The organism is Phenylobacterium sp. (genome assembly GCF_031984885.1).
Classification (GTDB): Bacteria; Pseudomonadota; Alphaproteobacteria; order Caulobacterales; family Caulobacteraceae; genus Phenylobacterium.
The window spans coordinates 170,014-227,684 of record NZ_DAMABV010000005.1; the positions used below are offsets into that span (position 1 = coordinate 170,014).

Genomic DNA, 57,671 nt, shown 5'->3' on the forward strand with positions numbered 1-57,671 from the left:
GCGAGGCCGCCGAGCAGGAACCAGAACAGTGGGGCGAGGACGCCGTCGTTGAAGCTCTCGGCCAGGCTTTCGAGGGCGGCGGCCGCGACGCCATCGGCGTCCAGGGCGGCGGTGTCGCGGCCGACGATCATGGCCACGGCGGCGCGGGCGGCGGGGAGGTCTTCGGCGCCCAGGGCGCGGCTCACCGCCGCCACATGGTCGTAGAGGCTGCGGGCGGCGAGGCCCAGGGAGCCGAGGCCTATCGTCAGGATCAGCGCCCAGCCTTGCAGGAACCTGTCGAGCAGCAGGCCCGCGCCGCCGGCCGCGCCGGCGACCAGCAGCAGGGTCAGGAGGCCGGCGAACCGGCGCCGGAGGTCGCCGCCGCGGTTCAGCGCCTGGTCGAGGCGGCGCAGGGCCGCGCCGATCCAGACCACCGGATGGGGGACGCGCAGCCGGGCCGGATAGCCGCAGGCGCCTTCCACCGCGGCGGCGGCGAGGACGATCCAGGGGTCAGCCGCCACGCCCGACGATCTCGATCAGCGGCCCGCCGTCGCCCTGGACGACGCGGGCGCGGACCCCGTAGGCGCTGGCCATCACCCCTGGAGACAGGGCCTGGGCCGGCGGGCCGTCGGCCAGCACCCTGCCCGCGGCCATGACGATGATCCGGTCGGCGACGCGGGCGGCCAGCGAAAGGTCGTGCAGGGTGACGACGACGCCCTTGCCCTGGTCGTGGGCCAGGGTGCGGAACAGGTCGCCGGCGTCGAGCTGGTGGCCGGGGTCGAGGCCGGTGAGCGGCTCGTCGGCCAGCAGCCATTCGGGGTCGCCGGCCAGGGCGCGGGCGATCAGCACGCGGCCGCGCTCGCCGCCCGACAGGGTGGTGACGTCGCGATCGGCCAGCTCGACGACGCCGGCCGCCTCCATGGCCCGGTCGATGGCGGCGGCGTCCTCGATCGAGAGGCCGCTGGAGCCGATGAAGGGCGTGCGGCCAAGGCCGACCAGGATCCGCGCCTCGACCGCCCAGGCGACCTCGGGCGTCTGGGGCAGGAAGCCGATGCGGCGGGCGCGGGCGCGCGGGGGCATGGCCAGCAGGCCCGCGCCATCCAGGCGGACCTCGCCGCCCTCGGGCCGCCGCAGGCCCGCGAGGCAGGCGAGCAAGGTCGACTTGCCCGCGCCGTTGGGGCCGAGGATGGCGGTGACCGTGCCGGCCTGGAACTCGGCGGAAACGCCGTCGACCACCGGCTTGCCGCCGAGGCGGACGCGCACCTCGTGGGCGGAGAGCCTGCTCATGCGATCCTCCGGCGCAGCGACAGCAACAGGGCGAAGAAGAACGGCCCGCCCAGCACCGCCATGGCCACGCCCAGCTTCACCTCGCCCGCCGCGGGGGTGAGGCGCACGGCGATGTCGGCGGCCAGGACCAGCACCGCGCCGCCGAGCGCGCTGGGCCAGAGCAGGCCGCCGGGCCGCGCCCCGACCAGCGGCCGCAGCAGGTGCGGGACGATCAGGCCGACGAAGCCGATCACGCCGGTGACCGCGACGCTGGCGCCGGCGGTCAGCGCCACGCCCAGGGCCAGCATCCAGCGGACGGTGGCCATGTTGACGCCCAGCGAGCGGGCGCCGGTCTCGCCGAGGGTCAGGGCGTCGAGGCTGCGGCCGGTCAGCAGCAGCAGGCCGCAGCCGACCGCGATCAGCGGCAGGGCGGTGCGCACCTCCGGCAGACTGCGGTCGGCCAGCGAGCCCATCAGCCAGTTGACGATCTCGTTCACCGCCCAGGGGTTGGGCGCGAGGCTGAGCGCCAGGGCGACGCCGGCGCCGGCCATGGTCTGGAGGATCACCCCGGCGAGGACGAAGGTGACGATGCTGGAGGCGCGGCCCGACAGGGCCAGCAGCAGGAAGACCGCGACCAGGGCGCCCAGCATGGCGAACGCGGTGATCACCCAGGGCTCGGCCGCGCCGGCGCCCAGATAGAGGGTCAGCACCGCGCCCAGCGCCCCCATCGAGGAGACGCCCAGCGCGCCGGGATCGGCCAGCGGGTTGCGGGTGTAGCCCTGCATGGCCGCGCCGGCCATGCCCAGGGCCGCGCCGACGGCGATGGCCAGGATGGTGCGCGGCAGGCGCAGCTCGAAGATGATCGACCAGCGCGGATCGGCCGGGTTCATCCAGTCGGCCAGCGGCACCCAGACGCGGCCCGCAGCCATGCTGACCAGGGCCAGCAGGACCGTCAGGACGCCGAGGACGAGGAGGGTCGTGCGGCGGCGGGTCATGCGGGGCGCATCCGACGTGTTGGAGCGTCATCCCGGTTTCGGCCGTCCCGGACAGCCGCTGCGCGGCTTCTAGGATGACAGTTGGGGCGTGGCCTCATGCTCCCCTCCGCTTGGCCAGGGCTTCGTCGCGGGCCTTGGCCAGCATGCGGGCGGTTTCGATCAGCACCGGGCCGCCGCAGAAGGTGAGCTGCTGGGGGAAGGCTGCGCGGTGCATGCGGCCGGCGACGCGCGAGAGGGCCGGATGGTCGAGAACGCGGTCGGCCCAGGTGGGGGCGCCCGGCTCGGCCTGACCGGCCAGCAGCACGTCCGGCGGATCGGCGACCAGCAGCTCCAGCGGGATGTTGCCGGTGCGCTTGAGGCCATAGCGGGCGGCGGCGTTGTCGAGCCCGCAGCGGCGCATCATCTCGTCCATCATGGTGCCTGGGGCGGTGGCGAAGCCGCGGGACTGGTAGGTCACGGCCGACAGGCGCGGCGTCCCCGGCCTGGGCGCGGCGGCGGCCAGCGCGGCCTGGACCTGGGCGATCATCGCCTCGCCCCGCTCCGGGCGATGCACCGCCCGGGCGATCTGGCGGACCTGCTCCAGGCTTTCCTCGACGGTGTTGGGCACGGCGAACAGCTCGGTCTGGACGCCGAGGCGCCGCAGGGCCGCGCGGGTGGCCGGCGAGGAGTGGCGGCCGGTCAGCACCAGGTCCGGGCGCAGGGCCAGGACCTCCTCGGCGCTCTCATAGGTGAAGGGATAGGCCGCGGCGGAGGGGCCGATGCTGGAGGAGGTCGGCTCGTGGGAATAGTGGCTGATGGCGGCGATCTGGGCGCGGTCGGCCACGTGGACGAGGATCACGTCCAGGCAGGGGTTGAGCGACACCACGCGCCGCGGCGCGCGCGCGGGCGCGGCCCCGCCGAGGCTCACCGCAGCGGCTGCGGCGAGCGCCGAACGCCGGGTGAGCCTCCCGCTCAAAAGTCGATCCCGCGCTGGGCCTTGATCCCCTGCTCGAACGGATGCCGGACCAGGGTCATCTCGGTGACCAGGTCGGCGATGGCCAGCAGCTCCGGCTTGGCGTTGCGGCCGGTGACGACGACGTGCTTGTCGCGCGGACGGGCCTGCAGGTCGGCGACCACCTGGTCGATGTCGAGATAGTCGTAGCGCAGGGCGATGTTCAGCTCGTCGAGGATCAGGAGGTCCAGGTCCGGATCGTGGAGCATCTCCAGCGAGGTCGCCCAGGCGGCCTTGGCCGCGGCGATGTCGCGGGCGCGGTCCTGGGTGTCCCAGGTGAAGCCCTCGCCCATCACCTCGTAGCGGACGCTCTCGGGGAAGCGCTTGAAGAACTGGCGCTCGCCGGTGATCCACTTGCCCTTGATGTACTGGACGATCCCGACCTTCTGGTTCCAGCCCAGGGCGCGGGCGACCATGCCGAAGGCGGCGGTGGACTTGCCCTTGCCATCGCCGGTGTGGACCAGCAGCAGGCCCGGAGCCTGGTCGGTCTTTTCGGCCATCATGGCGTCGCGCTCGGCCTTGAGCGCCTGCATGGCGGCCTTGTGTTCCTGGTTCTTGCGGTCTTCGTCGCTCATCGGCGGGAGCCCTCCAGGGCCGCTTTCAGGCGCGGCCAGTCCTTGGGTTTCGGCAGTCCGAACCTGAGCCAGGTCGACTGATCGGAAAAGGGGCGTGTCAGCACGCCGCGGCGGGCGAGCGCTGTGAAGCGGCGCGGGGCGTCGGGCGCAGCGGCCAGGCGGAACAGCGAGGTCCCGCCGAGGATCTCGAACCCGTTGGCGCGCAGCAGGTCGTCGAGCCGCGCGGCGTCGCGGGCCAGGCGCAGGCGCGCGCGCTCGCGCCAGGCATGGTCCGGATAGGCCGCAAGCCCGGCGGCGATGGCCTCGGCGCCGACCGGCCAGTCGCCGAACTGCGCCCCGATCCTGGCGGCCAGGCCCGGCTCGGCGATCACGAAGCCCAGCCGCACGCCCGGCAGGCCGTAGAACTTGCCGAACGAGCGCAGGACGATGGTGCGGCCCGAGCGATTTCCTCCCCCCTCCCCCGTTCGCACGGGGGAGGAAAAGAGACGCGGGGCGACGCTCAGGTCCGGGGCCGTCTCGACGAAGGCCTCGTCGACGATCAGCCAGTGATCGCCGGCGTCGGGATCCTGGACCCGCGCGCCGTCCGGGTTGTTCGGATTGACCAGCACCACCGCCTCGGCGGCGCTGGCGCGCGCCTCGTCCCAGGAGACGGCCGACACCTTGGCGCCGGCCAGGCGCCAGGCCTCGGCGTGACCGCCATAGGTCGGCGAGACGATCGCGGCCGAGCGAGCGCCGAGCACGCGCGGCAGCGCCCGCAGCGCCGCCTCGGTCCCAGGCGTGGCGGCCACGCGGTCGGGTGAGACCCCGAAAGCCGCGGCGGCGGCGGCCTCGAGAGCCGCCACCTCCCCGGGATCGGGCAGCCGACCCAGGGCGGCGCGATCGGCCCGCCGGGCCGGATAGGGCCGCGGATTGACGCCCGTCGAGAGGTCGAGCCAGGGCGCCGGCGCGTCCGGGAACGCGCCGCGCGCGGCGGCCAGGCGGCCGCCGTGGCGGAGGAAGCCCCCCGCCTCCAGGTCAGAACCGGGCGCGGACACCGGCGTAGAGCCCACGGCCCGGCGAGCCGTAGTTGCGGGTGGTCTCGTAGTCGTCATCGAAGGCGTTCTCGACCCGGCCGTAGAGCTCGAAGGTGTCGTTGAGCGGATAGGAGGCGCGCAGGTCCAGCAGCGTGTAGCTCTGCAGGACGTAGCTGTTGGCGGCGTTGTCGAAGCTGTCGCCGACATAGCGGATCGAGCCGCCCAGGCTGGCCTTGTTCGCCCAGGTGTAGGTCGCCTGGATATTGGCCTGGTGCTCGGGCCGGCGGGCGAGCTGCTTGCCGCGGTTCACGTTGCCGGGCGAGTCGTTCTGCGTGTCGGTCCAGGTGTAGTTGGCGCTGACTTCCAGCGGGCCGAGGTCGGCCGAGCCTTCCAGCTCGACGCCGTGCGCCTTGGTCTGAGCGGTGTTGGCGTAGTAGCCGAACCGCTGCACGCCGTTCACGAAGCACATCGGATCGGTGGTGGTCGCGGTGCAGGAGAAGTAGTCGATCTGGTTGTCGGTCTGGCGGTCGAAATAGGTCGCACGGAGCATGAAGCGCCCGGCGAAGCGCTGCTCGATCCCGGCGTCCCAGCCGTCGGCCTCCTCGGCTTCCAGGGTGGTGTTCCCGTACTCCGAATAGAGCTGGTAGAGGGTCGGCGCCTTGAAGCCCTGGCCGAAGCTGGCGCGCAGCACGGTGTTCCCGCCGTTCAGCGACCAGGCGGCGGCGAGCTGGCCGAGGGTCGCGTCGCCGAAGGTGTCGTGGCTGTCGCGGCGCAGGCCGGCGGTCAGGGTCAGGCCCGAGACCACCTCGCCCTGGACCTGGGCGTAGACGCCGTCGATCCCGGCCTTGGCGCGGGTGACCGGCGGGTTGGGCGCGAACTCGCTGGGCGAGACCGTGCGCATGCTGGCGTCCTCGGTCTCGCCGCCGAAGGTGGCGATCCAGGCCTGGTTGATCGTCCAGACGCCCTGGTACTCCCAGCGCTTGTTCTCGCCGCGGGCGTCGAAGGTGGTGGTGGTCACCGCCTGGTCCGGATTGACGTTCCGGCGGTCGGTGCGGGTGTAGCCGTAGGCGATGCGGTTGGTCAGGGCCGCGCCGAACAGCGCGAAGTTCACCGCGCCATAGCCGACGAACTCCTCGGTCTCGCCGTATTCGCGGGTGTCGCCGAAGCTATAGGTGGGCGGCGGGAAGCCGTCGAAACCGTTGCGGCCCTTGGAGTAGACGCCGCGCAGGTCAAGCGACAGGGCGTCGGTGGCGGTGATCAGCGCCCGGCCGCTGACGCCGGTGTTCTCGTAGCCGTCCTTCTCATCGCCCAGGCGGTAGGAGGAGACGCCGTCGGTGTCGTATCGGCCGGCGGCCAGGCGCCAGGCCAGATGCTCGGTCCTGCCGCCCGCGCCGGCGCGGAAGTAGGTCGTGCCCATCGAGCCGCCCTCGGCGGCGAGATCGGCCTCGAACGGCTCGCTCGCCTCGCGGGTGATGATGTTGACGACGCCGCCGATGGCCTGGCTGCCCCACAGGGTCGACTGCGCGCCGCGCAGGACCTCGATGCGGCCGATGTCGCCGGCCAGCAGGTTGGCGAAGTTGTAGCCGCCGCCGGCGGTCGACGGGTCGTTGAGCTTGACGCCGTCGATGATGACCACGGTCTGGTCGGCCTCGGCGCCGCGGATGCGCACCGAGGTCGAGCCGCCGACCCCGCCGTTGCGCGAGAACGACACCCCCGGCATCGACGAGAGCAGGGTCGAGACGTCGAGCGTCTGGGCGGCCTTGATGGCTTCGAAGTCGAGGACGCTGACGCTCTGGCCGACCCTGTCGGCGGCCTGCGGATTGCGGTTGGCGGTGACCACCAGCTCGCTGACGCTGGCGACGGCCACCGGCGAGGCGGTCTGGGCCATGGCCCCGGTGGCGAGGCCGCAGAGCGCGGCGGTGGTGGCGAATAGAACGGTCTTCATCGGGTTATCCCCCCTGACGCATGACGACATGACCCGCGCTTGCACGCAGGTCGACGGACGTCGTCTCTCGGGAAATTCCCCGTTCGCGCGCTCCCACCGAGCATGCGAAGGACGACCGCGTCAGGCAGGTCTCCTGGCTCACGGGTCACAGCCTTTGCGCGCCGCCTTCCCAGACTGTCGTCCAGTGGCATATGACGCGCGGGCTCGCCGCTTACAGTTGCGGGGGCAGCCCAGGTTTCACACCTGAGTTCCCTATTAATCCCCTTCCGGGGAACCTGTCGCGGGGCCTGCCTAGGCTCTGCCATGCGGAGCGTCAATCCCAATGAGCCTGACCTTCGTCCTGGGCGGCGCGCGATCCGGCAAGACCAGCTACGCGCTGCGAGAGGCCTGGAACCATTCCGGAAAACGGCGCGTGATGGTGGCGACCGCCCAGGCCGGCGACAACGAGATGGCCGAGCGCATCGTCCGCCACCAGGCCGAGCGGGGCGCGGCCTGGGTCACGCTCGAAGCGCCGCTGGACCTGGCCGAGGCGGTCGGGACGCTCGGGGCCGAGGACGTGGCGGTGGTCGACTGCCTGACCCTGTGGCTGACCAACCACATGCTGGCCGCGGCCGACCTGGCGCGGAAGACCGCCGAGCTGGCCGCGGCGCTGAAGGCCAGCCCCGCGACGCTCTATGTGATCTCCAACGAGGTCGGCCAGGGGATCGTGCCCGACAACGCCCTGGCCCGGCGGTTCCGCGACGAGGCCGGCTGGATGAACCAGGCCATGGCCGCCGCGGCCGATCGCGCGGTGATGGTGGTCGCGGGCCTGCCGGTGATCCTGAAGGGATAAATTCCGCAGCCGGATAGATGCACCGGCCGGCCTGATTGGCGGCGTTCTAATATTTGCACGCGCCTTGCGAGCAATTGTCGTGTAACATCCGGCAAATGTACAATTGCATTACGGAATATTCGCTCGGCAAATCTGCTTTTATTTTAGGCGAACCGGAACAAATGCGCCCTTGCAGGGTTGGCATGACGCGGTTGGTCGCCAGAGAACTCGGAGAAGGTCTTCGGCTCGGCGAGGCCGCACTGGAACCTGGGCGGGGGCGCATTCAGCCGCATCGGAAGCCAGCCATGCACATCGGCATACTCAGGTGGTTCGACGCCTCGCGGGGCCTGGGCTTCATCCAGCCCGAGGACGGGGGCGAGGAGGTCTTCGTTCACGCCGCCTGCGTGGTGGCGTCGGGCATGCCCTCGATGACGCCCGGCCGACGGATCGGCTACGAGATCGAACCGGACGATCGCTCCGACGTCCCCTATGCGGCCCTGCTGCTGGAGGTCGCCTGAAGACGCGATCATCGCCGGCTGGACGAGGGACGAGATCGCCTTCAAGGGGCGCGTCGTGACGCTGCTGCCGCAGGGCGCGCGCGAAGTTCTTCTGGACAACGGACACCTCATGACCGCGGACGCCGCTGCAAGCGGACCGCGCCGACCCTCGGCCCTGGGCGACCGGGTCATCATCGAGCTGCCCTCCGACCGGGTCACCGGTTGGCGGCTGGCCATAGCGTGAGAAGAACCCGACCATGCCGCTCAACGAACTGATCCCGGGCCTTACCGACGCCGAACTGGCGTCCTTCAGGGTCAACGCCCTTCGCCAGATCGATCTTGGCGGCAAGCGCCAGGCCGCCGCGATCGACATCCTGCCGGTCATCGACGAAGAGATCGGCGTCCGCGCGGCCCGCCAGCCGCCGCCCGCCCCCCGACGCCGCCGCGCCAAGGCCGAACCGGCAAGCGTCGAGACCTGAGCCGCCCGCTGCGGCGGCCCTAGTAGCCGCCGATGATCGGCAGGATCTCGCCGGTGATGTAGCTGGAGCATTGCGGCGAGGCGAGAAAGACATAGGCCGGGGCGATCTCCTCGGGCTGGGCCGGCCGCTTCATCTTGCTCTTCGCGCCGAACTGACTGACGTCGGGCGCCTGCTTGTCGGCCGGGTTCAGCGGGGTCCAGACCGGGCCCGGCGCCACAGCGTTGACCCGGATGCCCTTGGGGATCAGGTGGCCGGCCAGCGCGCGGGTGAAGGCGTGGATGCCGCCCTTGGTCATCGAATAGTCCAGCAGCTCCTTGCTGCCGTCGATGCCGGTGATCGAGCCGGTCATCAGGATGGCCGAGCCGGGCTTCATGTGCGGGACCGCCGCCCTGGCCAGGTAGAAGTAGCCGTAGAGGTTGGTCTTCAGCGTGCGGTCGAAATGCTCGTCGGTCAGGTCCTCGAAGTCGGGGACATGCTCCTGGAAGGCGGCGTTGTTGACCAGCACGTCCAGGCGGCCGAAGGCCTCCAGGGTCTTTTTCACCGCGGCCTTGGCGAAGGCCGGATCGGCGACGTCGCCGGCCAGCAGAATGGCGCGGCGGCCCTCCTTCTCGACCGCGGCCTGGGTGGCCTTGGCGTCCGCGTCTTCCGAGAGATAGGCGATGGCGACGTCGCAGCCCTCGCGCGCGAACAGCACCGCCACCGCGCGGCCTATGCCCGAATCCGCCCCGGTGACCAGGGCGACCTTGTCCTTGAGCTTTTCCGAGCCCTTGTAGAACGGGGCGTCGTAGAGCGGCGCCGGGTCGAGCGCGGCCTCCTGGCCAGGCTTCTTCTGATGCTGCTCGGGAAAGGGCGGGGCGGGATAGTCCCGAGCGCCGGCCTGCATGGCCGGCTCGTCGTCGTCCTCGCGGCCCTGGAAGGACCGCGCCTCCTTGGCGTCGATCCTGGCCTGGATGTCGCGTTCGGCCTGGGCGGCGCGATCGGCGTTCCTGGCGAACGGCTCGCCGCCGGCGGAGGGCTGGGTCATGCGATCGGCTCCTCATTGCGGGTATGAGGGGCAATGAACGTCGCGCCGGTGAGTTCCGCCCCACGCCGGGCGCGCGGCCTATCCAAAGGGGGGATGCGCGGGGGGCCGGGCGCCGCCAGTGTCGGGGCGACGCGGAGACCTGAATGCGGAACGCCACCTCCATCCTTCTGCTCGCGGCCTGGATGTTCATCGCCTCGGCCGGCCCGGCCGGAGCCCAGGCGGCGCCGGCCGCCGAGGCGGACGTCGCCTTCTTTGTCGGCCGCTGGGCGACCGGCCCGGCCCCGGTGGAAGGCTACGACACCATCGCCCTGGACGCTCCGGCCTGCGAGCGGCCGGTGGAGATCATCGCGGCCGGCCAGGGCCTCATCCGGAGGCTCCCGTCCGCGTCGGCGGCGCCGCAGGACGGCCCGACCTTCAAGGTGATGCACATCGCCGGGCGCTTTGCGTGGTGGCCGACGGACGGCGGCGGCGGGCCCGTCGCCCGCCGCGCCGGCCCCGACGCCTTCGACCTGGCCCCCACCCATGTCGGTCAGGCCGACTGGGGGCGGGCCATCCGCCACCGGCGCTGCCCGGCCACGCCGGACTCGTCCCCCGGGACGTGACGCCGCTGCTCGCCGTCCTGCGCACCGGATTGCTCGTCGGCGTCCTGGGGATCGGCCTCTGGCTCGCCATGAGCGCCCTGCTGATCATGGGCTGACGGCCGCCCAGGCGATCCTGGCATGCGTCCTATCGGCCCGTCCGGCGTGAGGCCATGGGCAGGATCCTGTTCCGCAGCAAACCCGTCTTCACACCCCTGGCGACCCTGATCACCGGCGTCGCCGGCGTCACGCTGGTCACCGCCATGGCCTTGCTTGACGAGGGGGCGTGGCACTGGGCCGTCGGCGCCTTCGCCCTCGCCGGCCTGGGGGCGCTGGCCGGCGTCGCCGCCAGGTTCAGGCTGGTGACGGAACTGGCCCCGGACGGGGAGGCCCTGCTGGCGCGGACGCTGTTCCAACGACACGGGTCGCCGCCGATACGCATCCCCGTCGCCGAGGCCAGGGGCTGGCGCGAATATGTCGAGGTGAGGCGAGGCTTCGGGCTCACCACGGTCCGCAATCGGATGCTCGCCTTCCGCCATCGCGGCGTCGCCTACGGCATGGCGCTCGACCACGCCGAGGTCCTCGACCGCGCCGGGCTTGACGCCGTCAGGACGCAGGCGCCCTGAGGCCGCGCCGCCCTCAGCGGCGGGCCTTGGCCAGTTCGTCGACGGCGACCTGGTTCTGCAGCGCCAGCGCCTGCAGGGCCAGACGCGTATAGGCCTCGGGATCCACCTCGAAGCGCCCCACCGCCGAGGCGTGCGAGATGTAGCCGATCCGATTCTCCCAACTGTCGACGGCGCGGCCGCCGGAGAGGGTCGAGACCGCCGGGCCGCGGCCCGAACTGACCGTTCCGAACTCGCCCGGCGCCTCCAGCGAGCCGTCGACCTTGTATTCCAGGAAGCCTCCGTGCTGGCCGACGCGCACCCGCCACGGCTCCATCGAGAACCCGCCGATCACCGGGCCGCCGTGGATCTTCGGCTGGAACGAGGCCTGCGCGCCGCGGGCGATGATGGCCATCGGGCCGCCGCCCGACGCCTTCACATAGGCGTAGTTCACGGTGAAGCGCGGTGCGACCATGGTCGCGTCCAGCGCCCGCGTCATGCTGCGCACCGGCCCGAGATTGACCGGCATGCCGCTCTCCGGCCAGGAACCGAGCCCGGTCGGATGGACCAGGGCGTAGGCCTGGCCAGCGCCCAGATTGCTCATCGACTGGACTTCGATGTCGCCCGCCCCGGCCTTGAGCTGGGCCGCGCCGTCGGCGGCCCGCCACTCCTCGGGCGCGACGACCGTGAAGCCCGCGGCGGTCAGCCGTTCCAGGAAGTCGGCATAGGCGCGGTCGGCGATCGCCTGGATCAGCTCGGGTTCGGCGCCGGTGAGCACGGTGTCGGCGCTAGCCGTGGTGTCGGTGGTCCGCGCGTGCGCGCCGGCGCTGACCATGAACGAGACGCGGTAGGACGGCACGAACACGCGGGTGCGCACCTTGTCGCCGGCGAAGACGTTGCGGGTGAACTTCGCCGGAGGCGGGGCCGGAAGCACGATCGGCGCATCGAGCGCCGCCGGACGCTCCGCCGCCATCGCCCCGCCCGCCATGCACGCCGCCAGCGCCGCCGCGCCCATCGACCACTTCATCGCCTGCCCTCCCAAGACCAACTGTGCGGCCCAGGCTGGCCGAGACCTGCGCACCGCACATCCCCGCATTGGATACCTCGGCGGCGGCTTTCCCGTGCAGCTATCCAAACGGGGGATGCGACGCGCGCCGATGGACCTGAAGCTCGATCCACGTCTCGGGAGGAGCTTCGCCTTGCATCGTTTGTCACTGGCCGCCTGTGCGGTGGCGCTGGCCATGCCCGGATGGTCGCACGGCCAGGCCGCCCCGCCGCGCGCCGAGCTGCTGAAGGCCGCCGAGAGCGGCCGGGCCTCGGCGCTCATCGCCGCGATCGACGACCTGGCGGCCGACCGCGCGCAGGATCGGCGAACCCAGGGACTGGCCGTCTACCTCTGGAGCGGCTTCGGGCTGCCGGCGGTGGCGATCAGCCCGAACGCCTGGGGCGCGCTGGGCGCGTGCCTGGCCCAGGGCGTCGCCGGCGCCTGCGACGGCCCCGGCGCGGCGGGCAAGGGCCAGGCCATGCTGGCGGCGATGACCGGCGCCGAGCCCCTGCCCAAGGCGGCCGAACGGCTGGCGGCGACGATCGGCCAGGCGCCGCAGGGGGCGCCCAGGGCGATGGAGGCCGCCGTCGGCTTTCCGCTGGGCCGGGCCGCCGACAACGTGCGGGCGCTCGACCTGCAGCTCACCGCCTTCGCAGCCCTGGCGGGACCCGCCCCGGCCAAGGCGGACTGCGCCCGCCTGGCGGCCCAGGTCTCCGGCTCGCAGGCCATCGCGCCCCTGACCGGGCGGGGCTTCCCTGCAGAGGCGGCCGAAGGCTTCGTGCTCTCCTCGCCGGCCAACTCCGCGGCGATCGCCGAGATCCGCAGGTCCTGTCCCGAGGCGGCGGGCGCGTTCACCAAGGCCAGGATCGAGCCCAAGCTGCGCGCCGCCGTGCGCCATGCGCCGGCCGAGGTCTGCGGCGCGCGCACCCGCCAGGCCTATCTGGAGCCGAGCCCCGTCACCGCCGGCCTCATGCGCGACACGCCGGCCCTGCAGACCCGCTTCGCCACCTGGGACGAACTTCAACGCATCTCGCGCCTGCCCGTCGCCCAGCAACCGCTCGCCCTCGAGCAACAGCTCGGGGAGACCGCCGCCTTCGGCGAGGTCATCGCCAGCGAGGCGGCCAGCGCCCAGGTCGAGGGCGAGGTCGTCGCGCTCCTGGCCGCGGCCTGTCCGAACCCGGCGGTGGAGCGCCAGGTCCTGGCCGGTATCGAGGCGCATCGCGGAAGGCTGGCCACGCTCGCCGCCGCCAGCGAGGGACCAAGGCTCTGCGGCCTTGCCGCGCGCCGGCTTCTGCACGTCGATGCGACGGCCGCGGTGCGCGCGGCCTTCGAAGGCGCCCGGGAGGCGCCGGCCCTGGGGCCGGCGTCGCAGGCCGCCCAGTCGGCCTGCAGCGGCCAGCCCCAGGTCGCGCAGGCGCTGGCCGCCCTGCCCACGACGACCCGGCTGCTGCTGGCCCGCAATCATCCGGCCTGCAAGCAGGCGCTGGTCGCGGTGGACGCCGCCGGGGCCGGCTTCGACGCCGCGGTGAAGGCGCGCGACAAGGCCGGGGCGAACGCGGCGCTCAGGTCCCTGCAGTCGGCCTGGAAGCAGCCCCCGACGGCCTGCCCCGGAATGGCCGACGACCTGACACGGATGAGCGTGCAGACCCTGGATCAGGCGCAGGGCATCCTGGCCCGCATGTAGGTCCGTTATGGCCGCCGCGCGCAGAGCAAGGCTAAGCTGGCGGCCTTCGAAGTCGCAGAGGGTCATCCTGGTGCATCGCTCATACGATCGCGGCCCAGCGCTCGAGGCGGAGCGCTTCTTCGAGCTATGGGACCGGCTGGAAGACGACCTGGAGACCCGCGGCGAGGCGGCGCTGGAGGCGGTCAGGCGGATCGGCGAGGAGCCGCTGGCCTGTCGCCCGCTGGCGCCGAGCTGGGGCCTGGCGAGCGCCGTGTTCCTCGGCGAACGCCCCATCTGGAGCGGGCCGGCGTGGCGCGACCTGTTCGGCGAGGATGCGCAGAACCTGCCGCGGGCGGCGCTGCGGCCGCCGACGAGCGCCATCGCCTACGCCGCGCTGCCCGACCGCCGGGGCCAGCCGGTGCTGACGGCGTTCGCCCGCGCGGCCGCGGCCAGCGCCTGGCCCGTGGCCGGGACCTGGCGCGAGAGCGCCGGCCCTGGTCAAAAGGGCGCGGTGGTCGCCATGGCCTTCGCGCCCACCCGGTTGCCGGGCTTCGCCGACTTCGCCACCCGCGCCTATGGGCTGAGCGGCGCCGAACACGATCTGCTGGAGCAACTGGTCGCCTCCAGCGACCTGGAAGCGGCGGCGGCGCGGTTGGGGATCCTGGAGGCCGCCGCCCGCAAGCGCGTCCGCAGCCTGCTGCGGCGCACGGGCGCGCCGCGTCGCGGGGCCCTGCTCGCCCGTCTCACCCAGCTCGTCGCCGACGAGAGCGTCTGCGATTGGGCGCGGGAGGTGGGCGTGCGCCGCGCCCTGGGCCTGCCGCCCGCCGAGATGCGGCTGACCCATGTGCTGGCGCAGGGCCGGCCCCTGCCCGAGGCCGCCGCCGAGCTGGGCCTGAGCATCCATACCGTGCGCGACCAGGCCCGGGCGCTGCTGGCGCGGACCGGCCTGACGCGGATGGCGGACCTGCCGCGGCATCTCGCCGAAGCCCGCGCCCTGGTGGCCTTCGCCGAGGCCGACGAGACCGGCCGTTCCGACCGGGAGGGACTGCTGGGCGCGACCCGCATCTTCCAGGCCGGGAACCGCCAGATCGCGGCCGCCGACTTCGGGCCGCCCGACGGCGATCCCGTGCTGTTCGTCCACGGCGGCCTGGGCTCGCGGCGCGTGGCCCCGCGGCTGCGCGAGGCGCTGCAGCAGCGCGGCCTGCGTCCGATCGGCATCGACCGGCCGGGGTTCGGCCTCACCGACGTCGCCCCGGACGGAAAGGCCCAGTTCGACGCCGCCGCCGACGACATGGCCCGGGTGCTCGACCAGATGGGCCTGGAGCGCGTGCGCCTGCTGTCGCGCGACGGCGGGGCGCCGGCGGCGCTCGCCTTCGCGGCGCGCCATCCCGACCGGACGCTGTCGGGACTGCTGATCTCTCCCCGGCCGCCCAGGGCCGTCCCGCCCGGCCTGAAGCGGATCGACGGCTGGGTGAGGATGGGCACGGAGAGCCCCAGCGCGATCGTGGCGGTCTACAGTCTCCTGCGACGGAAGGCGGGCGTGCGGCTCACCGAGACGCTGGTGACGCGCCTCTTCTCGCGCCATCCCGCCGACGCCGCGCTGATCGCCGATCCGGTCTGGCGCCATGCGGCGGTCGCCGAATTGCTGACCTGCGGCGCACGGACCGCCGAGGGGCTGAACGCCGAGCAGACGGCCTACCCGCTCTGGACGGCGCCGACGCTCCCCGGCGCCGCGCCCTGGACGGTGGTCTGCGGCGCGCTCGACCCGCTCTGGGCCGACGCGGCCGGCGAGGATCCCTGGCGCGACCTTCCGGGCCTGCACCACGTCAGGTTCGAGACCGGCGGCCGCTTCATCCAGGACACCCATGCCGACGAGATCGCGGCGCTGGTGGAGCTCGGTATCCAATAGGGGATGGGCGGCCAACCCCGACAGCGGCAAGGCCTGCGGCCAGCGGCGGCGCGACGCCGACGCCCAGGGCGCCACGGATCCGCCTGGTCCGGGCCGCAGGTCAGCGCTCGGCGGCCCATCGGAGGAGCGCCTCTCGACGGACGATCGCCCCGTCCGACCGCTCCCAGTTGACGTCCAGCAGGCCCGGCCGGCCGCGGGCCGACGCCAGAAGCCGCCAAAGCTCGGAGAGCGCCTCGCTGTCGTGCTCGAACTCGACGACGGCCTTCACCGGCTCGTCGGCGGTCGAAGCCTGGGTGACGATCGTCACGCGCATGTCCTGCCGCCCCAAAACACCGCCCCCGCGGCGGTGCGACCATGCTGCCGCCCGGGGCGCGGCGGCTCAATCGGGCGAATCCCTACCAGGACGCCGCCCCCTCGGCGCTTTCGAGCCATTCCCGACAGGCCCCTGCCACGACGTCGACCCGACGCTCCGGCGCCCGGCGTCCTCCCCCGGATGAACCGGCCGGCAGCGCAGCAACGACTGGACGTGACTCTGGCGGCCGTCTTAGCTTGCATCGCCAAGTTGAAGCGGCCATCCAGTCCGTCATCGACCGAGCCGTTTCGTTCTCGCCCCATGATTCCGGCGAGCAGCAACTTCACCCAGGAGGAGCGCTCGTATGTCGATATTCAATGTGGCCGCGACCGCCCTGCTGACGGCGGCCGCGCTTGTGCTCGCCAGCGTCTGGCTGTTCCAGAATTATGGGATCTATCGTTTCAGCCGCAGCGACGCCCCGCTTCCCGCGGCCGCGTCCGACGGCGTGAGGTCCGTCCAGTTTCGCTCGAGCGACGGCCAGATGATCGGGGCGAGATTGGCCATGCCCCAGCCGGGCAAGCCCGTCATCATGAGCTTCTATGGCAACGGCGCCGGCGTGGACGCGTCCTTCGAACGGCTCCGGGCGTTGCGGGAGCGGGGATTCGGGATAGCCATGATGGAGTATCGTGGCTCGGGCGCGACCGGCGGCAAGTCCAGCGAGATGAATTTCGCCCGCGACGCGCTGGCCTTCTACGACCAGCTCGACGAACTGATGGGACCGCCGGCGAACACGCGCGTCCTGCACGGCTTCAGCCTGGGCGCGGGCGTCGGCAGCCGACTGGCGGCGGCGCGTCCGTTCGAAGCCGTGGTGTTCGAAGCGTCGCCCTATCGCACCTGCCTCTATTACCAGGACGCCTATAAGGGCTTTCCGTTCTGTTGGGTGATGTGGGCCGAGCGGTATGACATCGTCGACCACATGCCCGCCATCGGCGCGCCGAAGCTGTTCGTCCATGGCGCGCTGGACGAGGCCCTGCCCGTCGCCCGGGCGCGCCAGCTATTCCAGGAAGCGCCCGGGCCGAAGGAGTATGTGGAAATCCCGAACGGCCATCATGCCGACCTGGCCCGGCTGGGGCTGGTCGATGCGATGGAGTCCTTCATATCCAGGTCCGTGGCGCCCCCGTCCTGAGACGTGATGCGGCTCTCGATCATTTTCGCCAGCACGCGGGCGTTCTGGTCCCTCAGCATTCCCATGTGGTCGCCGTCGACCCACGGCGTCTCGACGGTCGAGGGGTTGGACACGGTCCCCCAACCCAGGGTCGGATCGAGCTCCAGGGTCCGGCGCTCCCGCAGGCGCTGCGGTCGGGTGCGAAACAGGGTGACGGGGGCGCCGATGGCGCCGCCTTCGTACTTGCGGGCCGCCGCCATCCAGATCTCCCGCATCACCTGATAGCGAGAGTGCGACAGGCTCGAATTCTCGAGGAAGCGGAGCCTGCGGCCGCGCATGATCTTGCTGCGCACGGCCTTGGCGCGCCGCTGGACGAACAGCGGCAGGCCCTCGCTCCGCAGCAGCCGGAACTCGTCGAGCAGCCGCTCGCCCATCCCCAGTTTGACGACGGGCCGGAATTCCTTGGCGAAGCCCGGCGCGTAGGTGTCGAGCACGAACAGCCTTTCGACCGCCTCGCCGGCCGCCTCGAGCTGGCGGGTCATTTCGAAAGCCGTGAACGCGCCGCCCGAATAGCCGGCGAGCAGGTATGGCCCCTCGGGCTGATGCCGGCGCATGTATCGGATGTTCGCGGCGGCCATTTCCTCGATGGTCTCATACGGCGTGTGGCCGAGCACGCCGCGCGTCTGGAAGCCCACCACCGCGCGGTGGAGCCCAAGCTGCGTCCCCAGTTCGATGAGGTTGTTGACGTTGCCGCCCACGCCGCCGGCGATGAACAATGGGCGCGCGTCGGGGGCCGATCCGGGATGGATGACGGTGCTGGTGTCCCAGTCGGCGTTGGGATCGACTTCGACAGCCTCGGGGCTGGATGTCTCCAGCAACGCCGCGAGCTGGCGCAGCGTCTGGTTGCGGAACAGGGTCGAGATCGGCAGGTCGTGGCCGAACTCGCTGCGGATGCGATCGAACAGCCGCACGGCCAGCAGCGAGTGCCCGCCGAGTTCGAAGAAGTTCGCGGAGGCTGACGTCACCTCCGCGCCCAGGATCCCGGACCAGATTTCGGCCAGCCGCACCTCGGTGTCGCCGCGCAGCGTCGCATCGACGTCGCTTTCCGCGTTCTGGCTGCGCAGGGCCGAGAGGGCGCGCCGGTCCGGCTTGCCGTTGGCGTTGAGCGGGATCTCGTCCACCGCCACGAAGAAGGACGGTATGGAGAAGTCCGGCAGGCGCGAGGCCAGGAAGCCCCGCAGCTCGGCCGGCTGGGGCGCGGCGCTCTGCGCGACGAAATACGCCGTCAGCACCTTGTCCGACTGGCCCTGCGGCACGGAAGCGGCCGCGACCGACTGGCGAATGGCCGGATGGGCGTCCAGCGCCTGCTCGATTTCGGTCAGCTCGACCCGGAAGCCGCGGATCTTCACCTGGGTGTCGGCCCGGCCGAAGAAGCGCAGCACGCCGTCGCCGGGGTTCAGCGTCAGATCGCCCGAACGGTAGAGCTTCAGCGTCGGATCCCAGGGCGCCGTGACGAATTTCTCCGCCGTCAGTTCGGGGCGATTCCAGTAGCCCAGCGCAAGGCCGCGCCCGGCTATGCACAATTCGCCGATGACGCCGTCCGGAACCGGATTGAGGTTCTCGTCGAGAATGTAGATCTGCGTGCCGGGAACGGCGCGCCCGATGGGCAGCGGCATGCCGCGTGAGAGGTCGGCCTGCGTCACCCTGTGCGCGTTGGTCACGGCGCTTTCCGTCGGCCCGTAGCCGTCGATGACGGTGAGGTTCGGGCAGGCGGCCATCACCCGCCCGACATGGGCGGGCGAGACCACGTCGCCGCCGACGATGACCTGCTGCACGCCGGCGAATGTCCGTGGACGGACGTCGGCCACGGCGTGGAACAGCCCTGATGTCAGCCAAAGCGTGTTGACCCCGTGGCTCTGGATGGCGTCGGCGAGCTGGGAGATCGACAGCGTTCCATCCGACGGCACCACCAGGGTTCCGCCATGCAGCAGCGATGCGAACAGGTCGATGATCGACGTATCGAAGGCGAAGGACGAGGAGTGCAACGTGACCGTCTGGTCCGACATCTCCAGCCAGTCGGTGTCGCACAGCATGCGGATGATCGACCGATGCGGCAGCACGACGCCCTTCGGCGTCCCGGTCGTGCCGGAGGTGAACATCACATAGGCGATGGACTCGCCGGTGATCTCCACGGCGGGCGCGGCGGCGGGCGCCTGCGGGAAGTCGCTCCAGTGGACGATCCGGACGCCTTCCTGCGCCGCCGCAGGGCAGTCGCCCAGCAGGACGGCGACGCCCGTGTCGCGGGCCATGAAGCGCAGCCGCTCGTCCGGCAGACTGACGTCGAAAGGCACATAGCCCGCGCCCGCCTTCATGACGCCCAACACCGCCACCGCCAGCGACAACGAGCGGTGGGACGAAATCCCGACCAGGTGACCGGGGCGAACGCCCGATGCCGCCAGCATCGCGGCCAGGGCGTCGGAGCGCCGGTCGAGTTCGGCATAGGTCATGGACTGATCGCCGAAGCGCACAGCGATCTTGTCCGAATACCGGCCCGCGACGCCGCGGAAGACTTCGGTGACCGTCTGCGGCCCCGCCGCGCCGGGATCGGCGTGGACGCCGCTGGCGGGGGCGATCTTGCGGCCGTGCGACAGCAGGGCGGCGATGGGCCGGTCCATCGCGTCCGGGGCTTCGGCGATGGCCCGAAGCAGCCCCAGCACATTGCCCGCATGAAGCCGGATGGTGGCTTCCTCGAAAAGATCGGTCTTGTAGTTCCAGGTCAGCTCCACGCGGCCGGGCGCGTCGAACTGATTGAAGAACAGGTCGAAGAACTCGTGCCCGGTCGAGTTGACCTCGATGCGGGCGGGGGCGGCGCCGAAGGCGATGCTTTCCAGGTCGGCGAGACCGTCGATGTTGACCACGACCGGCGCCAGCAGATGGCGCGTGGAATGGCGCGCCGCCTGCAGGTCGCGCACCAGCGCGCCATGGGTGTAGTTCTGGTGCGCCACGGCCTCGAGCATGTCCCGGCGCGCCTGGCTGAGCAGGTCGCGCAGCGAGGCGTCGCGGTCGATGGCGGCGCGCACCGGCAGGAAGCTGACGCCGTGTGCCACGATATCTTCCAGGCCGTGCCCGATCTGTCCCGCGACCGGAATCCCGACGGCGACATCGGGATCGCCGGTCATCAGCGACAGGTAGTAGCGGAAGCTGGCGAAGATCAGGTTGCGCAGCGAGGTGTCGGCCCGTTCGGCGACGCCGCGCAACGCCGCCTCCAGACCGTCGTCCAGCCGGGTGACGACACGCGCGGCCGCCGTCGTCGGCGCCGCCGGATGCGGCTTGTCGAAGGTCAGGTCCATGACCGGCAGCGAGCCGGAATATTTCTCCAGCCAGAACCGGCGATGCGTCTCGGCCTCGGCGGAGGCGCGCCATTGCGCCTCGGCCTCGACCAGGTCGCTGACCCCCTGAGCCGGCGGCAAGGCGGCGGGCTGGCCGTTCAGGGCCGCCGTGTAGAGCGCGGCGAGATCGCGCATGAGAACGCCGGCCGACCAGCCGTCGCAGACGATGTGATGCACGATCAGCACGAGTTCCGACCGACCGTCCGGCAGACGCAGCGACAGGACCCGCAGCAAGAGGCCGCTCGCCAGGTCGAACGGGGCGCCGGCCGCCTCGCGCATCAGCGCCTCGCGCTGCGTCCCGGCCTGGTCTTCGCCGAGTTGGGACAGGTCGACCTCGTTGAGGTCGAAGCCGCCGCCCTGCGGTCCGATGACGAGCGTCGCGCCTTCGAGATCGAAGGATGCGCGCAGCACCTCGTGCCGGTCGATCAGCGAGCTGAGCGCGGCGTGCAGGGCGGTGCGGTCGATGTCGCCCGCAATGTGCATGGAAAAGGACAGGTTGTAGGCGATGAGCGTCGAGCGATCGACGAGGATGGAGCCGGCGATCTCGCGCTGGCCTTCGGTCATCCCGATCCGCCGCGGCTCCAGACTCCCCTTCCCGCCCGCCGTCGGTTCCTGCGCGGCCTGGCGCGGCGGCGGCGCGCCGGCCCCCAGCAGGGCGGCGAAGGCTTCGAGGCGCGGCGCTTCGAACAGCTTGCCGAGCGGCAGCGACACGCCGAATTCCTTGCGCGCCCGCGCGATCATGCGGACCGCGTTCAGCGAATGGCCGCCAAGCGCGAAGAAGTCATCCTCAGGGGCGATGCCGGAAACGCCCAGGATGTCGCCCCAGATGGCGGCCAGCCGCGCCGTCGTCGGGTCGGCGATGTCGTGCTCGGGCCCGCTCTGCAGGCGCGGCTTGCCGGCCTGCGCGGTGTCCAGCATCGCCAGCCGCAGCAGGTCGATCGAGACCGGCGAAACCACGATCTGACGCGCCGTATGATCGAAGACGCGGGCGAACAGCTCCGGCGCTTCCGAACGCCGGATGCCGGTGGAGAGAATCTGGCTGCCGACGCTCCGGCGCGGCTGCGCCCTGGCGAGGCCGCCCACGGCGATCGCGCGCAGGGCGAAATCCTCGATCTGCACCAGCACCTCGCCGTCCATGTCGCAGATGACGACCTTGAACGACGCGAACCGCCCCGCCTCGCTGGCGATCATCTCGGCATGGGCGACGATGCGCTCCGGCAGCGGCGCGAAGACCTGCACCCTGCCGGTCGACATCGGCGCATAGAGGCTGCCGTTCGGGGGCACCATTGCAAGGCCGATGGTCGCCGCCATGTCGAGCAGCGCAGGATGCAGCGGGTGGACGGCAAGGTCGCCGCGGAAGGCTTCGGCCAGCGCGAACTCGCCCACGACGCGGGACTGCGCCACCCGGATGTCGCCGACGCAGTTCCAGCGCGGCCCCAGGCCGATCAGCTTGCTCTGCACCGGCTGGCCGCTGAGGGCCGAGATCGGCCAGTCGGAAACGTCCATCGGCTCCGGGCGGGGCGCCGGGGCGTCCAGCGCGACGATGCGGGCCCGCATGTGTTCGACCGGCTCCGCGCCCGCTCCCACGCCGCTCTCGATGGCGAATTCATAGCCGTCCGGCGCGGGGGCGAGCCGCAGCACGATACGGCGCGGCATGCCCTCGAAGGTCATGGCGGTGGCGAATTGCAGCGCGTCGAGCGCGAAGGGACGCTGCATCATCACCGCGCCCGCGGCGGCGTATGCGAGTTCGATATAGGCCGAGCCCGGCAGCACCGGCGCGCCGTCGACGGCATGTTCGGCGAGGCGCCAGTCGGTTTCGGGATCGACGACCGTCTCGAACAGGATCGAGCCGTCCGCGAGATCCTTGCGGCCGCCGAGCAGCGCGTCGCCGCCCGCGACCACGCCGGCGCCATAGGCGCGCGCGGCCATTCCGATGTCGCGCCAGGCCCCCCAGGCGATCGAGAACCCGTCCTTGCGGCCGGCCGCGATGGCTTCCAGCCCGGCGTTGGCGCCCGCATAGGACGTCTGCCCCGCGCCGCCCAGCAGCACCGAGGTCGAGGAGATGACCGCAAAGAAGTCGAGGCTGCCGTCGGGGTAGAGCCGGTCGAGGGTGCGGGCGCCGGTCAGCTTCGGCTCCATGACGGCGAGCGCCGCCTCGAGCGGCTGGAGGGCCAGCGGCGCATCGTCCAGAACGCCCGCCGCATGCACGACGCCGTTCAGCGCCCCGAAGCGCTCGGCGACGGCGTCCAGCGCCCGCGCGGTCGCCTCGGGATCAGCCAGGTCGGCCGTGACGAACATGACTTCGCCGCCGCGCGCCTCGATATCGGCGCGTAGGGAAGCGTCTTCGCCGACGCTCCGCGACAACAGGATCAGCCGCGCCTGCGCCGTTTCGGCCAGCCAGCGGGCCATTTCGCGGCCGATGCCGCCCGTGCCGCCGGTGATCAGATAGACCCCGTTCCTGCGCAGCCGCCGCGGCAGATCCTGGGGCTGGGCGGGCGGGGCGGAGCTGCGCGAGCGGACGAAGCGGGTCTTGCGCAGCGCCACATGGTCGGCCTCGCCGGGGGCGGCGGCTTCCGCCAGCAGCGCGTCCAGATCGGCGCACTCGCCGAAGTCGACCAGCACCGAGGTCAGCCCGGGGATTTCGCGCGGGGCGACGCGGACCGGGCCGAGCAAGGCGCCGGCCTGGGGATTGGCGACCGGTTCGCCGGCGATGCCGGCCGCGCCCTGCACGACGAAGGTCAGGTGCGTCGCATCGCCCAGGTCCGCCTGTTGCAGCAGGCGGGCGAGAAGATAGGCGCCGGAAAACGCCTTGCCGGCGAGGCCGGGATCGACGCCCCACAGATAGAGGATGCGATCGGGCGCCGATTGCAGCGCATTGGCCAGCGCGTCGAAATCCTCCTGCGCGTCGGGGCGCACGGTGAAGCCCTGGCCGCCTTGGCCGAAGCCCGCGCCGGCCCGGACGGTGACGATGCGCGCGCCGCTCGCGCCCAGCCGCGCCAGCACGGCCTCGGAAACCGCGTCGTCGCCGGCGAAGACCCACCAGGCGCCGTCCAGCCTCGGCGCTGGGCCGTTGCGCGCCTGCTGGCTCCAGTCCAGTTCCTCGAACCATTGCGGCAGGTCCGGCCTGCGCACGAGCTCGGGCGCTTCCTCCGCATCCTCGCGAGCCGCCCCGCGCCCCGGCTCGACCCAGTGCCGGTCCTTGGCGAAGGCGTAGGTCGGCAGCGAAACGCGCGCGCCGTCCACCGGGACGGCCAGCGACCAGTCCACATCGACGCCGTTGGCCCAAAGCCCGCCCAGCGCGGCGAGCGCAACGCCGACTTCGTCGCTCGCGTCACGCGGGCGCGGCGAGGAATAGAGCACCGCGCGGGGCGGAACCGGCGCGTTGCAGGCGTCCAGCAGCGGACCCAGCGTCTGGCCCGGTCCGACCTCGATGACGATGTTCGGCTCACCCGCCAGGACCGTGCGCGCGGCGTCGGCGAAGCGCACCGTGCTGCGCAGGTGCCGCACCCAGTATTCGGCCGAGCACAGATCGTCGTCCTCGGCCCAGCCGCCGCGCATCGAGGACGCCATCGGCACGGTCGGGCTTTCGAACGCCACGCCTGCGAAGCCGGCGCGGAACGGCTCAAGCTGGCCGTCCAGTTGCCGCGAATGAGCCGCGACCTCGATATGGATGCGCCGCGCGTCCAGACCGGCCTTGGCCAGGTCGGCTTCCAGCCGTTCGATGTCTGCGGTCGGGCCGGAGAGCACCGTCGTTTCGTCGGTGTTGATGGCCGCGATATCCAGCCTGTCGCCGAGATAGGGCCGCACGCGGTCGGCCGACAGCGGCACGGACGTCATGGCGCCCTGCGGCGCGTCGTCCATCACCTTGCCGCGCAGCACGACGATCTTCAGCGCATCGGCGAGCCGCATGGCGCCGGCCGCGACCGCGCCCGCATATTCGCCGACGGAATGGGCGAGAACGGCGTCCGGCTTCACGCCCCAGGACAGCCAGAGCTTCGTATAGGCGTATTCGAGGATGAACAGCGCCGGTATCGCATAGCCGGATCGTTCCAGCTTGGCCTTCGCCTCGGCGTCGGCGCGCTCGCGGCGGAACATGACGTCGTAGAGGTCGGCGGGCGCGGTCGGCGGCAGGGCGGCGAAGCAGGCGTGCACGGCGTCGGCGAAGGCCGGGAAGGCCGCCAGCATCCCCGCGCCGGCGCCGGGATATTGCGCGCCGCCGCCCGGATAGAGGAACACGATGCGCGGGGCCCGGTCCCCCGCGCCGCCCTGCTGGCGATAGGCGGAGCTGCGCGCCTCGATCGCCGCCTGCAGTTCCTGCGCATCGCGGGCGGCGATGACGAAGCGCTCGCCGAACGCGCGGCGGCCCTCGCGCAGGGTGAAGCCGATGTCGCGCAGGGCCGGAACCTCGCCGCCCAGCCAGGCGGCCCAGCGCTCGCGGGTGCGGTCCAGGTCGGCCTTCGTGCGGGCGCTGAAGGGAAACAGCCGCCACGCGCCGTCATCGGCCTGGGCCTGGCGGCGCGGCGCTTCCTCCAGGATCACATGGGCGTTGGTGCCGCCCACGCCCAGCGAATTGACCGCCGCGCGCAACGGGCCGCCAGCCTCCCAGGCGCAGCCCTGCGCGACCACGCGAAACGGGCTGCCGTCGAAATCGAACCGACTGTTGGGCTTGGAGAAGTTCAGGCTGGCGGGCAGCGTGCGGTGGCGCATCGCCTCGACGACCTTGATCAGGCTGGCGCTGCCTGCGGCGGTGTCGAGATGGCCGATATTGGTCTTGACCGAACCGATGCCGATGGCGGCCTTCTGCACGCCGCCATAGACCTGCTGGAGCGCGGCGAGTTCGATCGGGTCGCCGATCGGCGTTCCCGTCCCGTGCGTCTCGATATAGGAGATGTCGCCGGGCGACAGGCCCGAAAGCGCCAGCGCCTCGGCCGCGGCCTCGGCCTGCCCGTCCACCGAGGGGGCCAGATAGCTGGCCTTGCCCGAACCGTCGTTGTTGACCGCGCTGGCGAGGATCACCGCCTTGATGTCGTCGCCGTCGGCCACCGCGTCCTCGTAGCGGCGCAGCACCACCAGGGCCGCGCCGGAGCCGAACACCGTGCCTTTGCTGTCGTCGTCGAAGGCGCGGCAAAGTCCGTCCGGGGACAGGATCTCGCCCTCGCTGTACCTGTAGCCGACGCGGTGCGGCAGCTCGATGGTCACGCCGCCGGCGATGGCGATGTCGCATTCCATGTTGAGCAACGAGGAGATGGCCGTGTGCACGGCCACCAGCGACGTCGAGCATGCGGTCTGTATTGCGACGGACGGACCGGTGAGGTTCAGCAGGTAGGACAGGCGGGTGGTCAGGAAGTCCTTGTCGTTGCCGGTGTGGCGCAACAGGAACAGGCCGATCTCCTCGGCCAGATCGGGATTGCTCAGCAGGTTGAACGGCAGATAGGCCTGCATCCCCGAGCCGGCGAACACGCCGATACGGCCGTCGAACCTTTCCGGAACGTAGCCGGCGTCCTCGAGCGCCTCCCAGCCGCACTCCAGGAAATGCCGATGCTGGGGATCGAGGATCGACGCCTCGCGCGGCGAAAACCCGAAGAAGCCCGCGTCGAAACATTCCATGTCCGGCAGGATGTTGGCCGCGCGCACATAGTTCGGGTCGGCAAGCTGCCGGCGGCTGACGCCGCGCGCCAGAAGCTCGGCGTCGGTGAGGCGCTGCAAGGCCGCGCGCCCATCGCGCAGCATCGCCCAGAACTCATCGACATTGCGCGCCGCGGGGAACCGGCCGGCCCGCCCGACGATGGCTATCCGATTACCGGGCGCGGCGGCCGCACCGTTTCGATCCACGTCGTCGCTCCTTGACCCTACCTGCGGCCCATCCTGGCCAGCCGCGCGGCGGCGCGCGCGGCGCCTCGGTCGGCGGCGGTGTTGGCCGGGCCGGCATCGCTCGACAGATGCGCGGCAATCGCGCGAACCGTCGGGAACCGGAAGATGTCCGTGATGGCGATGTCGCGCGCAAAATGCTCCTTCATGCGCCGCTGCATCTGCACGACCAGCAATGAGTGCGCGCCAAGATCGAAGACGTTTTCGGTCACGGAGATCTCCTCGAGGCCCAGGGCGTTCTTCCAGATCGCCGCCACCGCCGCCTCCGTATCGCCGGTGGCCGCGACCATCTCCCCGCGTTCGGAAGCGATCTTGGGAAGCGGCAAGGCCCGCCGGTCGATCTTGCCGTTCGGCGTCATCGGCATCCGGTCGAGGATGACGATCTGCGAGGGCCGCATGAACTCCGGCAGCTTTTCCGCCAGGCGCGCCCGCAGGTCGCGCTCGCTGGGCGGCGACGCGCCCGCCGTGACGTAGGCGACCAGCCGCATGTCGTTCGCGCCGAACTCCACGATCTTCACCGCCGCCTGCCCGACCGTCTCGGCTTCGGCGATGACGGCCTCGATCTCGCCAAGCTCGATGCGGTGGCCGCGGACCTTCACCTGGTTGTCGATCCGCCCGAGGAACTCCAGCGCGCCGTCCCGCTGCATCCGCACAAGATCGCCCGTGCGATACCAGCGCTGGCCGTCGCGTTCGACGAAGCGATCGGCCGTCAGCTCCGGCCGCCGCCAGTAGCCGCGCGAGACGCCCGCGCCGGAAATCCACAGCTCGCCTTCCACCATGCGCGGCGAGACCTGCCCGCCGGGCGCGCGCACGCTCAGGCCGGTGTTGACGATCGGCTCGCCGAGCGGAACCCGCTCGCCCACCGCGTCGAGCACGGCGACCGACGACCAGATCGTCGTCTCGGTCGGCCCGTACATGTTGAGCAGGCGGCCCCGAAGACCATCCCGCAGGTCGCGGGCGAGATCGGGCGGCAGCGCCTCGCCGCCGACCATCAGGCAGTCGAGCTGCTGCAGGGCGCGCTCGCCCGACGCATCGGCGGTGAGATAGGCGGCCATCGAAGGCGTGCATTGCAGATGGGTGACGCCGTTCTGCAGGATGTCCTCGGCCACCGAGCTCTTGTCGCCGAGACCGCCTTCCCTTTCGAGTTCGCTCATCAGGGTGCGGATGTGCTTGAGGTTCGCCAGCACGGTCTCGGGCGCGATGCCGAAGTCGATCAGGCAGCCGATCTCGTCGACGCCGGCCGCCTTCACGTCGCGCACGATTTCCTTCGCCGTTTCCGGCGTGCCGAACAGGCCCGAGCGCCGGAAGTAGCGCTCGAACGCATGATCCAGCAGCGCATCGAGCTCCTCAGGCGTCAGGTCCTCGCTTTCGAAAACCTCCTGCGGGCTGCGGCCCGTGGCTTCGGCCCGCGACACGAAGGTCGGGAAGGTCCACGACGCGCGGCGCACCAGATCGACCGCGCTGTTCAGATAGGACTTCATCGGCTGGCGCGCGGTTTCCAGCACGGCGGCCTCGTTGTCGGAAACGAAGGTGTGCAGCATCAGCACGACGTGGCCGGCGCCCTCGAAACCCGCGGCGGCGCGGGCCTGGCGATAGGCGGCGATCTTGTCCTTCAGTTCCTCGATGGACTGGCCGAGCAGATGGGTGAGCACGCCGCATCCCAGGCGTCCCGCCTCGATGAAGGTTTCGCGGTTTCCCGCCGCCGTGATCCAGACCGGGATCTCCTTCTGCACGGGCCGCGGATGGATGTTCACCGCGACCGGCTTGCCGTCATGGCCGGGAAACTCCACCGCCTCGCCGGCCCACAGGCGGCGAAGCGTCTGGACCATGCCCAGTGCGACCGGCTTGCGCTCGGCGAAGTTCTCGGGCCGCAGGATGAAGTCGTCCGGCTGCCAGCCGGACGCGATGGCGATGCCTGCGCGCCCGCCCGACAGGTTGTCGACCAGCGCCCAGCTTTCGGCGATGGAAACCGGATGATGCAGCGGCGCGACCACCGACCCGGCGCGCAGCTTGATGTTCCTGGTCATGCCCGCCAGCGCGGCCGAACTGATCGCCGGGCTTGGATACAAGCCGCCGAACGCATGGAAATGCCGCTCCGGCGTCCAGATCGCCTCGAAGCCGTTTTCATCGGCGAAGCGCGCGCCTTCGAACAGGACGCGATAGTCGTCGGCGCCTCCCCCCGACTGCGCGGCGAAATAGAACAGCGAGAAGGCGGGAATGTTCGCCTTGCCGCCCGAGCCCTGCAACACGATGGTCGCGCCGCGCGTCAGCGTCCAGAGGAGCTCCAGCACCGAAATGTCGAACGACATGGAGGTGACCGCCAGCAGCCGCGCTCCCCGGTCGAGCGGCGCCACGCGGTCCATGCCCGCGAAGAAATTCGTGACATTGCGATGCTCGATCATCACGCCCTTGGGCCGGCCGGTCGAGCCGGACGTGTAGATCAGGTAGGCCATGTCGGCGGGCGCGCCCTGCGGGCCGGCGAAGTCTCCTCCGGCCGCGTGCGACACCACGCGCGCGGGGTCCAGGAAGCCGGGCAGGGCGGCGCCCGGATCGGCCACCACCAGCGCGGCCCCCGAATCTTCGACCATGAAGGCGATGCGATCTGGCGGGTAGGACGGGTCGAGCGGCAGATAGGCCGCGCCGGTCTTGAGGATGGCCAGCATGGACACCACCAGGTCGGCGCTCCGGTCGAGATAGAGCCCGACCACCGCGCCCGGCCCCGCGCCACGTGCGGCCAACGCGCCCGCCAGGCGCGCCGACCTCTCCTCGAGTTCGCGGTAGGTGAGCGTGCGCCCGCCGTCCTCGATGGCGACGGCTTCGGGCATGTCCTGCGCCGTCTTCGCGATCAGCGCATGGATCGTGTCCGGAATCTCCGCCGGTCCGCCCGCCGCGAGGACCGAGTCGTCATCGCCCAGCGGGAGGGTGGACAACACCGCGTCCGGCCGGCCGAGAAACGCGTTGCAGAAGGCGCTGAAATCCGCAGCGATCGCGCTCAGCACTTCGGGCCCGTAGAGGCCGGGGCGGATGCTGATCGTCGCCGGATCGGCGCAGAGCACCATGTCGGCTTCCGCAGCGTTCGGCCGGCCGGCGACGAGCGCGCCAAGCGCGACGCGGGCCCCTGGCGAGGCCGCCTGCCCCTCGAGCCGCAAGGGCAGGTCGGCCGCCATCGGTCCCTGCGCCCGCGCCCGGCTCAAGGCTTCCGCATAGGCGGCGAACGCCGACTGCGCGGTGTCGCCAGGGTCCAGCTCCACCGCGACCGGGAACCAGCGCGACAAGGCCGAACACGCCGGCTCGGCCGCGATCGCGACCATGACGTGCGACTGGCCGGTGAGGGAAACCAGCCAGGCGGCCCATGCCGCGCCAAGAGCGCCCTCCGACACCTGTCCGATGGCAAGCGGGGCCTGCCCCGCCTTCGCCGCATGATCTCGCGGATACGGAGGAAGAGCGGGGTTGGCGCTTTCGAGCGCGGCCTCCCAGAACGCCTCCGACGCCCCGACGCTGCGCAGCGTCGCAGCGTCGACGGGGACCGGCGCCGCCGCGGCCGCGCCCACCTGGACGTCAAGCCGCGCGGGGCTGACCGCCTCGCCGTCCATGCCGGTAAGACCGCTCAGCGCAACCGCGCCGTCCCCGGCCATCAGCGTGATCGACCCCTCGTCGAGGGCGAGAACCTGACCCGGCCGGCCGCTTCCATCGCCTGCGCGCTCCAGCCTGGCGAGGGCCAGAAGCCGGCCGCCGAGCAGCACCTTGGGCAGGGCCAGGGGATTGCGCCGCGCGCCGAAATCGAGCCCCCGCACCATCCGGCCAAGCTCCGCCGCGGGCTGGGTGAAATCCAGAAGACCCAGATTGGCGGGACGCTTGGCGCGCCCATACCAGCCGCGCTCGCCGCTCAGCGGCATGGGGGCCAGCCGGCCGGCCGCAAGATCGGCCAGCAATTCGCGGAAGGTCTCCTCGCCTGCCTCATAGCAGCGGAGGTTCAGGCTGAACGCCGTCTCGTCCGGCGCGATCGCAAAGCGGCGCGACTTCAGCGCGCGGCCCGCATCGACCGCCTCGACCATCTCATGCCAGGTCACGGCATGCTCGTCGGCGCCTTCGAGGATCGCCCAGGCGGGCGCGTTCAGGCCGCCGCGCGCGGGCAGGGGGCCATCATGGAAATTGATCGCCATCACCCGTGCGCCGGCGAGCGCGTCAGGATGCAGCACCGCGAGGTTGGCGACGCTGAACAGATAGTCGGCCCCGCCCGGCCTCAGCTCCGGCCTGGCGGGGACGCCGAGCAGGGCGTGGCCCTGCTCCTGCGCCCAGGCGATGATCTGGGAGGACGCCGTGACAATGCCCGCCACCTGCCCGCCCGCTTCCAGGAACGCCTCCGCGCAGCGGATCAGAAGCGTGCCGTCCCCTACGAAGTAGGCGCTTTGTCTAGACATTTGGAACCGCCTGAGTTCGGCCATTCTGGTCGACAAGATTTTCTGTCATAGATGAAAATGTCTAGTTACATACTGAACCGGCCAACTTGCTGCGGCGCCTGTTCGACGGTGCGATTTCTAGGTACATGACGACATCTTACCGGTAATAGGATCCGATGCCGGGATAAGTACAGGCAAAAATTCGTTAAATAGCCTTAAACCGAGCCGGTGTAAAAACTAGCGCGACGGACGGGCAGTTCTGGATTCAGCCAGCCGAGACTGACGCAAGGGAAACGAATAGTCCTGGACCTGATCCAAGTTCATCTTTCCACTCCGCTCACAGCAGCGCTTTCGGCATGCCTTTCTCCAGATGAACTGGCCCGGGCGCAATCATTCCATTTCGATCACTTGCGACGGCGCTATCTGGTGGCGCACGTTGCGCTTCGCAGCGTCCTGTCCAGTTATCTGAAGCGTACCCCCTCTGAAGTATCGTTCATAGTGAACGCGTGGGGCAAACCCAGCATTCCCGGAGGGCCGCATTTCAGCCTGGCGCATTCAGACGATCTCGCGGTGATCGCGGTGGATTTCGAGCATGAAATCGGAGTTGATCTGGAAACCGGGCCGCTCGCCTTGAGCAGCGACGAGATGGCCCACGTCCTCTCGCCCGACGAGTTGGCCGAGCGGCGCGAACGCGATCTTACCGCCGCGGATCTCTTGCGGCTCTGGGTCAGGAAGGAAGCCGTCCTGAAGGCCCTGGGCAAGGGGGTCGCGCACGACCCTTCACGCATCACGGTCGGGTTCCCTGCGGCGGACTTCGAGCGATGGCGGCCGGTTTGCGCCGTCGATGACGGCGTGCGGCATGTCTTTCACAGGCTCGACGTCCGCCTGGGCGATGCGACCTGCGCCGTCGCACGACGGGATCGCCCCCCGCCCGCGGGTCCGATCGCATTCAGAAACTGGATCCCGCCGGCGCTCTGAGCGTCCGCTGGATGGGCGGGGGCTGGCGGCGCCCAAGGTCTAGCTGTAACTAGGTCCCCAGTTTTTGGGTCGCGGCCGGCGCCGCGCGCGGTGGGGCATGCTTCCGATTTGGTTCAAACGCGGACCGGCGCCGCCGCCGGCCCGGGAGCCGCCCCGCGGCCAGCAGGATACCGGGACGCAGCCTCCGGGGCCTCACCGCCAGGGCCCTCCATCGGGGACTGGCGAGACGAAGGTCGCCGGGCCGCGATCCGCCAGCTTCGACACGCTGCGCCTCATCGGCACCGTCCTGGTGCTGGTCGGGCACTCCTTCGTGTTGACGAACAGCGCCGTTCCCAGGGTCGGGGGCGTTCCCATCCACACCCTTGGGCTCTCCATCTTCTTTTCGCTTTCCGGCTATCTGGTCATGGGGAGCTTCCTGTCCGACCCGAACGGGGCGCGGTATCTGGTCAAGCGCTCCCTGCGGATCTTTCCCGGGCTTTTCGTCGTCTTGCTGGTGACGGCGTTCTGCATTGGCCCGCTGGTCACCGAGTGGAGCCTGAGCGCCTATCTCCGGGACCGGTATACCTACCTGTTCGTGCTGCAGAACGTGGTGCTCTGGTACGATGACTGGTTGCCCGGCGTGTTCGAGTTTCCGCCTTTCGACGGCGCCGCGAACGGCTCGCTCTGGACGCTGTCGATCGAGTTTTGCCTGTATCTCGTCGTCCCGATCTTCGCCTGGGCGGGGCGGGCGTCTCGCAAGGTCGCCGCAGCCCTGCTGTTCGCGCTGGCGGTGGCGGCGGCGTTCGAGGGCCATCGCCTCAAGATGCTGGGCGAGTGGAAACTCTACCATTTCGTCCTGGACGACGCGCTTCAGCTCGCCCCCTACTTTCTCTGCGGCATGGCCCTCAGGCTCATGGGCTTCGAACCGGGGGCGCCCATCAGGGTCGCCATGTGGTGTGGAGCGCTGTTCCTCGCCGCCGGACTTCTCCCGGCGCCCTGGAACTATCTCGTCGGGTTCGCCCCCTTCGCTGCGTTGGTGGCGGCGCTTGGCCGTTCAGACCTGCTCGCCGCGCCCATCCTCGAGCGCGTCGGCGACCTTTCATACGGGATCTATCTCATCGCCTGGCCCATCCAGGGAGCGCTCGTGGTCGCCTTCGGCGGTCAGGGCGGGGCGGCGCTGAATGCGGCCATGACGGCGTGCCTGGCCCTGCCCTGGGCCTGGTTCTCCTGGCGCTTCATCGAAAGCCCGGCCCTCGCCTGGAAAACCCGCATCCTGGCCGGCCGACGACCATCCCTCGCCCGCGCCCGTTGAGCTCCATCGCAGCGGAGGCGCCCGGTCTCTTCTCCCGGTCCGCCGAGCGGCTGGAGCGGGCGATGGGATTCGAACCCACGACATTCAGCTTGGGAAGCTGACGCTCTACCCCTGAGCTACGCCCGCGAAGGCCTTGCGGCGCAATGGTTCGGTGGAGGCGCGGCCGGGGTATCGGACGCTGAAGCCATTGGCGTGGGCATCGTCTAGCGGTTCTGGGCCGCCGGCTCAAGCCGCGCGAACGCCCGGCGGCTTGCGGCGTTTTCGGCCGCCGCGTTTGACGTCCCCTCCCCTTCGCCGCACGATGGGCGAAACAGATGTTTGAGGGAGGCCGCCATGGCCGACGGCGAGATCCAGACCCAGGCCAGGTTCACGGCCATGACCGAGGGCACCCAGGAAGACTGGATGGCCATCGTCAGGGCGGCCGGCCCGTTCAACCGCGAGCTGGCCGACCGGCTGCTGGTTCACCTCAACATGCTGAAGGGCGACGACGGCGGCTATCCGGTCGACCGGCTGGAGCACTCGCTGCAGACCGCCACCCGCGCCTTCAAGGACGGGCGCGACGAGGAATACGTGGTCTGCGCGCTGATGCACGACATCGGCGACATCCTGGGCCCGGCCAACCACGCCGAGGTCGGGGCGGTGATCATGAAGCCCTACGTGTCCGAGCGGAACCACTGGATGCTCGACAAGCACGGCATCTTCCAGGGCTACTACTTCTTCCACCACCTGGGCCTGGACCGCGACATGCGCGAGCAGTTCCGCGGCCATCCGGACTTCGAGTACACGGCCCAGTTCTGCCATCTCTACGATCAGAACAGCTTCGACCCGGCCTATGAGTCGATGCCGCTGGAAGCGTTCGAGCCGATGCTGCGCCGGGTGCTGGAGCGGCCGAAGCGGTCGATCTATCGGCGCGAGGAGGCGTAGGAAGACTTCCCCTCGGATGGTCAGGGCCGGCCTCGCGCCCGCCGTCCATGGACTCCGAGATCGGGACCTTGCCTGCGCGGTTCGTGCCTATGGGTCCCCGGGACAAGCCCGGGGATGACGAACAGGTAGGGGCGTTCCGCCCGTTACGCGTCCATGTCCAGCGAGTAGCCGGCCGAGCGCACGGTGCGGATCGGGTCGGCCATGGCTTCCTCGCGGTTGAGGGCCTTGCGCAAGCGCCCGACGTGGACGTCGACGGTGCGGGCCTCGACATAGACGTCCGAGCCCCAGACCGCGTCCAGCAACTGCTCGCGGCTGAACACCCGGCCCGGATGCTGCATCAGGTAGTCCAGCAGCCGGAACTCCGTCGGGCCGAGGTGGATCTCCTTGCCGGCCCGCTTCACGCGGTGGGCGACGCGGTCGATGGTCAGGTCGCCGATGTGGACGCGGTCCTCGGCCAGGCCCGGCCGGATGCGGCGCAGCACCGCGCGGATGCGGGCCGACAGCTCGCTCATGGCGAAGGGCTTGACGATGTAGTCGTCGGCGCCGGTGTCGAGGCCGCGGATCCGGTCGCTCTCCTCGCCGCGGGCGGTGAGCATGATGATCGGCACGTTGCGGCTTTCCGAGCGCTGGCGCAGCCGCCGGCAGACCTCGATCCCGGAGATCTTCGGCAGCATCCAGTCCAGGATGATGATGTCGGGCAGGCGCTCGGAGACCAGGGTCAGGGCTTCCTCGCCATCGGCGGCCACGACCACGTCGTAGCCCTCCTTGTCGAGGTTGTACTGCAGGAGGGTCGAGAGGGCGTCTTCGTCCTCGACCACCAGGATATAGGGCGTCAAATCTATGGGCTCCTTGAAGCGTGCGCGTCAGGCGCGCAGCGCGTCAGTCTTTGGTCGTTCGGCGGAGATCATCTCTTCGCCGGTGATCTCATAGTGGATGATCTCGGCGATGTTGGTGGCGTGGTCGCCGATCCGCTCGAGGTTCTTGGCGACGAACAGCAGGTGGGCGCAGGCGGTGATCGTGCGCGGATCGCCCATCATATAGGTCAGCAGTTCGCGGAAGAGGCTGTTGTAGTGCTCGTCCACCTCGTCGTCGCGCGACCAGACGGCCATGGCGCGGTCGAGATCCGAGCCGGTGTAGGCGTCCAGCACGTCCTTCAGCCGCCCCGCCACCAGCCGGCCCATCCGCTCGATCGAGCGGGTCAGCGGGCTGATCGGCTCGGCCTCGTTGAGGATCATGGTGCGCTTGGCGATGTTCTTGGCCAGGTCGCCGCAGCGCTCGAGGTTGGAGGCGATCTTCATCGCCGCCACGGTCTTGCGCAGGTCGTTGGCCAGCGGCTGGCGCAGGGCGATCAGGCGGATGGCCTTGCGCTCGATCTCGGCCTCCAGCACGTCCAGGCGCTCGTCGCGGCCGACCACGGCCTCGGCCACGGCCTGGTCGCGCTTGACCACGGCGTCGAGGGCGTCGCCGACCTGGGCCTCGGTGAGGCCGCCCATCCGCGCGCAGTCGGCGGTGAGGGTGTTCAGTTCGTCTTCGTAGGATTTGACGATGTGCTCGTTCATGTCGCTCGCCCCTAGCCGAACCGGCCGGTGATGTAGTCCTGGGTCCGGCTGTCGCGCGGATTGGTGAAGATCTCGCCGGTGGGCCCGGCCTCCACCAGCTTGCCCAGGTGGAAGAAGGCCGTCTTCTGCGACACCCGCGCGGCCTGGGCCATCGAGTGGGTGACGATGACGATGCAGTACTGGTTGCGCAGCTCGTCGATCAGTTCCTCGATCCGCGCCGTGGCGATCGGGTCGAGGGCCGAGCAGGGCTCGTCCATCAGGATCACTTCGGGGCTGACGGCGATCGCGCGGGCGATGACCAGGCGCTGCTGCTGGCCGCCGGAGAGGCCGGTGCCCGGCTGGTGCAGGCGGTCGGCGACCTCGGCCCAGAGGCCGGCGCGCTTCAGCGAGGATTCGACGATGGCCTCCAGCTCCGCCTTGCCGGTGGCGATGCCGTGGATGCGCGGGCCGTAGGCGACGTTCTCGAAGATCGTCTTGGGGAACGGGTTCGGCTTCTGGAACACCATGCCGACCCGGGCGCGCAGCACCACCGGGTCGATGGAGCGGTCGTTGACGTCCTCGCCGTCCAGCTCGATGCGGCCGGTGACCTTGCAGCCCGGGATGGTGTCGTTCATCCGGTTGATCGAGCGCAGGAAGGTCGACTTGCCGCAGCCCGACGGCCCGATCAGGGCGGTGACGGAATTTTCCGGCACGTCGAGGGAGACGTCGAACAGGGCCTGCTTCTCACCGTAGAAGACGTTGACGTCACGGGCGCGGATCTTGACCGGCAGGGTCGGCAAGGCGGCGTGGGTGCGGTCGACGGCGATGTGGACGGGGGCGGCGGCGGTGTCGTGGGCCATGGCGTCGTCTCGCTGGCTGGGCATTGGGAACCTCGAAAACAGTCGCATCGGCGTCACCACCGCCGCTCGAAGCGGCGTCGCAGGAGGATGGCGGCCAGGTTCATGATGATCATGAAGACCAGCAGCACGATGATGGCGGCGGCGGTGCGCTCATGGAAGCCGCGCTCGGAGGCGTTCTCCCAGATGAACACTTGGACGGGCAGGACGGTGGCCGCGCCGGTGAAGCCTTCCGGCACGCCGGGCACGAACGAGACCATGCCGATCATCAGCAGGGGCGCGGTCTCGCCCAGCGCGTGGGCCAGCGACAGGATGGCGCCGGTCATGACGCCGGGCATGGCCAGCGGCAGGACGTGGTGGAACACCGTCTGGGTGCGCGAGGCGCCGACCCCGAGCGCGGCTTCGCGGATCGAGGGCGGCACCGCCTTCAGCGCCGAGCGGGTGGCGATGATCACGGTCGGCAGGGCCATCAGCGCCAGCACCAGGCCGCCGACCAGCGGCGAGGAGCGCGGCACGGCCAGCCAGTTGATGAACACCGCCAGGCCGAGCAGGCCGTAGACGATGGAGGGCACCGCCGCGAGGTTGTTGATGTTGACCTCGATCAGGTCGGTCCAGCGGTTCTTCGGCGCGAACTCTTCCAGGTAGGTCGCGGCCAGCACCCCGATCGGGATGGCCAGGAAGGCGGTGACCAGCAGCATCATCAGCGAGCCGACGATGGCCCCCAGCACCCCGGCCTGCTCCGGCTCGGTGGAGTCCGAGCGGGTCAGGAAGCCGGTGTTGAAGCCGGAGGTGACGGCGCCCGAAGCCTTGAGCTTGTCGATCCAGTCGAGCTGCTGGTTGTCCAGCTTGCGCGCGTCCTCGGGGGTGGCGCGCTTGATCTGGCCCTTGAAGTAGAGCGCCGCATCGGACTTCACCGGGCCGGTGACGGTGATCGTCCTGCCGATCAGGCTGGGGTCCTCGCGCACCATCTTCAGCAGTTGGAAGCCGAGGTCGTTGGACATGATCTGCATGACCTTGCCCGACTTGGTCCCGAACTCGTCGTCGGTCTCGCCCAGCTTGGCCAGGATCGAGTCGGCGACCATCAGGTCGTAGTTGGCGCTGGTCGGGTCGGCCCTGTCGATCCGGCTGGCGTCCAGGTGGACCGGCACGCGGATCTGGTAGTCGATGAAGGTCGAATAGCCCTGGGTCACGATGCGGCCGAGCAGGACCGCCAGGAAGGCCAGCGCCACGACGATGGCCATGCGGCCATACAGGCGGAAGCGCATCTCCTGGGCGTGACGCGTCTTCAGGCGCGCCTCGACGGTCTGGCGCAGGCTGGTCGCGGGGGGCGGGAGGGCGGCGTCAGTCATACTGTTCCCGGTATTTCTGGACGATGCGCAGGGCGACGATGTTCAGCATCAGCGTCACCGCGAAGAGGGTGAGGCCCAGGCCGAAGGCCGACAGCGTCTTGGGACTGTCGAACTCCTGGTCGCCGGTGAGCAGGGTGACGATCTGCACGGTCACGGTGGTGACGGTGTCGAGCGGGTTGAGCGTGGTCTTGGCCTGCAGGCCGGCCGCCATGGTCACGATCATGGTCTCGCCGACCGCGCGGGAGACGGCCAGCAGCATGGCGGCCATGATCCCCGGCAGGGCGGCGGGCAGAACCACCTTCTTGACCGTTTCGGAGCGGGTCGCGCCCATGGCCAGGCTGCCGTCGCGCAGCGACTGCGGCACCGCGTTGATGATGTCGTCCGACAGCGAGGAGACGAAGGGGATCAGCATGATCCCCATCACCGCGCCGGCCACCAGGGCCATCTGGTTCTGCACCTGCATCAGGTACTGGGCCAGGCCGTCGAAGCTGCCGCCGGCGAGCTGGGCGCCGATCGCGTTGAAGAACGAGCGGAAGATCGGCCCGACGGTCAGGGCGGCGAAGAAGCCGTAGACCACCGTCGGCACCCCGGCGAGGATCTCCAGCAGCGGCTTGACCACCGAGCGGGTCCAGGAGCTGGCGTATTCCGAGAGGTAGATCGCCGAGAAGAGGCCGATCGGGGCGGCGACCAGCATGGCGATCAGCATGATCAGGAAGGTGCCGACGAACAGCGGCACCGCGCCGAACGCGCCGGCGCCGGCGAACTGGTCGGCGCGCATGGCGATCTGCGGGTTCCACTCGGTTCCGAACAGGAACTCGTGGATCGGCACCGCCTGGAAGAAGCGCCAGCTTTCGTAGACCAACGAGGCGACGATGCCGATCGTGGTGAGGATCGCGGTGACCGAGCAGGCGATGAACAGGCCCGCGACCCAGCCCTCGACCTTGTTGCGCGCCCGGAACTGCGGGGCGATGCGCGGATAGGCGACGAAGGCGCCGGCCAGGGCCAGGACCGCGCCGAGCGCGATGGAGCCGTACTGGATCAGGTTGCTGAGCTGCCGGGACTTGGCGGCCTTCTGGTCGAGCGCCGTCTTCAAGTCGCCGTCATAGATGGTTTCGCTGGGCGTGCCGCCGTGGGCGATCGCGCGGGCGTCGTCATAGAAGACGTCCTGCTGCGGCGCGGTCAGTTGCTGCACCGCGGCCGGCGCGTCGGTCCGCAAGAGGCCGGCCTCCAGCCGCGGCCCGAAGGTCGCGAACAGCACGATGAGCAGGGCCGCCGGCACGCCCACCCAGAGGGCGGCGTAGCTGCCGTAGTAGCCGGGGAGAGAATGAAGAAGCGCGGGCTTGCCGGCGCTCGCGGCCACCGCACGGCGGCGGCCCGCCATGTAGGTGGCCAGCGAGAACAGCAGCAGCGCCGTCAGGGCGATCCAGGTGAGCATCGAGGGTCCATGCCGTTGCGCGAGCCGGGTACGGAGGCCGATGACGCCCCTTGCCCGCCCGGGCTGGAATTTGCCCGCCTTATGCTGTCCGCCTGCGACAGTTAGATGACAGTTTCATTACGATCGCGGCGAGCGCCGTCGGAGCGCGCCGCCCGTTGATTACTTGCAAATCAAGACTTAACATCCCCACCAAGGGAGAGACGCATGCAATCCAATGAAGTGCTGGCCTTCGCCGAACGGTTCGTGGACGCCATCGAGGGCGGCGACGTCGAGGCGGTGCGGGCCTGCTACGCGCCCGACGCCAGGATCTGGCACAACAATGACGGCCTGGAGCAGACCGTCGACCAGAACATCAAGGTGCTGAACTGGTTCGTGCGCAAGCTGCCCGACCGCAAGTACAGGATCGTGCGCCGCGAGGCGCTGCCCGACGGCTTCCTGCAGCAGCATGTGCTGGAGGCGACCCTGCCCGACGGGCGGCCGTTCAGGATGTCGGCCTGCTGCGTGATCCGCATGCAGGACGGGGTCATCACCCGGCTGGACGAGTACATCGACTCCGCCGAGGCGGCCCTGCTGAACGGGATCTGAGGCCTCAGGCCTCCGCGGCCCCTTCCGCCTTCGCCAGCGGGAAGTAGGCGGTGAAGGTGGCGCCCTCGCCCTGGACGCTCTCGACCGCCAGGCCGCCGCGGTGGCGGTTGACGATATGCTTGACGATGGCCAGGCCCAGGCCCGTGCCCGAGCGCTCGCCGCTCTTCTGGCCTTCCACGCGATAGAAGCGTTCGGTCAGGCGCGGCAGGTGCTCGCGCGCCAGCCCCACCCCCGCATCCGAAACCCGCAGCGCCGCATAGAGGTCGGAGGCTCGGTCGGGGGTCAGCAGCGAGAAGCGCACCGCCCGCGGGTTGGCGGGAACGGCGGCGGCGCTGGCGGACACGCCGTTGCGCAGCGAGATCCGCACGGCCGCGCCGGACGGCGTGTACTTGATGGCGTTGTCGACCAGGTTCTGGATGACCTGGATGATCTGGTCGCGCTCGCCCGCCACCAGCACCTCGCCGCGGCCGGGCAGGTCGACCGGCTCCAGCCGCACGCCGCGGTCGCGGGCCAGGGGCCCCAGCGAATCCAGCACGTCCATCACCGCCATGATCAGGTCGACCTCGCCGTGCGGGGCGATGTGCTCGTTCAGCTCGATGCGGCTGAGCGACAGCAGGTCGTCGATCAGCCGCGACATCCGCTCGGCCTGGGCCTGCATGATCGACAGGAACTTCTCGCGGGCGCCCGCGTCGTCCCTGGCGTGGCCGCGCAGGGTCTCGATGAACCCCGACAGCGAGGCCAGCGGCGTGCGCAGTTCGTGGCTGGCGTTGGCCAGGAAGTCGGCGCGGGTGCGCTCGGCCCGGCGGATGTCGGTTTCGTCGCGCAGCACCAGCAGGGCCAGCGGCGCGCCGTCGGGCGCCGTGCCCAGCGGCTTGGCGATGGCGCGCATGACCCGTTCCTGCGCGCCGCCCATCTCGTAGACGGCTTCGGCTTCGCGGCCGCCGAACAGGGCCTCGTCCACCGCCTCCAGCACGTCGGGGTCGCGGATCACCGTGACCAGAAGCCCTGCGTCATATTGTATCCTCAGGGTCTCGCGGGCGGCGTCGTTAACCAGCACGAAACGCCGCCCTGTGAGGTCATCGGGTTCATGGGCGGCGATCACCAGAACCGGGTCGGGCAAGGCGTTGACGAGGCTTGCATAGGGCGGCGCGTCCTCATGGGCGGGCCGGTCGGCGGCGTTGGAGGCCGGGTTGGCCACTCCGATCCGCTCGGCCACGTGCCAGGCCGCCAGGCCCGTCACGCCGCCAACCACCAGCAGCATCCATGACACCGCCTGCACGTCCGCGCCGACCAGCAGGGCGAAACCCAGGATCGCGGCGGCGCCTGCGCCTCCGGCCGTCAGGACAGGACCGACCGGTCCAAGCCAGGCCGGTGGATTTAACCGCGAAGTCGACGGCTGCAGCGCCAAGGCGAATCGATCCTGAACCACAAAAACCAACGAAGCCCGACCCTTATGTCATCGGGATGACAGCGACCCAAGCGAGAGCCTGCGACCGATACGCGCTGTCAGGAAATCTGCGACCGCTTCAAGTCAAACTCGATTTTCCCGATGGGATTTATCGGGTCCACATGCGGTCGAGTTTGTGACGAACTCCAACAAAACGAGGGGCAACAACCACATGACGTGGAAAACCAAACTCATCACCGGGGCGGCGGCGATCGCCTTCGCCTGGCCGGGACTGGCCGCCGCCGACGAGGCGACCGACGCGCGCATCAAGGCGCTCGAAGAGCAACTGGAGCTGCTGCAGTCGCAGATCGCCGACCTGAAGCAGTCGACCGCCAACAACATCGCCGACGTCCGCAAGGAAGCGACCGCGACGACGGTGTCGCTGGCCAACGGCCGTCCGACCATCTCCACCGCCGACGGGAACTTCACCGCCTCGTTCCGCGGCGTGTTCCAGCTCGACGCCGCCCACTACGATCAGAGCGCGGCCGGCCCGCTGGCCACCGACTTCCGCCGCGGGTCGTTCGGCGACGCCAACGAGAACGACCACGCCCGCGACCTCAGCGACGGCGCCAACTTCCGCCGCGCGCGGATCGGCATCGAGGGCAAGGCCTTCGGCGCCTTCGACTACAACTTCCTCTACGATTTCGGCGGCTCGGGCGCGGAAGAGGCCGGCAAGATCAGCGCCGCCTGGGTGCAGTACGGCTTCCCGGTCGCCAACCTGAAGCTGCGCATCGGGGCCTTCTCCCCGCCGAGCGGCCTGGAGGAAGCGGTCTCCACCAACGGTTCGCTGTTCGTCGAGCGCGCCTCGCCCTCGGAAACGGTCCGCGCCATCGCGGCCGGCGACGGCCGCACCGCGGTCGCCCTGCTGGCTGGCGGCGACAACTGGACCGGCGCCGCGGCGATCACCGGCAACATCATCGGCACGTCGAGCTTCGACGAGCAGACCGCCTTCGTCGGGCGCCTGACCTATGTGCCGCTCCGCCGTGGCGACGCGCTGGTCCATGTCGGCGTCAACACCTCGATCGTCTTCAACCCGGCGGCCAGCGGTCCGGACGTGACCGGCGCCCCGGCCGTCACCAACATCCGCCTGCGCGACCGCCCGGAAATCCGCGTCGACGGCACGCGCCTGATCGACACCGGCAACATCGACGCCGACGGCCTGACCGTCATCGGGGCCGAGTTCGGCGCCCAGTGGAAGAACCTCTACGTCCAGACCGAATACTTCGACATCGATGTCGATCGTAAGGGCGCGCTGTCGGATCCCGACTTCTCCGGCTGGTACGCCCAGGCCGGCTGGACGATCACCGGCGAGCCGCGCCGCTACAGCGCCGGCACCTTCGACGCCCCCCGCCCGGCCAAGCCCTTCGACCTGAAGAAGGGGACCTGGGGAGCCTGGGAGCTCGGCCTGCGTTATTCGAAGCTGGACCTCAACTATCTCGCGGGCGCGCCGGGGACGGCTCCGGTCGCCTCGGCGATCCGCGGCGGCGAACAGGAGATCTTCACCCTGGGCCTGAACTGGTACGTCAACAACGTGCTGCGGTTCCAGGCGGCCTTCCAGGACGTCTCGGTGGACCGTCTGTCCCCCGGCGGCACGGCCTTCGGGGCCGGGACGGCGACTCCGCCGGCCGGCGCCCAGGTCGGCCAGGACTTCAACATCTACTCGCTGCGCACTCAGTACGCGTTCTAACCCAACGGCGGGCTGGCGCGGCTACGGCCGGCCACGTCAGCCCGCGCACGAGACCGAAGAACAAGGACCTCGATCCATGAGCCAGAACCGCCAAGACCCCTCCCGCCGCGGCGTGCTCGCCGCCGGGACCGCCGGCGCCGCGGCCGCAGCCGCGCCGGCCCTGCTGGCCGGCCCCGCCGCCGCCCAGGCCAAGGCCGTCACGCTGCTGAACGTCAGCTACGACCCCACCCGCGAGCTCTACAAGGACATCAACGTCGCCTACGCCAAGTACTGGAAGGACAAGGTCGGCCAGGACCTGGTGATCCAGCAGAGCCACGGCGGATCGGGCAAGCAGGCCCGTTCGGTGATCGACGGCCTGCAGGCCGACGTCGTCACCCTGGCGCTGGCCAGCGACATCGACGAGATCGCCGCCAAGTCCAAGCTGCTGCCGGCCAACTGGCAGTCGCGCCTGCCCAACAACTCCACGCCCTACACCTCGACCATCGTGTTCCTGGTCCGCAAGGGGAACCCCTGGAAGATCAAGGACTGGGGCGACCTGATCAAACCCGGCGTCGACGTGATCACGCCCAATCCGAAGACCTCGGGCGGGGCGCGCTGGAACTATCTGGCGGCCTGGGCCTGGGCCCTGCGCCAGCCGGGCGGCGACGCCGCCAAGGCCGAGGCCTTCGTCGGCGAGCTGTTCAAGCACGTACCGGTGCTCGACACCGGGGCGCGCGGCTCGACCACCACCTTCGTCCAGCGCGGCATCGGCGACGTGCTGCTGTCGTGGGAGAACGAAGCCTATCTGGCGATCGAGGAACTCGGCCCGGGCAAGGTGGACATCGTCTACCCGTCGGTCTCGATCCTGGCCGAGCCGCCGGTGACGCTGATCGACAAGGTCGTCGACCGCAAGAAGACCCGCACCATCGCCGAGGGCTATCTGAACTTCCTCTACAGCCCGCTGGCCCAGGACCTGATCGGCAAGCACCACTACCGTCCGCGCGATCCGGCGGCGGCGGCCAAGTGGGCCCAGAAGTTCCCGAAGATCCCGCTCGTCACCATCGACGACACCTTCGGCGGCTGGAAGAAGGCCCAGGCGCTGCACTTCGGCGACGGCGGCGTCTTCGACAAGATCTACAAGCCGCGCTGATCCTTCCCACGGGGATCGTCGCGAACCAGGGCGCGGGGCTTTGGCTCCGCGCCCTTCTTCATGCGCGCAACCTCGGCCGCGGCGGGCCGTTGTGCGCCCATGGCCCTCCACCTCCCCGACATCGTCGGCTCGGCCGCGGCGCTCTGCTCGATGGCCAGCTTCACGCCGCAGATCATCAAGACCTGGCGCGAGAAGGACGCCTCGGCCATCAGCCTGCGGATGTACGCGGTCACCGTGACGGGGTTCACGCTCTGGACGATCTACGGCGTCTTGACCGCCAGTTGGCCGGTGATCGGCTCCAACGCCGTCTGCCTGGGACTGTCGGCGATCATGCTGGCGCTGAAATGGCGCTTCCGCGACGGATAAGCGCGGCATAGTTGGCGCCGGGGGCGGGGGTCACTAGATTGCTTGCGCTCCGCGCGTCGTCCAAGACCGCTTCGCCAAACCGCTACCCGCGCGGCCGCCGCCGGCGCGACAGGATGTCTTGATGTCGCTTGATAGATTCGCTCCCGCCGAAGCCGCGCTGAAGGCCGGTGACGTCAACGAGGGCGTTCGCCTCATCGAGGCCGAACTCGCAATCGATCCGAAGGCCCCCGTCGGGCTCTACCGCAATTTCACCACGATCCTTTTCCGTCACGGCCGCGTCGAGCAGATGGGCCGATGGGCCGCGGCCGGCGTCGAGCTCTATCCCAAGGACTACGACCTCTGGAACATGCTGGGCGTTTCCCACCGCCGGGCGAAGAACTTCGACGAGGCGATCAAGGCGTTCCGCGTCGCCGAGAAACTGAACCCGAAGAACACCTCGGCGCTCAGCAACCGCGGCAACGTCTACAACGACATGCGCAACGGCCCCGCGGCGGTGGAGGTTTTCACCAAGCTGGTCCGGCTGCAGCCGAACTCCGCCGAGCTGCAGCGCAACCTCGGACGCGCCTACTGGTTCTCCGGCGACCTGGAGAAGGCGCAGATGCGCCTCAACCTGGCCCTGAAGTTCAAGCCGGATCTCGTCGACGCCTGGCTGGACCTGGCCGCCGTCGCCGCCGACAGGAAGGGCTATCCCGAAGCGCTCGAGGTGACCGACCAGGCGCTCGCCGTCCTGCCGGACGAGATGCGTCTGCACGAGGCGCGGACCACCGCCCTGCGCCGCTCCGGCCGCCTGCGCGACGCCGAGGCCTATCTCATTTCGCTGCGCGACCGCTACGAGGACAAGCCCTGGCTGCACCACCAGCTCGGCGGCGTCATCAGCGACTACGACCGCAGGCGCGGCAACGAGCACATGCAGACCGCGGTCAGGCTGGCGCCCGACAACCTGGACTACCGGATCGCCCTGATCGAAAGCCTCGGCCGCTCGCGCCACGGCGTCGAGGCCGAGCATCTCGAACGCGCCTACCAGCTTCTGAAGGAGGCGCTGACCCCGGACATCAGGCTGACGCCGTCCAGCCTGAAGGTCGCGCTGGAGGTCCTCATCCGCCTGGGCGACTACGACTCGGCCGCCAAGCTCGGCAGCTTCTCGGAGGTCGGGCGCAAGTGGGCCGGCAACGGCAAGCATACGGCGCTGCTGGGCCATCTGGCCCGCATCACCAGCGACGAGGACCGCCTGGAGCTGGTGGAGATGCACCGCATCTGGGGCCGCCTGGTCGCCGACGCGGTCAAGCGCTGGCCGATCGAGCGGCCCGCGCCGCGGCCTGAGAACGGCAAGTTCCGGATCGGCTTCATGTCGTCGGACCTGCGCAACCACCCGGTCGCCTATTTCGCGATGCCGCTGTTCGAGCACCTCGATCGCGACCGGTTCGAGGTCTATTGCTATTCGTTCTTCCAGGGCGACACGGTGGACGCCACCCAGGCGCGGATCGCCGCCTGTGTCGACGTCTTCCGGTGGGAGAAGGACATCGGCGACCGCGACGCGGCCCAGATGATCGCCAACGACCAGCTCGACATGCTGATCGAGCTCGGCGGCTCGACCCATATGAACAAGCTGGGCGTCATGGGCTTCAAGCCAGCCCCGCTGCAGGCCAGTTGGCTCGGCTATCCGCACTCGGCCGGCCTGGAGACCATCGACCACCTGATCCTCGATCCCTACGTGGCGCCGACCAGCCGCGACCTGCTGATCGAGGAGCCGCTGCTGATGCCCAAGAGCTGGATCGCCATGGGCGAGCAGGCGTTCCCCGAACGCCCGATCACCGAAGGCACGCCCCAGCAGCGCAAGGGCTTCCTGACCTTCGGCACCGCCAACAACCCCTACAAGTACAGCCGCGAGATGGTGCGGACCTGGGCGCGGGTGACCGCTTCGGTCGAGAACGCCCAGTTCCTGTTCGTCCGCCCGGAGGGCGGCGCCCCGACCTTCCGCCGGAACATGCTGGAACTGTTCGCCGCCGAGGGCGTGGGCGCCGAGCGCGTTCGGTTCGAGGACGTCCGCGGCGCGCACATGCCGTTCTACAACGAGATCGACATCGCGCTGGACACCTTCCCGCAGACCGGCGGCACCACCACCTGCGAGGCGCTGTGGATGGGCGTGCCGACCGTCAGCCTGGTCGGCGAGGCGATGTTCGAGCGGCTGAGCTACTCCATTCTCGTCAATGCGGGGCTCGGCGACCTGTGCGCGCGCACGCCCGACGAGTTCGTGGAGATCGCGCTGCGCCTGGCGGGCGATCACGATCGCCGCGCGACCCTGCGCACCGGGCTGCGCGGCATGCTGAAGGCCAGCCCGCTGGGCCAGACCCGGCAGTTCGCCGCCGACTTCTACGAGATGCTGGAGGGCGCGATCAGCCGGGCGCGCGCCAGCGGCAAGATCGCCGCCTAGCCGATGAAGAAGCCGGGGTCGCTGAGCGCCCCGGCGATCACCGCGCGCACGTCGCGCGGCGCGACGCCCAGGCCGTGAAGCCGGGCGACGTCGCAGACCGGCCCGTGCGGAGCGCCCTGGCCGGTGAGGTTCAGCGTCCAGCCGGCCTGGGCCAGGACCGCGGCGACGTCGCCGTTCGAGATCGCCTCCCCCCGCGCGACATTGACGATCCCGTCCGTGTCCTGCGCGTCCATGGCCAGCAGGGCGGCGATGACGTCGTCGGCATGGATGTAGTCGCGGCCGGCCAGGGGCGAGCTGTCCAGAGTCATCACCTTCTCCCGCCGCGCCCGCTTGAGCAGGTCGGAGAGGAAGCCGCCGGCGTCGTCGGTCCAGTCGAAGACATTGGCCAGCCGGGCGACGGCGGCGCGGCCGCCCGAGCGGGCCAGGCAGAGGTTCTCGCCCAGCGCCTTGGAGAGGTCATAGACGTTGCGCGGCGCGGCGACGTCGAACTCGAGGATGTCGCTCTCCTTGCCGCCGCGGGCGCCGAGGCTGTCATAGACCCGGGTCGAGGACAGATAGATCAGCCGCTCGAAAGACGCGTCGCGCAGCAACTGGGTCAGCAGGCCGACATGGGCCTCGACCGTGTCGAACGGGCGGATCATGAAGTCGCCAGTGAGGCCGGCGCAGTAGAAGACCCGGCCGAGATCCCGGCCGAAGAGCCCTGGGTCACCCCGGGCCGGGCCATGGACCTCCTCGCCCCGCGCGGTCAGGGCCGCGACCAGCCGCGAGCCGATGAAACCGCCTGCGCCGATGACCGTGTAGCGCGTCATTCGCCGCGCGCGCCGACACGCTGGGCCGGAACGCCGGCATAGATCGAATAGGGCTCCAGCTTGCCGCGCACCACCGCGCCGGCGGCCACGACGCAACCGGTTCCGATATCTGCGCCGTCCAGCACCACCACGTTGGCCCCCAGCCAGACGTCGTCGCCGATGACGATGCCGCCCTTGGACGGCAGGAAGCCCTGGTCGCGGATCCGGCGGGAACGGTCGCCGAAGGCATGGTTGGTCGGCGCCAGGGTGCAGTTGGCGGCGATGAGCACGCCGTCGCCCAGCTTCACGCCGTTGCCGGTGTAGATCACGGTCCCGGAATTGATCGCGCAATCTTCGCCGATGACCAGCTCGCCCATGCCGCCGGCGGGTTTGATCTTCACGAAGGCGTCGACCATCGTCCGCGCCCCGATGCGCATCAGCGTGCCGCGAGCCGAAGGTTCGATGTCGGCGAGCGGCGAGATCTTGGCGGTGGGGTCGATGTCGAGCATGGCCTCAGTCTAGGGGGCCGCGTCGTGGTCGGCATAGCCCGCATCCCGCTCCGAGATCACCAGCGGGCTGCCCGGCCATGCGATCCCGAACGCCGGGTCGTTCCAGCGCACGCCACGGCCATGGCCGGGCTCGAAGATGCGGTCGATCTGGTAGAGGACGTCGGTGTCGTCCTCCAGCGTGATGAAGCCATGCGCCATACCCTTGCCGATCAGCAGGGCGCGGCCGTTGTCGGCGGAAAGCTCGGTTCCGGTCCAGCGGCGGTAGGTCGGGCTGTCGGGCCGCAGGTCGACGGCGACGTCGAAGATCCGTCCACGGACGACCCGCACCAGCTTGGCCTCCTCGTGGGGCGCCGCCTCGTAGTGCATGCCGCGCAGCGTGCCGGCCCGGGCGTTGCGCGACAGGCTGGTCTGCTGGGGAACGAAGGGATGGCCGGCGGCGGCGAACTCCTGCGGGCAATGCAGACGCGCGAAGGCGCCGCGCGCATCGCTCATCAGGTCCAGGTCGACGATCACGACGCCGTCGATCTCGGTCGCCGCAAAGCGCATCAGCCGACGACCGTGGTGTCCGGCGAGGCGGTCACGAACTGCCCGCCCCAGTCGCGGATATAGGCCAGTTGGCCCATGATCTCGTCCTTCAGGTTCCAGGGCAGGATGACCACATAGTCCGGCTTGAAGTCGGCGATCGCGGCCGGGGCGTGGATCGGGATATGGGTGCCCGGCAGGAAGCGGTCCTGCTTGTGCGGGTTGGCGTCGAACACCGCCACGATGTCCTGCGGGGTGACGCGGGCGTAGTTCAGGAAGGTGTTGCCCTTGGCCGCCGCGCCATAGGCGGCGACGCTCTTGCCCTGCGCCTTCGCCTTGGCGAGGAAATCGAGGAAGCCGCGGCGGACCTCCTCCACGCGGGCGGCGAAGCCCTCGTAGCCGGCCGGCTGGTCGAGGCGGGCGGCGTGCTCGCGGGCGCGCAGGTCCCGCAGGGCCTGGGTTTCCTGATGATCCGACGCCTCGTGGGCGCAGAACAGCCGCAGCGACCCGCCATGGGTCGCCAGCAGTTCGACGTCGAACGGCCTCAGGCCGTTGGCGCGCAGCACCTTCTCGACCGCCAGCAGCGACAGGTACGAATAGTGCTCGTGATAGATGGTGTCGAACTGCACCTTCTCGATCAGGTTCAGCAGATGCGGGAACTCGAAGGTCAGCACGCCCTGCGGCTTCAGCACGTGCTGGAAGCCGGCCACGAAGTCGCCGATGTCGGGAACGTGGGCCAGGACGTTGTTGCCGGCCATCAGGTCGGCGGCCACGCCCCGCGCCTTCAGCTCGCGCCCGGTGGCGTCGTTGAAGAACGCGACCTCGGTCGGAACGCCGCGCTCCTTGACCGCGACCTCGGCGGTGTTGGCGGTCGGCTCGATCCCCAGCACGGGCACGCCCATGGCCTTGAAATGCTGCAGCAGGTAGCCGTCGTTCGAGGCGACCTCGACCACCAGCGACTGCGGCCCCAGCCCGAACCGGCCGGCCATCGCCTCCGCATAGCGCTTGGCGTGCGCCACCCAGCTCTCGGAATAGGCCGAGAAGTAGGCGTAGCCCTCGTCGAAGATGGCGTCGGCGGCGACGGGATCATCGGCCTGGACCAGGAAGCAGTCGCCGCAGACGCGGGTGTGCAGCGGATAGAAGCCTTCCTTCCCCGACTCCAGTTGAGCCTTGGTCAGGTAGGAATTGGCCAGCGGCTGCTCGCCCAGGTCCAGGAAGGTCTGGGTCAGCGGCGCACGGCAGAAGCGGCAGGCGGGAACAGTCATCAAAGGCTTTCGTAGCGCGAGATCTGGTCGCGGACGAGGCCAAGGGCGTCGCCGCCCTCGGCCTGGGCGCGATACCAGTCCATGGTCCAGTCGACGGCGGCGGGCGCGTCCAGGCGGCTTTCGAAGCCCAGCGCCTGGCGGGCCAGGCTGGCGTCGATGCCGAGGGCCTTGGCCTCCAGCGAATTGGGGTCGGGCTCGTGGCGCCAGGGCTTGGCGCCCAGGGCCTCAGTGGCGCGGGTGGCGAGTTCGCCGACCGTGACTTCCGGGCCGCCGGGACGCGGACCGAAGTTCAGGGCGCGCGGGGCCGCAGGGTCCGTCGCCAGCCGCTCGAGATAGACGAGGTAGCCGGCGACGCAGTCCAGCACGTGCTGCCAGGGGCGCGTGGCCTCCGGGTGGCGCAGCACCGTCACCGCCTGCGCCTGGCCGGCGCGGACGATGTCGGCCACCAGCCGGTCGCGCGAGAAGTCGCCGCCGCCGATGACATTGCCGCCCCGCGCCGTGGCCAGCGGCACGCCGGCCTTGTCGAAGAAGCTGCGGGCGAAGCTCTGGGTGACGATCTCGGCCGCGGCCTTGGACGCCGAATACGGATCCTTGCCGCCCAGGGCGTCGCCTTCCTGGAACGCCCGCCCCTGCTCGTTGTTGGCGTAGACCTTGTCGGAGGTGATCGCCAGGGCGGCCTTGAGCCCAGCCTGGCCGCGCAGCGCCTGCAGCAGATGCGCCGTGCCCATGACGTTGGCGGCGAAGGTGGCGACCGGATCCTCGATCGAGGCGCGCACGATCGGCTGGGCGGCCATGTGCAGCACCAGGTCGAAGGCCCGTGCGCCGACCAGGGCCTCGACGGCGGCCTGGTCGCGCAGGTCGACGACGTGCGAATCCACGAGGCCGGCGATCCCCGCCTGATCGAACAGGGCCGGGGTCTGGTCGGGCGCCAGCGCCAGGCCGGTGACCTGCGCGCCCATCTGGGCCAGCCACGCCGCCGCCCAGGACCCCTTGAAGCCGGTATGGCCGGTCAGCAGGACACGCTTGCCGGCCCAGAAATCCGGATTGGGCCGCGTCACTTCCAGAGCCGCCAAGGCGCCTCGCCCGACGCCCACAGGGCTTCGAGCGTATTCTTGTCGCGCAGGGTGTCCATCGCCGCCCAGAAGCCGTCGTGCGGACGGGCCATCAACTGGCCTTCGCGGGCCAGGCCTTCCAGCGGCTCCAGCTCCCAGACGGTCGAGTCGTCCTTGATGCGCTCGATGACCTGCGGCTGCAGCACGAAGAAGCCGCCGTTGATCAGGCCGTTGTCGCCCGGCGGCTTCTCGATGAACCGCTGGACGGCGCCGTCGATGATCTCCAGCGCGCCGAACCGGCCGGGCGGGGAGACGGCGCTGACCGTCGCCTGCTTGCCATGCGCCTTGTGGAACTCGACCAGGGCGCCCAGGTCGATGTCGCTGACCCCGTCGCCGTAGGTCAGGCAGAAGGGCTCGTCCGGATCCAGATATTGTGCGACGCGCTTGAGCCGCCCGCCGGTCATGGTCTCCGCCCCGGTGTCGACCAGGGTGACGCGCCAGGGCTCGTGATTGGTGGCGTGATACTCCAGCGCCCCCTTGGCCAGATCGACGGTCAGGTCGGCGTTGTGCAGGACGTAGTTGGCGAAATACTCCTTCACCACATAGCCCTTGTAGCCGAGGCAGACGATGAAGTCGTTGAAGCCGTAGTGCGAGTACAGCTTCATGATGTGCCAGAGGATCGGCCGCCCGCCGATCTCGATCATCGGCTTGGGCTTGAGGTGGCTTTCCTCGGAGATACGGGTGCCGAGCCCGCCGGCGAGCAGGACGACCTTCATCGTCAGGCGATCCGCTTGACGAAGGCGTCCGGCCAGTAGGTCACGCGCTCGGTCACCATGCCCTCGTTGAACGGGAAGGCCGGCTCCTCGACGATGAAGCGCTTGTCCTGCGCCACGAAATCGTGGACCGCCTTTTGCGGGTTGTTCCAGTCCCAGTCGTCGGCGGTGCGCGGGCCGCCCTTGACCTGGGCCATGATGCCGTCGGTGGCCACGACGTAGGAGCCGACCTCGATCAACTCGCCGTAGAGGCGGAGTTCTTCCAGCACGTGGGCGTGGGTGTGGTTGGAATCGAGGACCACCAGCACCTTCTCGCCCGGCTTGATCAGCGCCTTCACCTGGTCGAGCACTTCGGGCGCCGTCGAGGAGCCCTCGATCAGCTCGATGCGCTTCTTCATCGGATGGGCTTCGATGGCGGCGCGGTTGTGCGGGCGGATCTCGATGTCGACGCCGACGACGCGGCCCTTGCCCATGGCTTCGAACAGCGAGGCGTAGAAGATCAGCGAGCCGCCGTGGGCGACGCCGGTTTCCACCAGGACGTCGGGCTGGAGGGCGTAGATCACCTCCTGCAGGCGGATCATGTCCTCCGGCAGTTGGATGATCGGTCGTCCCATCCAGGCGAACGAATAGACGTATTTGGAGTCCCAGGTGGCGCGCAGCCAGGCCTTGGACGCCGCCGCGAAGCCTTCGGCGCTCGCCAGGCTGTGACGAACCTCGGTCTCGCCGTTCCTGACGATGACCTCGCCGCGCTCTTCGTCGATGGTGGTGATCAAGCTCTCAGGCCCTTCAGCTATGCGTCGGCGATGGGATAGCCCACGATTCCCGATCGCGGAATGATGTCTCTATTATCTCGTGTCGTTTACGCGATGAAGCCGTATCCAAGGGCCGGCCGCTGGCGGCGGCGTGGATTTGGGGGTCCGGTTTGGCGTCACGAGTGAACTTCATCATCGCCGGCGTGCAGAAGGCGGGAACGACTGCGCTGTTCGACTATCTGTCCGACATTCCGGCCTACGCGCTCTCGGCGACGAAGGAAGTGCATTTCTTCGACGACGAGTCGGTGGACTGGGCTGCGCCGGACTATGAACCTTATCACGCCCAGTTCGACTGGACGGGCGAGGCGATCCGGGGCGAGGCGACGCCGATCTACCTCTACTGGCCGCGGTGCCTGGAGCGGATCGCCGCCTACAATTCGGACGTGCGGCTGATCGTCATGCTACGCGATCCGGTGGAGCGGGCCTGGTCGCACTGGCGCATGGAGACTTCGCGCGGAGCCGAGATGCAGCCGTTTTCCTGGTGCATCCGGCAGGGCCGGCGGCGGCTGTTCGACGCCGAGCCGTGGGGCGCGCATCGTGAATTCTCGTATGTCGAGCGCGGCTTCTACGGCGAGCAGATCGAGCGGCTCTACGGCCTCTTTCCGCGTGAGCAGGTTCTTCTGCTGCAGGCGGACGATCTGCGGCGCGATCCGAACACGGCGCTGGGGCGCGTGAGCGACTTTCTGGGCGCCCCGGCGCCGGCCCCGGTCGAGCATCGGAACGTTCATGTAGGCCAGGACGTCGGCGGCGCACTGGCCGGCGAGGACGTGAGCTATCTGCGGGAGATCTATGCCGAGGACATGGCGCGGCTGGCGCGGCTGACCGGCGTCTCGTTCTGGTGACGCCACATTAGCGCCCCCTCGTGTGGCGACCTTGGGAAGAGGAGAAGCCCCTTGAAGCACGCCCCGCTCATCCTGGCCGGCGCCATGGCCGCATGTTCCCCTGGCGGCGACGCGGCCGGCGCGGACCCCGTCCGGCCGCCGGCGGCGCCCAGCGCCCAGGCCCCCGAGGCGCGGCCGGCCGGTCCCCAGCTCGCCTTTCCCGTCGCCTGCACGATCGGGCGGACCTGCGAGGTCCAGAACTACGTCGATCATGATGCGGGGCCGGGCGCGAAGGACTTCCGCTGCGGCAGCAACACCTATGACGGCCATGGCGGCGTCGATATCCGGATCCTGGACATGGGCGCGCAGCGCGCCGGGGTCGCGGTGCTGGCGGCCGCCCCCGGCCGTGTCGCACGGCTTCGCGACGGCGTCGCCGACGTCTCGGTCAAGTCGCCCGGCGCAGCGGCGCTCAACGGCCAGGAGTGCGGCAACGGCGTGGTCATCGACCACGGCGAGGGCTGGGAGACGCAATACTGCCACCTGGCCAAGGGCAGCCTCAAAGTGGCGGTCGGCGACCAGGTCGCCGCCGGCCAACCGCTGGCGAGCATCGGCCTGTCCGGCAACACGGAGTATCCGCACGTCCACGTCACAGTCCGACATAATGGAACGATGATCGATCCGTTCTCGCCGGGTTCGGCGGCTGGCGCCTGTGACGCAGGCGCGGGAGGGCGCGGCATGTGGACCGCGGCGGCGGCGCAGGCGATGAGCTACAAGCCGGGCGCGGTGCTCAACGCCGGCTTCGCCGATGCGCCCGTCTCAATGGAGGCGATCGAGGCGGGCGGGATCAAGCCCCCGTCGAGCACGTCACCGATGCTGATCGCCTATGTGCGGGCGATCAATCTGCATGGCGGCGACGTTCAGGAGCTGACGATCATCGGCCCGGATGGACGGCAGGTGGCCACCGGCGCCCAGCCGCCACTGGACCGGGCCAAGGCGCAGTACATGGCGTTCGTGGGCAAACGTGCGGGCGCCGCCCCCTGGCCGGCGGGTGAGTACCAGGCGAACTATGTCGTCAGGCGGAACGGCGAGACCGTCCTTCGCCAACGCTTTTCGACGCGTCTTGGAGATTGAGCGTCCAGTAACACGGTTCACTCACAAGTTCGTTAGATCGCGCGAGAAGGCTCAGGAGCGCTTTGCCCGAAGGCCGCTACGCATTAGGCTGAGAAGTCGGCCAAGCTCTCCATGGCTGTGTATTCACGATTGGGCGGCGAAGATTCTCTTCGCCGCCCAATTTCGTTTGAGCAGCTCTTCACTCCACACGCCCGATCTCCCGCGATCAGCGCGCAGTTCTACGCCCAAAGAAAAAGAGCCGCCCCTTTCGAGGCGGCTCCAATTCTAAGTTTGCTTATCGAGCTTAGGCGACGAAGTCGCCGAAGACGAGATCGCCATTGTTGTAAGCGTCAACACCCGTCAGCTTGATCACCGTGCTGATCGAGTTGTTGTTGCCGCTGTCGGCGAAGACATACGTATCCCCACCCACGGTGACGGCGACGATGTCGCGGTTGGTCGGGTCGGTCGCTTCGATCAGAACCTTCGCCGCCGCATAGGCGTCGGCATAGCTCAGGCCGGTCTGCACATCGAAGTTACCGGCAGCGCCAACCACGCCAAGAGCGATGGTGTCCGCCCCGGTGTCGAAGTCCGTGATGACATCCACGGTCGCATCGCTCGTCGCCGTCGCCGAGGAGTCACCCGCCGCGAAGACGAACCGGTCATCATCAGCACCACCGGTGAGGGTATCAGCCCCCGCGCCGCCGCTGATGGTGTCGGTACCAGCACCGCCAACGATGACATCGTTGCCAGCACCACCCGACAGCTGATCGTCGCCAGCATTGCCGGTGATGGTGTCGTTACCCTCACCACCGAAGACAACGCCATTGCCAGTGCCGAGAGTAATGCTGTCATTGCCAGCATCACCGTTGATCGTGTCGGCACCGCCGCCGCCAACGATGGTGTCGTTACCTTCACCACCCGACAGGTTATCAGCGGCCGAGCTACCGGTAATGTTATCGTTGCCTTCACCGCCAAGGACCGTGCCGGCACTAGTTCCGAGGGTGATGGTGTCGTTGCCGCCATCACCGTTGATGGTGTCGGAACCGCCGCCACCCACGATGGTGTCGTTGCCTTCACCGCCCGAGATGATGTCCGCAGCCGTGCTGCCGGTGATATTATCGTTTCCTTCACCGCCGAGCGCGACGCCGCCGGCGTTGAGGACGATAGTGTCGTTGCCAGCATCGCCGCTGAGGGTAGCCGCACCAGTGGCACCGCCGGTGATGGTGTCGTTATCCTCACCACCGGAGATCAGGTCAGTACCGTCACCACCAACGAGGACGTCAGCGCCGGCTCCACCGTCGATGGTATCGTTGCCGATGCCGCCAGTGATGGTGTCGTTACCGGCACCGCCGAGAGCGGCGTTCGATTCGGTCGCGTTAGCGTTGGTGGCGAGGTCGATAATGTCGTCGCCGTCATTACCTTGCAGGCTGTCGTTGCCGGCATCGCCCACCAGGGTGTCGTTGCCCGCCCCGCCAGCGATCTCGTCGTTACCAGCGCCGCCGTTCAGGCTGTCGTTACCGTCGTCACCGCTGATCTTGTCAGCGTTGGCACCGCCAACAACGGTGTCGTTGCCAGCTCCACCATAGATGTTGTCGTTGCCAGAGGCGTTGGTGATGTAGTCGTTGCCATCACCACCCGACACGGTGTCGTTACCCGTACCGCCGTCCAGGGTGTCATTACCCAAATCGCCGTTGATCAGGTCGTTACCCGCACCGCCGGTGATTAGATCGTTGTCCTGACCGCCGAGCAGGGTGTCGTTGCCGTCACCACCATCGATCGTATCATCGCCAATATTACCGGCCACCCAGTCGGCACCAGCACCAGCATTGATCACGTCCGCGCCTTGGCCGCCCGACAGCGTGTCGCTTTCGGAACCACCGGTGATGACATCGTCGCCAGCGTTACCATTCACCACATTGAGGCCATCGCCGCTGGTGATGGTGTCGTTACCCGCTCCGCCGAAGATCGTGTCGTTACCAGAGCTGCCGTCGATCAAGTCGTTGCCAGCACCACCATCGATCGAGTCGTTGCCAGCGCCGCCATTGATCGAGTCATTGCCGTCACCACCGAGAGCGATGTCATTGCCAGCGCCACCATCGATCGTGTCGTCGCCAAGGTCACCGCTAAGATAGTCATTACCTTCGTCGCCATTGACGACGTCGTTGCCCTGTCCACCGAGCACGGTGTCGTTGCCGAGACCGCCCGACAGGTTGTCGTTACCCATGTTGCCTTGAACGAAGTCGTCGCCGGACTGACCGTTGATGACGTCGTTGTCCTGGCCGCCATACAGCGAGTCGTTACCAGTGCCGCCGAGCAGGGTGTCGTTGCCCTTGTTGCCCTGGATCAGGTCGTTACCGGCGTCGCCGTCGAAGTTGTCGTCGCCGTCATTGCCCCAGAGGCCATCGGCCACCGAGGTGCCGAGCAGCGAGTCGTTGCCCGTGCCAGCCGCGTAACCGCCGACGAACAGGACCGAACCATCGTCGAAGGCGATAGAGCGATCCACGAACGCCGCCGGAAACACCAGCGACTTGCCGCCATAGGTCAGCGTGGCGGTGTGCAGTTCGTCCGGCCACGGATTGTTGGTGAAGGCCACGACCACCTGCGACGCATTCGCGCCGGGGGTCGAGAACTTCAGGGTGTCCGCGGCAGTGAAGGCGTCAACCTCCGCCTGCGTCGCGGTTTCGAAGATGAATTCAGCCATGCTTCTCTCCAGTCTGTGTCACATGGACCCCCGAAACGCCTGGCCACCATATTCCAATATGGAGCGGTCCCAGCGGTCCTAGCCGTCGGTCACAACAAGGTCGTGGCGAAGGTTAAACGAGCCCGAGGAATGCGTATCGGAACCGCGGCTGATGCGCAACACCAAAAACGGGTGCAAATCCCCTTCGCGACTGCGTTTCCCGGTCATCAATCGTTAACCGGTCAGTCCTCGCGAAGGGCGTCGCGGATGGTGTCGGTGAGCGGGCTCACGACGTAGGACAGGATCGAGCGATTTCCTGTCACGATCATGGTTTCCGCGGGCATGCCAGGGCTTAGCTTGTCGCCCTTGGGCAGCTTGACCAGCTCCTGGGGCGGGATCTTCAGGTCGGCGCGGAAGTAGCCCTCGCCGGTCTTTTCGTCGATGAGCTGGTCGGCCGAGACGGTCAGGACCGAGGCGTTGACCGGCGGCGTCCGGCGCGAATTGAACGCCGAAAGCCGCACGCGGGCGCTCATTCCGGGCTTCACGACGTCGATGTCCTGCGGCTTGATTCGGGCGGTGACGATCATCGGCGCATTGGCCGGAACCACGCTCAGCAGCCGCTCGCCCGGCGCGACCACGCCGCCGATGGTGAACTGGGTCAGGTCCAGCACATAGCCGTCGGCCGGCGAGCGGACCGTCGCGGCGTCCAGCATCTGCCGCGCCGCCGCCAGCTTGGGCGTGACCTCGGAGAGGCCGGTCTGCATCTGGCGCAGGCCTTCGGCCGCCTGGGTGATCCGCTGCTCCTTGAGCGTGGTGATCTGCAGGCGGGTCTCGCC

The 57,671-nt window shown here is 69.7% G+C and carries 45 protein-coding genes, 1 tRNA gene, 1 pseudogene and 1 riboswitch (2 of these 48 only partly in view); of the genes and pseudogenes, 19 read left to right on the top strand and 28 right to left on the bottom strand.

Going from position 1 to position 57,671, the window contains the following annotated elements:
* From cbiB to RTL41_RS09850, 7 genes are all read right to left on the bottom strand, one after another.
* Positions 1-500: the 5' portion of an adenosylcobinamide-phosphate synthase CbiB gene (cbiB, locus tag RTL41_RS09820; protein ID WP_312163815.1), read on the bottom strand. Its footprint begins 424 nt before the window's first position; 500 of the gene's 924 nt are visible here — the first part of the coding sequence; the start codon lies at positions 498-500; its stop codon lies beyond the left edge, outside the window.
* Positions 490-1,266, bottom strand: coding sequence for an ABC transporter ATP-binding protein (locus RTL41_RS09825; protein WP_312163817.1), 777 nt, complete (start codon positions 1,264-1,266; stop codon positions 490-492). Before RTL41_RS09825 ends, cbiB begins: the two co-directional genes overlap by 11 nt.
* Positions 1,263-2,240, bottom strand: coding sequence for an iron ABC transporter permease (locus RTL41_RS09830; protein ID WP_312163819.1), 978 nt, complete (start codon positions 2,238-2,240; stop codon positions 1,263-1,265). The genes RTL41_RS09825 and RTL41_RS09830 overlap by 4 nt, the downstream gene beginning before the upstream one ends.
* 94 nt (positions 2,241-2,334) lie before the next feature.
* Positions 2,335-3,195 (bottom strand): ABC transporter substrate-binding protein, encoded by an 861-nt coding sequence (locus tag RTL41_RS09835; RefSeq protein WP_312163821.1) that lies wholly within the window; start codon positions 3,193-3,195, stop codon positions 2,335-2,337.
* Positions 3,192-3,806: a cob(I)yrinic acid a,c-diamide adenosyltransferase gene (cobO, locus tag RTL41_RS09840; protein ID WP_312163823.1), complete on the bottom strand. Its 615-nt coding sequence runs from the start codon at positions 3,804-3,806 to the stop codon at positions 3,192-3,194. Before cobO ends, RTL41_RS09835 begins: the two co-directional genes overlap by 4 nt.
* Positions 3,803-4,840 (bottom strand): aminotransferase class I/II-fold pyridoxal phosphate-dependent enzyme, encoded by a 1,038-nt coding sequence (locus tag RTL41_RS09845; protein WP_312163826.1) that lies wholly within the window; start codon positions 4,838-4,840, stop codon positions 3,803-3,805. The genes cobO and RTL41_RS09845 overlap by 4 nt, the downstream gene beginning before the upstream one ends.
* Positions 4,821-6,764 (bottom strand): TonB-dependent receptor domain-containing protein, encoded by a 1,944-nt coding sequence (locus RTL41_RS09850; protein WP_312163828.1) that lies wholly within the window; start codon positions 6,762-6,764, stop codon positions 4,821-4,823. The genes RTL41_RS09845 and RTL41_RS09850 overlap by 20 nt, the downstream gene beginning before the upstream one ends.
* A 105-nt stretch (positions 6,765-6,869) precedes the next feature.
* A riboswitch (cobalamin riboswitch) is annotated at positions 6,870-7,058 on the bottom strand.
* A 28-nt stretch (positions 7,059-7,086) separates the two neighbouring features.
* On the opposite strand from RTL41_RS09850, the gene cobU reads away from it, so the two are divergent.
* From cobU to RTL41_RS09870, 4 genes are all read left to right on the top strand, one after another.
* Positions 7,087-7,596: a bifunctional adenosylcobinamide kinase/adenosylcobinamide-phosphate guanylyltransferase gene (gene cobU / locus RTL41_RS09855; protein ID WP_312163830.1), complete on the top strand. Its 510-nt coding sequence runs from the start codon at positions 7,087-7,089 to the stop codon at positions 7,594-7,596.
* 284 nt (positions 7,597-7,880) lie between these two features.
* Positions 7,881-8,093, top strand: coding sequence for a cold shock domain-containing protein (locus RTL41_RS09860; protein ID WP_312163832.1), 213 nt, complete (start codon positions 7,881-7,883; stop codon positions 8,091-8,093).
* A 55-nt stretch (positions 8,094-8,148) separates the two neighbouring features.
* A complete protein-coding gene (locus tag RTL41_RS09865) occupies positions 8,149-8,316 on the top strand; it encodes a hypothetical protein (protein ID WP_312163834.1) in 168 nt (55 codons plus the stop codon).
* Between the two features lie 13 nt (positions 8,317-8,329).
* On the top strand, positions 8,330-8,551 hold the full coding sequence (locus RTL41_RS09870) for a hypothetical protein (protein ID WP_312163836.1): 222 nt from the start codon (positions 8,330-8,332) through the stop codon (positions 8,549-8,551).
* 19 nt (positions 8,552-8,570) lie between these two features.
* On the opposite strand, the gene RTL41_RS09875 is transcribed toward RTL41_RS09870, so the two are convergent.
* Complete coding sequence (locus RTL41_RS09875; protein ID WP_312163838.1) at positions 8,571-9,575, bottom strand: SDR family oxidoreductase; 1,005 nt, start codon at positions 9,573-9,575, stop codon at positions 8,571-8,573.
* Positions 9,576-9,718: 143 nt separating this feature from the next.
* Between RTL41_RS09875 and RTL41_RS09880 the strand changes: the two genes are divergently transcribed.
* Together RTL41_RS09880 and RTL41_RS09885 are read left to right on the top strand one after the other, a co-directional pair.
* Positions 9,719-10,177 (top strand): hypothetical protein, encoded by a 459-nt coding sequence (locus RTL41_RS09880; protein ID WP_312163839.1) that lies wholly within the window; start codon positions 9,719-9,721, stop codon positions 10,175-10,177.
* Positions 10,178-10,326: 149 nt separating this feature from the next.
* The gene (locus RTL41_RS09885) at positions 10,327-10,779 is read left to right on the top strand and encodes a hypothetical protein (protein WP_312163841.1); all 453 of its coding nucleotides are present in this window, start codon (positions 10,327-10,329) and stop codon (positions 10,777-10,779) included.
* Between the two features lie 13 nt (positions 10,780-10,792).
* On the opposite strand, the gene RTL41_RS09890 is transcribed toward RTL41_RS09885, so the two are convergent.
* Positions 10,793-11,782: a hypothetical protein gene (locus tag RTL41_RS09890; protein ID WP_312163844.1), complete on the bottom strand. Its 990-nt coding sequence runs from the start codon at positions 11,780-11,782 to the stop codon at positions 10,793-10,795.
* Between the two features lie 172 nt (positions 11,783-11,954).
* On the opposite strand from RTL41_RS09890, the gene RTL41_RS09895 reads away from it, so the two are divergent.
* A complete protein-coding gene (locus RTL41_RS09895; RefSeq protein ID WP_312163846.1) occupies positions 11,955-13,484 on the top strand; it encodes a hypothetical protein in 1,530 nt (509 codons plus the stop codon).
* Positions 13,485-13,554: 70 nt separating this feature from the next.
* Positions 13,555-15,372 (top strand): alpha/beta fold hydrolase, encoded by a 1,818-nt coding sequence (locus tag RTL41_RS09900; protein WP_312163847.1) that lies wholly within the window; start codon positions 13,555-13,557, stop codon positions 15,370-15,372.
* 100 nt (positions 15,373-15,472) lie between these two features.
* Here the strand turns inward: RTL41_RS09900 and RTL41_RS09905 are convergent, their stop codons facing one another.
* On the bottom strand, positions 15,473-15,685 hold the full coding sequence (locus RTL41_RS09905) for a hypothetical protein (protein ID WP_312163849.1): 213 nt from the start codon (positions 15,683-15,685) through the stop codon (positions 15,473-15,475).
* 343 nt (positions 15,686-16,028) lie between these two features.
* Between RTL41_RS09905 and RTL41_RS09910 the strand changes: the two genes are divergently transcribed.
* A complete protein-coding gene (locus RTL41_RS09910) occupies positions 16,029-16,850 on the top strand; it encodes a hypothetical protein (protein ID WP_312163851.1) in 822 nt (273 codons plus the stop codon).
* Here RTL41_RS09910 and RTL41_RS09915 read toward each other — a convergent pair.
* Complete coding sequence (locus RTL41_RS09915; protein ID WP_312163852.1) at positions 16,772-26,050, bottom strand: non-ribosomal peptide synthetase/type I polyketide synthase; 9,279 nt, start codon at positions 26,048-26,050, stop codon at positions 16,772-16,774. The two genes, RTL41_RS09910 and RTL41_RS09915, sit on opposite strands and share 79 nt — an antisense overlap.
* A gap of 17 nt (positions 26,051-26,067) precedes the next feature.
* On the bottom strand, positions 26,068-30,507 hold the full coding sequence (locus RTL41_RS09920; RefSeq protein WP_312163853.1) for a MupA/Atu3671 family FMN-dependent luciferase-like monooxygenase: 4,440 nt from the start codon (positions 30,505-30,507) through the stop codon (positions 26,068-26,070).
* A 405-nt stretch (positions 30,508-30,912) separates the two neighbouring features.
* Between RTL41_RS09920 and RTL41_RS09925 the strand changes: the two genes are divergently transcribed.
* Together RTL41_RS09925 and RTL41_RS09930 are read left to right on the top strand one after the other, a co-directional pair.
* Complete coding sequence (locus RTL41_RS09925; protein ID WP_312163855.1) at positions 30,913-31,464, top strand: 4'-phosphopantetheinyl transferase superfamily protein; 552 nt, start codon at positions 30,913-30,915, stop codon at positions 31,462-31,464.
* Between the two features lie 97 nt (positions 31,465-31,561).
* Entirely contained in the window at positions 31,562-32,755 is a 1,194-nt protein-coding gene (locus tag RTL41_RS09930; RefSeq protein WP_312163857.1) for an acyltransferase, read from the top strand.
* Between the two features lie 51 nt (positions 32,756-32,806).
* On the opposite strand, the gene RTL41_RS09935 is transcribed toward RTL41_RS09930, so the two are convergent.
* A tRNA-Gly gene (locus tag RTL41_RS09935) sits at positions 32,807-32,881 on the bottom strand.
* 207 nt (positions 32,882-33,088) lie between these two features.
* Here RTL41_RS09935 and RTL41_RS09940 point away from each other — a divergent pair.
* Positions 33,089-33,679: an HD domain-containing protein gene (locus RTL41_RS09940; RefSeq protein WP_312163859.1), complete on the top strand. Its 591-nt coding sequence runs from the start codon at positions 33,089-33,091 to the stop codon at positions 33,677-33,679.
* Between the two features lie 143 nt (positions 33,680-33,822).
* Here RTL41_RS09940 and phoB read toward each other — a convergent pair whose 3' ends face one another.
* The 5 genes and pseudogenes from phoB to pstC form a co-directional block, all read right to left on the bottom strand.
* Positions 33,823-34,515 carry a phosphate regulon transcriptional regulator PhoB gene (gene phoB / locus RTL41_RS09945; RefSeq protein ID WP_312163861.1) on the bottom strand — a complete coding sequence of 231 codons (693 nt, stop codon included), beginning with the start codon at positions 34,513-34,515 and terminating at the stop codon, positions 33,823-33,825.
* A gap of 27 nt (positions 34,516-34,542) precedes the next feature.
* On the bottom strand, positions 34,543-35,238 hold the full coding sequence (gene phoU, locus RTL41_RS09950; protein WP_312163864.1) for a phosphate signaling complex protein PhoU: 696 nt from the start codon (positions 35,236-35,238) through the stop codon (positions 34,543-34,545).
* Positions 35,239-35,249: 11 nt separating this feature from the next.
* Positions 35,250-36,058, bottom strand: a pseudogene (gene pstB / locus RTL41_RS09955) (phosphate ABC transporter ATP-binding protein PstB); the annotation flags it as partial.
* Positions 36,059-36,130: 72 nt separating this feature from the next.
* Complete coding sequence (gene pstA / locus RTL41_RS09960; protein ID WP_312163868.1) at positions 36,131-37,423, bottom strand: phosphate ABC transporter permease PstA; 1,293 nt, start codon at positions 37,421-37,423, stop codon at positions 36,131-36,133.
* Positions 37,416-38,858 carry a phosphate ABC transporter permease subunit PstC gene (gene pstC, locus RTL41_RS09965; protein ID WP_312163871.1) on the bottom strand — a complete coding sequence of 481 codons (1,443 nt, stop codon included), beginning with the start codon at positions 38,856-38,858 and terminating at the stop codon, positions 37,416-37,418. The genes pstA and pstC overlap by 8 nt, the downstream gene beginning before the upstream one ends.
* 204 nt (positions 38,859-39,062) lie before the next feature.
* On the opposite strand from pstC, the gene RTL41_RS09970 reads away from it, so the two are divergent.
* Positions 39,063-39,443: a nuclear transport factor 2 family protein gene (locus RTL41_RS09970; RefSeq protein ID WP_312163874.1), complete on the top strand. Its 381-nt coding sequence runs from the start codon at positions 39,063-39,065 to the stop codon at positions 39,441-39,443.
* Positions 39,444-39,447: 4 nt separating this feature from the next.
* On the opposite strand, the gene RTL41_RS09975 is transcribed toward RTL41_RS09970, so the two are convergent.
* The gene (locus RTL41_RS09975) at positions 39,448-40,851 is read right to left on the bottom strand and encodes a sensor histidine kinase (protein ID WP_409418320.1); all 1,404 of its coding nucleotides are present in this window, start codon (positions 40,849-40,851) and stop codon (positions 39,448-39,450) included.
* Between the two features lie 211 nt (positions 40,852-41,062).
* On the opposite strand from RTL41_RS09975, the gene RTL41_RS09980 reads away from it, so the two are divergent.
* From RTL41_RS09980 to RTL41_RS09995, 4 genes are all read left to right on the top strand, one after another.
* The gene (locus RTL41_RS09980; RefSeq protein WP_312163878.1) at positions 41,063-42,577 is read left to right on the top strand and encodes a porin; all 1,515 of its coding nucleotides are present in this window, start codon (positions 41,063-41,065) and stop codon (positions 42,575-42,577) included.
* Positions 42,578-42,653: 76 nt separating this feature from the next.
* Positions 42,654-43,706, top strand: a complete 1,053-nt coding sequence (locus RTL41_RS09985) for a sulfate ABC transporter substrate-binding protein (protein WP_312163880.1) — start codon at positions 42,654-42,656, stop codon at positions 43,704-43,706.
* Between the two features lie 99 nt (positions 43,707-43,805).
* On the top strand, positions 43,806-44,072 hold the full coding sequence (locus tag RTL41_RS09990; protein ID WP_312163883.1) for a SemiSWEET transporter: 267 nt from the start codon (positions 43,806-43,808) through the stop codon (positions 44,070-44,072).
* Positions 44,073-44,193: 121 nt separating this feature from the next.
* Positions 44,194-46,503 carry a tetratricopeptide repeat protein gene (locus RTL41_RS09995; RefSeq protein WP_312163885.1) on the top strand — a complete coding sequence of 770 codons (2,310 nt, stop codon included), beginning with the start codon at positions 44,194-44,196 and terminating at the stop codon, positions 46,501-46,503.
* Here the strand turns inward: RTL41_RS09995 and RTL41_RS10000 are convergent.
* From RTL41_RS10000 to RTL41_RS10030, 7 genes are read right to left on the bottom strand one after another with little or no spacing between them, the layout of a single operon-like run.
* Complete coding sequence (locus RTL41_RS10000; RefSeq protein ID WP_312163888.1) at positions 46,500-47,312, bottom strand: SDR family oxidoreductase; 813 nt, start codon at positions 47,310-47,312, stop codon at positions 46,500-46,502. The genes RTL41_RS09995 and RTL41_RS10000 overlap by 4 nt on opposite strands.
* Positions 47,309-47,800, bottom strand: coding sequence for an acyltransferase (locus tag RTL41_RS10005; RefSeq protein ID WP_312163891.1), 492 nt, complete (start codon positions 47,798-47,800; stop codon positions 47,309-47,311). The genes RTL41_RS10000 and RTL41_RS10005 overlap by 4 nt, the downstream gene beginning before the upstream one ends.
* 9 nt (positions 47,801-47,809) lie before the next feature.
* The gene (gene rfbC, locus RTL41_RS10010) at positions 47,810-48,346 is read right to left on the bottom strand and encodes a dTDP-4-dehydrorhamnose 3,5-epimerase (protein ID WP_312163894.1); all 537 of its coding nucleotides are present in this window, start codon (positions 48,344-48,346) and stop codon (positions 47,810-47,812) included.
* Positions 48,346-49,587, bottom strand: a complete 1,242-nt coding sequence (locus RTL41_RS10015; RefSeq protein ID WP_312163897.1) for a class I SAM-dependent methyltransferase — start codon at positions 49,585-49,587, stop codon at positions 48,346-48,348. The genes rfbC and RTL41_RS10015 overlap by 1 nt, the downstream gene beginning before the upstream one ends.
* Entirely contained in the window at positions 49,587-50,660 is a 1,074-nt protein-coding gene (gene rfbG / locus RTL41_RS10020; RefSeq protein ID WP_312163900.1) for a CDP-glucose 4,6-dehydratase, read from the bottom strand. Before rfbG ends, RTL41_RS10015 begins: the two co-directional genes overlap by 1 nt.
* Positions 50,642-51,415 (bottom strand): glucose-1-phosphate cytidylyltransferase, encoded by a 774-nt coding sequence (gene rfbF / locus RTL41_RS10025; RefSeq protein ID WP_312163902.1) that lies wholly within the window; start codon positions 51,413-51,415, stop codon positions 50,642-50,644. The genes rfbG and rfbF overlap by 19 nt, the downstream gene beginning before the upstream one ends.
* Before the next feature lie 2 nt (positions 51,416-51,417).
* Positions 51,418-52,185: a CmcI family methyltransferase gene (locus RTL41_RS10030; RefSeq protein WP_312163904.1), complete on the bottom strand. Its 768-nt coding sequence runs from the start codon at positions 52,183-52,185 to the stop codon at positions 51,418-51,420.
* Positions 52,186-52,346: 161 nt separating this feature from the next.
* Here RTL41_RS10030 and RTL41_RS10035 point away from each other — a divergent pair, with 161 nt between their 5' ends.
* On the top strand, positions 52,347-53,066 hold the full coding sequence (locus tag RTL41_RS10035) for a sulfotransferase domain-containing protein (RefSeq protein ID WP_312163907.1): 720 nt from the start codon (positions 52,347-52,349) through the stop codon (positions 53,064-53,066).
* A 51-nt stretch (positions 53,067-53,117) separates the two neighbouring features.
* Complete coding sequence (locus RTL41_RS10040) at positions 53,118-54,176, top strand: M23 family metallopeptidase (RefSeq protein ID WP_312163909.1); 1,059 nt, start codon at positions 53,118-53,120, stop codon at positions 54,174-54,176.
* A gap of 283 nt (positions 54,177-54,459) precedes the next feature.
* Here RTL41_RS10040 and RTL41_RS10045 read toward each other — a convergent pair whose 3' ends face one another.
* Positions 54,460-56,856, bottom strand: coding sequence for a hypothetical protein (locus tag RTL41_RS10045; protein ID WP_312163911.1), 2,397 nt, complete (start codon positions 56,854-56,856; stop codon positions 54,460-54,462).
* A 221-nt stretch (positions 56,857-57,077) separates the two neighbouring features.
* A protein-coding gene (locus RTL41_RS10050; RefSeq protein ID WP_312163914.1) for an HlyD family type I secretion periplasmic adaptor subunit crosses the window boundary here: on the bottom strand, positions 57,078-57,671 show its 3' end. It continues 780 nt past the right edge of the window; the window shows 594 of its 1,374 coding nt (coding positions 781-1,374); its start codon lies off the right edge, out of view; it ends in the stop codon at positions 57,078-57,080.

Excerpts from the sequence above, each read along its gene's own strand:
- RTL41_RS09930 (WP_312163857.1), top strand. The coding sequence starts at position 31,562 with ATGCTTCCGATTTGGTTCAAACGCGGACCGGCGCCGCCGCCGGCCCGG.
- RTL41_RS09850 (WP_312163828.1), bottom strand. The coding sequence starts at position 6,764 with ATGAAGACCGTTCTATTCGCCACCACCGCCGCGCTCTGCGGCCTCGCC.
- rfbC (WP_312163894.1), bottom strand. The coding sequence starts at position 48,346 with ATGCGCTTTGCGGCGACCGAGATCGACGGCGTCGTGATCGTCGACCTG.
- RTL41_RS09970 (WP_312163874.1), top strand. The coding sequence starts at position 39,063 with ATGCAATCCAATGAAGTGCTGGCCTTCGCCGAACGGTTCGTGGACGCC.
- rfbF (WP_312163902.1), bottom strand. The coding sequence starts at position 51,415 with ATGAAGGTCGTCCTGCTCGCCGGCGGGCTCGGCACCCGTATCTCCGAG.
- RTL41_RS09940 (WP_312163859.1), top strand. The coding sequence starts at position 33,089 with ATGGCCGACGGCGAGATCCAGACCCAGGCCAGGTTCACGGCCATGACC.
- RTL41_RS09860 (WP_312163832.1), top strand. The coding sequence starts at position 7,881 with ATGCACATCGGCATACTCAGGTGGTTCGACGCCTCGCGGGGCCTGGGC.
- RTL41_RS10000 (WP_312163888.1), bottom strand. The coding sequence starts at position 47,312 with ATGACGCGCTACACGGTCATCGGCGCAGGCGGTTTCATCGGCTCGCGG.
- RTL41_RS10015 (WP_312163897.1), bottom strand. The coding sequence starts at position 49,587 with ATGACTGTTCCCGCCTGCCGCTTCTGCCGTGCGCCGCTGACCCAGACC.
- RTL41_RS09990 (WP_312163883.1), top strand. The coding sequence starts at position 43,806 with ATGGCCCTCCACCTCCCCGACATCGTCGGCTCGGCCGCGGCGCTCTGC.
- cobO (WP_312163823.1), bottom strand. The coding sequence starts at position 3,806 with ATGAGCGACGAAGACCGCAAGAACCAGGAACACAAGGCCGCCATGCAG.
- RTL41_RS09885 (WP_312163841.1), top strand. The coding sequence starts at position 10,327 with ATGGGCAGGATCCTGTTCCGCAGCAAACCCGTCTTCACACCCCTGGCG.
- pstA (WP_312163868.1), bottom strand. The coding sequence starts at position 37,423 with ATGACTGACGCCGCCCTCCCGCCCCCCGCGACCAGCCTGCGCCAGACC.
- pstC (WP_312163871.1), bottom strand. The coding sequence starts at position 38,858 with ATGCTCACCTGGATCGCCCTGACGGCGCTGCTGCTGTTCTCGCTGGCC.
- RTL41_RS09910 (WP_312163851.1), top strand. The coding sequence starts at position 16,029 with ATGTCGATATTCAATGTGGCCGCGACCGCCCTGCTGACGGCGGCCGCG.
- RTL41_RS10045 (WP_312163911.1), bottom strand. The coding sequence starts at position 56,856 with ATGGCTGAATTCATCTTCGAAACCGCGACGCAGGCGGAGGTTGACGCC.
- RTL41_RS09870 (WP_312163836.1), top strand. The coding sequence starts at position 8,330 with ATGCCGCTCAACGAACTGATCCCGGGCCTTACCGACGCCGAACTGGCG.
- RTL41_RS09825 (WP_312163817.1), bottom strand. The coding sequence starts at position 1,266 with ATGAGCAGGCTCTCCGCCCACGAGGTGCGCGTCCGCCTCGGCGGCAAG.
- RTL41_RS09995 (WP_312163885.1), top strand. The coding sequence starts at position 44,194 with ATGTCGCTTGATAGATTCGCTCCCGCCGAAGCCGCGCTGAAGGCCGGT.
- phoU (WP_312163864.1), bottom strand. The coding sequence starts at position 35,238 with ATGAACGAGCACATCGTCAAATCCTACGAAGACGAACTGAACACCCTC.
- RTL41_RS10005 (WP_312163891.1), bottom strand. The coding sequence starts at position 47,800 with ATGCTCGACATCGACCCCACCGCCAAGATCTCGCCGCTCGCCGACATC.
- RTL41_RS09905 (WP_312163849.1), bottom strand. The coding sequence starts at position 15,685 with ATGCGCGTGACGATCGTCACCCAGGCTTCGACCGCCGACGAGCCGGTG.
- RTL41_RS09985 (WP_312163880.1), top strand. The coding sequence starts at position 42,654 with ATGAGCCAGAACCGCCAAGACCCCTCCCGCCGCGGCGTGCTCGCCGCC.
- RTL41_RS09880 (WP_312163839.1), top strand. The coding sequence starts at position 9,719 with ATGCGGAACGCCACCTCCATCCTTCTGCTCGCGGCCTGGATGTTCATC.
- RTL41_RS09920 (WP_312163853.1), bottom strand. The coding sequence starts at position 30,507 with ATGTCTAGACAAAGCGCCTACTTCGTAGGGGACGGCACGCTTCTGATC.
- RTL41_RS09890 (WP_312163844.1), bottom strand. The coding sequence starts at position 11,782 with ATGAAGTGGTCGATGGGCGCGGCGGCGCTGGCGGCGTGCATGGCGGGC.
- RTL41_RS09830 (WP_312163819.1), bottom strand. The coding sequence starts at position 2,240 with ATGACCCGCCGCCGCACGACCCTCCTCGTCCTCGGCGTCCTGACGGTC.
- RTL41_RS09875 (WP_312163838.1), bottom strand. The coding sequence starts at position 9,575 with ATGACCCAGCCCTCCGCCGGCGGCGAGCCGTTCGCCAGGAACGCCGAT.
- RTL41_RS09980 (WP_312163878.1), top strand. The coding sequence starts at position 41,063 with ATGACGTGGAAAACCAAACTCATCACCGGGGCGGCGGCGATCGCCTTC.
- cobU (WP_312163830.1), top strand. The coding sequence starts at position 7,087 with ATGAGCCTGACCTTCGTCCTGGGCGGCGCGCGATCCGGCAAGACCAGC.